Here is a 56854-nt window from a genome sequence, read left to right on the forward strand (position 1 = left end):
GATCATCTTCAGCGACGGTTTCGGCGGGCACACGTAAGTACCGCGGCTCAGATATTCCTTGATCAGGTCGTTCTGAACCGTCCCTTGCAGCTTGGATACATCAGCACCCTGCTCCTCGGCCACGGCGATATACAGCGCCAGCAACCATGGTGCCGTTGCGTTGATGGTCATCGAGGTATTCATCTGCTCCAGGGGAATCTGGTCGAACAGAACCCGCATGTCGCCCAAGTGACTGATAGGAACACCGACTTTCCCAACCTCGCCCCGTGCCAACGTATGGTCGCTGTCATAGCCAGTTTGAGTGGGCAAATCGAAGGCCACTGACAGCCCGGTCTGACCCTTTGCCAGATTGCCGCGATACAATGTGTTCGACGCCTTTGCGGTGGAATGACCGGCGTAGGTTCGGATGAGCCAGGGGCGATCTTTCTGCGTCTGCGTCATAGCGGGCCTCGTGTCCTTGGTGGGCAATAAAATTACTTTGAAGGCTTCTAAAGCGCAATTTTCGGGATATGTCAATTCGCTGCGATGCGGCATATGCAGTTCTTGTGATTGTAGGACGCAACGTTTGCTGTCAGGGTGCGCGCATGACTGAGACCGTGGAGCTTCCGCTTTGGCTGTTTTTGCTGATCCTGGTGTTTGCCGCGGTCACATTTGCTTCGCATTTTCTGTTTCCGTCCGTGCGATGGTTCTTTCGTCGTCGCCTTGAACGTGCGGTGAAGCGCCTGAATACGCGGCTGCAGCGCCCGATTCAGCCTTTCAAGCTGGCCGAGCGGCACGACATGATCCAGCGCCTGATTTACGACCCCCAAGTGGGACAAGCGGTTCAGGATCATGCACATGAAACCGGCGTCCCCGAAGCGGTGGCTTTCGAAACCGCCCGCCGTTACGCGCGTGAGATCGTGCCATCTTTCTCGGCGGTGGCGTATTTCAGTTTTGCAATTCGGGTCGCCCGCATGCTGAGCAATGCGTTCTACGATGTGCGCCTCAGCTATCAGGATGAGGAGGCGATAAAAAACATCGACCACGACGCAACCGTTGTGTTTGTGATGAACCATCGCAGCAACATGGATTACGTTTTGGTCACGTATCTGGCCGCGCAGCACTCGGCATTGTCCTATGCGGTGGGCGAGTGGGCACGTGTCTGGCCGCTCAGCCGCTTGATCCGGGCCATGGGCGCTTACTTTATCCGTCGCAGATCGGGCAGCGAGCTCTACCGACAGGTCCTAGCCTGTTATGTGCGTCACGCGACCGAAGCAGGGGTAACGCAGGCTATGTTCCCTGAAGGGGGATTAAGCCTAAGTGGTGCTCTGGGGCGTCCTAAGCTGGGTCTGTTGAAGTATATTCTGGATGGAACCAAACCGGATGGACGAGATGTGGTCTTTGTGCCTGTCGCGCTGAATTACGACCGGGTTCTTGAAGATACGATCCTGACAAAGGCTGCGCTGGGGAATGAAAGGCGTTTTCGCGCCCGTATTGGGGTGATTACGGGTTGGATTCTCAAGCAGATCGGTCGCCGTCTGATCGGGCGATACACTCGGTTCGGACTAGCGTCGGTGCGGTATGGGAAACCGATCTCTTTGCAGGAGTTTCGTACCGAGCATGAGCGGGACGTCATGACGGATCTGGCGCGTGCCCTGATGGGCCGTATCAAAGATGCTATCCCGCTTGTCCCTCTGCCGGCGATCTGCAAGCTGATCCAGGAACGTGGTGAATTGTTGGAAGATGACGTCCGACGTATTGTTTCGGATTCCATGCGACGCGACGGAACTTCGGCAGATCCAGATGACACTGTGATTACCCAGGCTCTGGACCAACTCGTGCAGAGGCGGATCCTGAAGCAGGTGGATGGAAAATTATCCCAATCTGGTCAACGGGTTGACCTGTTGAACTACTACGCGGCCTCTGCACGAGAAGATATCGAGTTTGGAGATGCTGCGCCAGCAAAAGAAATTTCTGCACCCGCTGGGTCATAAAATTACAAAATAGATGCAAATTCTATTGCAATATTGCTCAGGTCCAAATATCTCATCTGGTAACGCAGGCGATTCTGCATCGCGGCGAAGGGTTAGATAAAAGGAGGCCAACATGGCTCTGGACACCGAAAGCGGTATCGCGTCCTACGACGCGCCGGAAAAAGACCTCTATGAGATGGGCGAAATCCCTCCGATGGGATTTGTGCCTAAGAAAATGTATGCGTGGGCGATCCGTAAGGAACGCCATGGCGAGCCGGACACGGCCATGCAGCTGGAAGTGGTCGATGTGCCCAAGCTGGACAGCCACGAGGTGCTGGTTCTGGTGATGGCGGCTGGTGTGAATTATAACGGCGTTTGGGCGTCGCTGGGCAAACCGATCAGCCCGTTTGACGGTCACGGTCAACCGTTCCATATCGCGGGTTCGGATGCTTCGGGCATCGTCTGGGCCGTGGGCGACAAAGTGCGCCGCTGGAAAGTGGGTGATGAGGTCGTGATCCATTGCAATCAGGATGACGGCGACGACGAAGCCTGCAATGGCGGCGATCCGATGTACTCCGACAGCCAGCGTATCTGGGGCTATGAGACACCGGACGGGTCTTTTGCCCAGTTCACCAATGTCCAAGCGCAGCAGTTGATGCCGCGCCCCAAGCACCTGACCTGGGAAGAAAGCGCCTGCTATACGCTGACACTGGCCACCGCCTACCGGATGCTTTTCGGTCACGAGCCGCATGACCTGAAACCCGGTCAGAACGTTTTGGTTTGGGGCGCTTCGGGTGGTCTGGGGTCTTATGCGATCCAGTTGATCAATACGGCGGGCGCAAATGCGATCGGTGTGATCTCGGATGAAAGCAAGCGTGATTTCGTGATGGGTCTGGGCGCAAAGGGCGTTCTGAACCGCAAAGATTTCAACTGCTGGGGTCAGCTGCCTACCGTAAACACGCCGAAATATGCCGAGTGGTTCAAAGAGGCCCGCAAATTCGGCAAGGCCATCTGGGACATCACCGGCAAGGGTGTGAATGTCGACATGGTGTTCGAACACCCCGGCGAAAGCACCTTCCCTGTCTCGACCTTCGTGGTGAAAAAGGGCGGCATGGTCGTGATCTGTGCTGGCACCACCGGATACAACCTGACCTTCGACGTGCGTTATATGTGGATGCACCAGAAGCGTCTTCAGGGTTCGCACTTTGCGCATCTGAAGCAGGCATCGGCGGCAAACCAGCTGATGGTCGAGCGTCGTCTGGACCCCTGCATGTCTGAAGTCTTTGCGTGGAACGAGCTGCCCGAAGCCCACATGAAAATGATGCGCAACGAGCATAAGCCCGGCAACATGTCGGTTCTGGTTCAGGCACCGCGCACCGGAATGCGCACCCTCGAAGAGGTTCTGGACGCACGCGGGTAACAGGCCTGCTTCTCTAGAAATTGCGCCCGCGAATCGTTAATTCGGTTCGCGGGTGCGTTGCGTTTTGGGCGCGGGTGATCGTTTTCAACGACTTGCAAAACCCGACCCCGCTATTTTTGGGGAGTAGAAACCAGTGAATAGCCGCAAAAACACTGCACATGTTATGGTTGTGTTAACCCTTCGTTAACCGTTTCGGAGCGACTCTAGATGGCGAAAAATGAGTGGATACTGGACGTTTTGTCGGATCTCAACGCATTCGCCGTTGAGAACGGTTTGACCGCGCTTGCCGAGCAGTTGGATGACACCAAGCTGATCGCAGCGGCCGAGATTGCGTCCTTGAAGGATGAGGCTCGGACGCCCGCGAATGGGAACAACACCGGATATGGCTCAGGTCCTGGAGGACTTGGAAAACACCAGCACGCTTGGTGAACTAAGCGATGTTGCCGTCAGGTTGCGCGACCGGCTACAGGTTGAACATCTTATATATCATTGGGTTGACGGGGCAGGTGACCAGTACGGTTATACCACCTATCCCGACGCCTGGGCAGAACGATACCGCGAGCGGAATTACCACCGTATTGATCCGGTAATTCTGGGCTGTTTCCAACGCTTTCACCCGGTGGATTGGAAGTCCTTGGACTGGTCGGGCAAGGTGGCGAAGAGTTTTCTTCAGGATGCGCTCGAACACGGGGTGGGCAATCAGGGCTATTCTATCCCGATTCGAGGTCCTAATGGTCAGTTTGCCTTGTTCACCGTTAACCATTCCTGCGACGATAACAGCTGGAAAAGATTTATTGATGCGCATGGGCGCGAGCTGATTTTGATTGCTCATTATTTCAATCGCAAAGCGCTGGAATTTGAAAGCGCTCGTCAACCGGACGTACCGCGCAGTCTTTCACCTCGCGAGGTGGATGCAATGACCCTGTTGGCGTTGGGCTATAGCCGCGCACAGGTTGCGCACTCGTTGTCGATCTCGGAACACACCTTAAGGGTCTATATCGAAAGTGCCCGAGCCAAACTTGGGGCACAAAACACGACCCATGCGATCGCAACAGCGCTAAGCCGAGGATTAATAGTCGTATAACGGCCGCGCGCACCTCGAACGGTAAATTAACCACGACTTCGTACCCCCTTCGTTCCTGCACAGGACGACAAGGGGAAATGTCATGTTGCGCTATTTGTTTGCCGACGAACTTAACAAGTTTCCGGAGCTCGCCGGCGGAATGTTCCGCGACCGAGCCGATCAGTTCAAAACCCGACTGGGTTGGGACGTATATGTCAATGAAAGGGGGGAAGAGCGGGATCAGTATGATGATCTGAACCCGCTCTATGTTATCTGGGAAGAAGAAGACGGCAGTCATGGCGGCTCGATGCGTGTGTTGCCGACAACCGGGCGCGTTATGGTAAACGAAGTCTTCGGACATTTGACCGGAGGTGAGCCGATCCACAGCCCACTGATCTGGGAGGTAACGCGGTTTTGCCTGTCGCGCACCGCTAGCCCGCATACCGCCGGTGCTATCATGCTGAGCGGGGGCGAAATCATGGAAGGGTTCGGCCTGACCCACATCGCCGGCGTGTTTGATGCACGAATGATCAGGATTTACCGGCTGATCGGGTCGTCTCCGGTGGTGTTGGGGTCGCAAGGAACGGGGCGTGATCAGATTTCGGTAGGGCTGTGGCCTTATTCTTCTGACGATTGCAACCGTGTGGCCGAACGGGCCGGCATCCCGCGTGAACTGTCGCGTCTTTGGTTCAAGACCGCTTTCGGAACCGCGCGGCAGCATCGGTTTGCTCTGTCGGCATAACTTGCGGAAAAGCGGAAACCGCATCTGGTGATAGCTGGCGCGGCCTTGTAGGGTCGCGCCATGTCTACGCCCCTCGTGACCTTCTCGGACGATCAGGCCGCCGCCTATGACAACATCGCAGAGATGTTGAGGTCGGCAGGCGTTGATCTGGATGACGATGCCTTGCTGAAACTGCCGGGCAACGGAAAATCCGGTGTGATGGCGGTGATCGGCAAGGCTGGGTCGGGCAAGACGCTGCTGTTGGCCGAGCTTTATAAGGCGCTGGCTGAAACTGGCGTTCAGATCGTCTCGGGCGATTTTGAAAGCCGCAAGGCGCGGGACAAACGCAGCCTTGCAATTCTGGCCCCCACCAACAAGGCCGCCAGCGTATTGCGGTTGCGCGGGGTTCCTGCGACCACGATCCACCGCATCCTCTATACCCCGGTCTATGACCCAGAATATGAGCGGATTGCCGAGTGGCTGGCCGGAAACGACGAACGCCCCGAGATCGAGGGGCTGACGGACGAGGCACTGGACCGTGCCGCCGCGTTTTATGAAAACAACAAGTCCATTCCGGGTGCATTGGCCGCGGCGGGGCTACGTGGTTCGGATTTCATTACTGGCTGGAAGCGTCGGGAAGAACCCTTGGATATAGGGTTCGTGGACGAAGCTTCGATGTTGGATGACCGGCAGTTCGAGGACCTGCAGGAGATTTTCCCAACGCTGTTGCTGTTTGGCGATCCGGCGCAGCTTGCTCCGGTCAATCAATCGGGTAGCATGGTTTTTGATGGTCTGCCCGAGCCGCGTAAGCAGATCCTGCACCGGGTGCACCGCCAGACTGCAGACAACCCCATTCTGGATTTGGCCCATGCGCTGGCGGACCCTGCCATGGGGTTTGAAGATTTCGAGCGTCTGGTTGAACAAACGGCCCGGCAGGATGACCGCGTCGTGTGGGGGCAGCGGGTCGAGGTTGATCTGATGGCCCGCAGCCCGGTTCTGGTGTGGCGCAATGCGACACGTATCCGTTTGATTCAGGCGTTTCGGCAGGTGCATGGTGCCCCGGACACCGAATTGCTGGAAGGCGAGCCGCTGATCTGTGATGGGATCGAACTGCCCTTGAAGCATCGCAAGAAGCGTCTGGACCTTGAAGCGCGCGGGCTGATCAAAGGGGCGCAGGTTGTTTATCTGGGGCCGGGTCGCAAGCCGGGTTTTTCGCGCCTGCACGTCATGGGGGCCGAGGACCCGCAGGTCAGCGCGGCCTCGATCGTGAAAATCGAAATGCCAGATGAGGAAGAGCCGTTCATCCCCTATGCCGCCCGCATGGGCGCGACCTTTCTGCATGGGGCGGCCGTGACCATCCACAAGGCGCAGGGCTCGCAATGGGACACGGTGCAGGTCTTTGCACCCGATATCTACGCGGCTGCTCGGATGGGCCGAACCGAAGCGGGGCAGCCCCTTTGGAAACGTCTGGCCTATGTGGCCATCACGCGTGCGCAGGAACGGTTGATTTGGGTGGTGCGAAACCGTTTGGCCAAGCCGACTTATCCTCTGCGCGTGGATGATCTGAGGGCGGTTCCGGCGGCCTCGCTGACATTGGAGGCGGAAGAGACATGAAGACGATCGTCGTAACCGGCGCAAGCTCTGGCATAGGGCGCGCCACAGCCGAGCTGTTTCTGAATGAGGGTTGGACCGTAGGTTTGTTGGCCCGCAGTGCCGATAAGCTGGACGAAATTGCGCAACAGCACCCCAAGGCGATAGTTCTGGCTGCCGACGTGACGGATCCGGTTGCGGTATCTCGGGCCTTTCGGACGTTTTCCAATAGGGCGGACAGGCTGGATGTCCTGTTCAACAATGCGGGTATCTTTGCCCCCGGCGGCACCATTGATGAGATCGCGTTGGAAGACTGGTACCAAAGTGTAAACGTCAACTTGAACGGAATGTTCCTATGCGCGCGCGAAGCCTTTCGGATCATGCGACACCAGTCGCCTCAGGGCGGCCGGATCATCAATAACGGATCGATTGCAGCCCACGTGCCGCGACCAAATTCGGTGCATTACTCGGCAACGAAACACGCGATCACTGGGTTGACGCGTAGCCTGTCTTTGGACGGGCGGGCATTTGGCGTTGCCTGCGGTCAGATCGATATCGGCAACGCGCGGACGCAGATGGTGCAGGATTTGGTAGACAATGCCGTCGCAGCGGGGCAGCTGCCGGACCCCACGATGGACGTTGGTGACGCTGCCCGTTCGGTGCTTCACATGGCCAGTTTGCCGCCCGATGCGAATGTTCAGTTCATGACGGTTATGGCGACCACGATGCCTTACATTGGGCGTGGGTAACTCAGGTTTCGCGTAGTAGCCGGAAGGCGGTAGAAGCGCCCCAGCCAGCGGCAATCGCGATGACCAGAGACATCAGCCCATACCAGACGGGTTGTTCGCGGGACATTGTATAAAGGAACCGTTCCAGCCCCACTTTGCGCACGTCGATGATGGTTTCAAACTGCGACACGACTGCGCCGCCACGGGTGAGGAAAATGCGCGCCGCGTACTCACCTTCGGTCAGGTCCGCTGGCATGTCGATTGAGGTCCGAAATAAGGTTTGTTCGTCCACTGCAACCGTGTCCTCGCGGATGGAATACAGCCCTTCGTCTTCGCGGATACGCACGACGGCATCAGCGAAGTCCTGTGCCCCGCGAATGTGCATCGCTGCACCGACAGACCGGATCGCACGTTCAATCGAGACACGATAGCGTAGGTCTTCGGTATCCGATAGAATGTCATCCAGCGGCGCGCTTGTTGCGACGGCGTAGAAACTGGGCGCAAGGTCGACCAGAACGCTGTCGGTATTGACCCAAATGCCAAGCTTGCGTTCTTTTCTGCGAACGGTCACCGGGCTGGATGGCCCCGCAACGGCGACGATGACCTCAAGCGGGGGACCGGACGGAATGGGTGTTTCGCGTTTGACGGCCCCGAAAATCAGAATCTCGGACCCGTCAAACGTGGCTGTGATCGCCACGCGATCCTGGCTAAGGCCAAGAACAACGGATTCTTCTTCGGCCAACGCGGGCGTCACGCACAGGGCAAGCAAAAGGATCAGGCGCTTCAGCATGATCAGTGCCCCCCTTCCACGCCCAGCGAATACAGCTCGGACGGTTCTAAAAGCAAATCAAGCGCCAGCTTTCCGCAAACGACCAAAACCAACGCAGCCAGCAGAACGCGCAGCTGCTCGGCCGGCATACGCGCGCCGATCACCGTGCCGATCTGCGCGCCTATGACGCCTCCGACCAGCAGCAGAACAGCCAGAACGATATCGACCGTATAGTTCGTTGTCGCGTGCAGCATCGTGGTGAACGCTGTTACGAAAATGATCTGAAAAAGCGAGGTGCCGACGACAACTTTGGTGGGCATTCCCAGCAGATAGATCATAGCAGGCACCATGATAAAGCCGCCTCCGACCCCCATGATCGCTGAAAGAACCCCAACGCACAGCCCGACCACAATCGGCGGGATGACCGAGATATAAAGGCCCGAGGTGCGGAAACGCATTTTGAAGGGCATGGCATGCACCCAGCCACGCTGTCGTCGTTTCGCAGGCGCAGCGCCACCTTTTTTGGACTTTCGCAGCGCATTTAGGCTTTCGATGAACATCAGGCTGCCGACCACGCCGAGGAAGACGACATAGCACAGGGTAACCAGCAGATCGACCTGACCAAGACTTTTGAGGTAGTTGAATACCACCACCCCAAGGGCCGCGCCCATTAGACCTCCCGTCAGTAAGACAGTGCCCATCTTGAGGTCGACGGTCTTACGCCTGAAATGGGCCAGAACACCGGAAAACGAAGACGCGACGATTTGGTTCGCCTCGGTTGCCACAGCAACGGCCGGAGGGATGCCGATAAAGAACAGAAGCGGCGTCATCAGGAACCCGCCGCCGACGCCAAACATGCCGGAGAGGATACCGACCATACCGCCCAAACCCAGCAGCAGAAAAGCGTTAACAGAGACTTCGGCGATAGGAAGGTAGATCTGCATGGGGCACTAGGTCTTGTTAACAGGTGTGTTAGGTGATGATATGCGGTCCGTTTCCGGAAAGAGCTTTGAATTCTGCGTGAGGCGTGGCTTTGAACCCATTGGGCAATTTACCCGGGTGGGTATGTGTCCGGAATTGGCTGGCACAGGAAACACTCGCATACCTCTTTAGAGCGTCTGCGGCATGCAAAATCAACTGTGCATGCCGCTCTGCAGCGAACAGGACTGAAATCTGTCCGAAACTGGACTTATCACCGCTCTTTCACATAGGGCTCGCCACCCGCGCGGGGTGGAACAGCTTTGCCAACGAACCCGGCGAGAATCACCACGGTCAGGATATAGGGCAGGGCATCCATGACCTGTACCGGGATGACAACACCGCCCAGATCAATATTCTGGAATCGCAGCGCAACAGCCTGAAGCAAACCGAACAGCAGACACGCACCCATCGCATGCCAAGGCCGCCATTTGGCAAAGATCAGCGCGGCCAGTGCGATGAAACCCCGTCCGGCGGTCATTTCCTTGACGAACCCGGCTTGCAGGGCGGTCGCCAGATAGGCACCCGCGATCCCGCACAGCACGCCGCAAATCGCCACGGCGGCAAAGCGCAGCCCCACGACCGAGACACCTGCGGTATCTACAGCAGCCGGGTTTTCGCCCACTGCCCGCAGGCGCAAGCCAAAGCGGGTGCGGTAAAGAATCCACCACGTCAGCGGTACCATCAGGAAGGCGACATAGACGAGGATGGAATGCCCCGACAGAAGCTCGGAGTAGATCGGTCCAACGATGGGTACGCCGCTTATGGCGTCGGCAAAGGGGAAGTTGATCGGCTCGAACCGGCCGCCGCCGAACAGGGACGGAGTTCGCCCGCCCTGCTGGAACCAGCTTTGTGCGACCAGAACGGTCATCCCCGAGGCCAGGAAGTTGATCGCGACGCCCGAGATCAGCTGATTGCCCCGGAACGTGATCGACGCAACGCCATGAAGGGCCGACAGGATCAGTGAAGCCCCGATTCCTGCCAGAAGGCCCAGCCAGACCGAGCCGGTCACAGCGGCCACGGCGGCCGAGAAGAAGGCGGACATAAGCATCTTGCCCTCAAGCCCGATATCAAAGATACCAGCGCGTTCGGAATAGAGCCCCGCCAGACAGGCCAGCAGCAGTGGTGTTGCAAGTCGGATGGTCGAGTCGAGGACTTGGACGAGGGTTACGAAAGCTTCCATCACTACGCTCCTTTCCGCAGGCTCAGGAACAGCTTTTCAAGCGGCATCCGTACCATGTTGTCCAACGCTCCGGTGAACAGGATCACAAGCGCCTGAATGACCACGATCAGCTCACGCGGGATCGAGGTCCACAGCGCAAGTTCTGCACCGCCCTGATAGAGGAACCCGAACAGGATCGCTGCAAGGAACACCCCGAACGGGTGCGACCGCCCCATCAGCGCCACGGCGATGCCGATAAAGCCCGCGCCCTCGGTCGAGTTCAGGACCAGACGTTCCGCCTCGCCCATGACGTTGTTGATGGCCATCATTCCGGCCAATCCGCCCGAGATCAGCATGGCGATGATGGTAATGCGCACCGGGGAAATCCCGGCATAGACGGCCCCGGTTTCCGAATGGCCATAGGCGCGGATTTCATAACCCAGCCGCGTCCGCCAGATCAGCGCCCAGACCGCGACACAGGCCAGCAAGGCCACGAAGAACGAGATATTCGCGGGCGCGCCCCGGAACAGAGCATTCTCGGCGGTTGAGAACATGGATTGGAAGGTTGGCAAATGCACCGTTTCGGGGAAACGCGCGGTTGCCGGGTCTTGCGAGCCCTGCGGGCGCATCACGTTGACCAGCATATAGTTCAGGAAGGCTGCCGCGATGAAGTTGAACATGATCGTGGTGATTACGATGTGGCTGCCGCGCTTGGCTTGCAGGTAGGCGGGGATTGCCGCCCACATGGCACCGAACAGGGCCGATCCGACACAGGCGGCCAGCAGGGCAATGCTCCAGTGTGGCCAGTCGATATAGAGGCACACCATGGCAACGCCCAGACCGCCCAGCATGGCCTGACCTTCGCCGCCGATGTTAAACAGACGCGCGTGAAATGCCACGGCTACGGCCAGACCTGTGAACATGAAGTTGGTCGCGTAATACAGCGTATAGCCCCAGCCGTAGGTCGACCCCAGCGCGCCGGTGACCATCAGGTTCACGGCCTCGATGGGGTTTTCACCTATGGCGAGGATCACCAGCGCCGAGAGGATTGCGGCCAATACCAGACTGATCAGCGGAATCAGAACGACATCGGCCCATTTGGGCATTTTATCCATGCTTCACGCGGCCTTTCCCGCAACACCGGCCATCAGCAGGCCCAGCTCTTTTTCATCCGTCTCATGGGGCAGGCGTTCGCCCATGATATGTCCGTCAAACATCACCGCAATCCGGTCGGACAGCGAGAAGATCTCTTCCAGCTCGACCGAAACCAGCAAGATCGCCTTGCCCTGATCGCGCAGAGCAACGATCTGTTTGTGAATGAACTCGATCGCACCAATATCCACGCCGCGTGTTGGCTGACCAACCAGCAACAGATCGGGGTTCCGCTCAATCTCGCGCGCGACGACAATTTTTTGTTGGTTTCCGCCCGAGAAGTTCTTGGCCGCCAGCCAGCCATCGGGCGGGCGGACGTCGAACTTTTCCATCTTGGCCTCTGTATCAGCGCGTAGGGCAGCGTTGTCCATGAACAGCCCCCGCTTGTAGGCCGGGTCGCGGTGATAGCCGAAGGCCACGTTCTCCCACGCGTGAAAGTCCATGATCAGACCTTCGCGCTGGCGGTCCTCGGGTACATGCGCAATCCCTTGCGCACGGCGGTTTTGACCATCCGAGCCCGCCCCGCTTAGCACCAAGGGCGCGCCGTTCAGGCGGATCGTGCCTTGACCCGGACGCATCCCGCCCAGAACCTCAAGCAGTTCAGACTGGCCATTACCGGCGACGCCAGCGATGCCCACGATTTCGCCCGCGCGGACGGTCAGGTCGATGCCTTTGACCCGCTCGACACCCGCACCATCGGTGACACTCAGATTTTCAATCTCAAGCACGGGCTGGCCGGGGTTTGCGGGCAGTTTATCCACCTGCAACAGCACTTTGCGCCCAACCATAAGCTCGGCCAGTTCCTGCGGGTTGGTATCGGCGGTTTTGACTGTGGCCGTCATCTCACCACGCCGCATGACCGAGACGGTGTCGGTGTTTTCCATGATCTCACGCAGCTTGTGGGTGATCACGATGATCGTCTTGCCCTCGGACCGCAGCCGGTCGAGGATGCGGAACAGCTGATCGGCCTCGGCCGGGGTCAGAACCCCGGTGGGTTCGTCCAGAATCAGGATCTCGGCCTTGCGATACAGGGCTTTGAGGATTTCGACACGCTGCTGCATGCCCACGCCTATTTCGTCGATACGTTTGTCAGGGTCGACGAACAGCTCGTATTCTTCTTCCAGCGCTTTCAGTTCTTTACGCGCTTTGGACAGCGAGGGGGCAAGCAGCCCTCCGTCCTCGGCACCCAGAACGATGTTTTCCAGAACGGTAAAGTTTTCCACCAGCTTGAAATGCTGGAACACCATCCCAATACCTGCCGCAATCGCAGCCTGACTGTCGGGAATTTCGGTCTTGTCACCGTTGATCCAAATCTCGCCCTTATCGGCCTTGTAAAAGCCGTAGAGGATACTCATCAGCGTGGATTTGCCCGCACCGTTTTCACCGATGATCCCATGGATCGATCCGGGGGCGACGCTGATGGAAATGTCTTTGTTGGCCTGAACCGGCCCAAAGGCTTTGGAAATCCCTTTGAGCTCAATGGCGGGGACGGTCATGTCTTGTCCTCAGATTGCCGAAAGGGCCGCATGGCGCGCGGCAGAGTGGAGGCCGGGCGGAGGCTAAAACCCCCGCCCGCGCGATATCAGAACTGCAGTGCGGGGCAGCTGTCGTTCTCGTAGTAGCTGGTCACCGTGACATTGCCGTCAATGATGTCCTGACGCGCCTTGTCGACCGCGCCTTTCATCTCGTCCGAGACCAGCGACGCGTTGTTGTCGTCCATGGCAACGCCCACGCCTTCTTCGGCCAGACCCATGGCGAAGACGCCGGTTTCAAGGTTCTCACCCGCTTTCATCGCGTCATAAACGGCAACGTCCACGCGTTTCAGCATCGAAGTCAGAACTTTGCCCGGATGCAGGTGGTTCTGGTTGCTGTCTACGCCGATCGACAGGATGCCTTCGTCGGCAGCGGTTTGCAGAACACCCACGCCGGTGCCGCCTGCGGCTGCATAGATCACGTCAGCACCTTGGCTGATCTGCGCTTTGGTCAGCTCGGACCCTTTCACCGGGTCGTTCCATGCAGCCGGAGTGGTGCCGGTCATGTTGGCAACAACTTCGATATCGGGGTTCACAGCTTTTGCGCCCTGGGCATAACCACAGCCAAAGTGACGGATCAGCGGGATGTCCATGCCGCCAATGAAGCCAACGGTGCCAGATTCAGACGCCATTGCCGCCATCATACCAACCAGATACGAACCTTCATGCTCGGCAAAGCCGATCTGACGGATGTTCGGAGCGTCCAGCCAGTTCACGTCAACCGCGACAAATTTGGTGTCGGGGTAGTCGCCCGCAACTGCCGACAGCGGATCGGCCATGGCGAAACCCATGGTGATGATCGGGTTCAGACCAGCCTCGGCAAAGCGACGCAAAGCCTGCTCGCGCTGGGCTTCGGATTGCAGTTCGATTTCGCGATAGCTGCCACCGGTTTCATCGGCCCAACGCTGCGCGCCATTATGGGCGGCCTCGTTGAATGACTTGTCAAACTTACCACCCAGGTCAAAGATCAGGGCCGGTTCAGCCAAGGCCGCACCTGCGGTCAGTGCGACGGCTGCGGCGGCGCCCATCAAGGATTTCATCAGGGTCATTTGTTACTCCCGTTGTTATTGTCGGTCGGAGCCAAGATAGCCCCGTTCACCCACTAAGAGCGAGCATATCTGTTGTGATGGCGGGAATTAAGGCCGTTTGCAACAGCCGGGGTCAACTGATTTTTGACCATTTGGTCGAGAAAAAATTCGACGACTATTCAGGTCAAGTCACATTCCATCACGAGAGCGTCAATTTTCTGATTGTTTTCGCGCACATAGTACGATTTGCGTAATCCACAGGGGCGGTAGCCGCAGCTATGGTACAAGGACAGCGCCGGAAGATTGTCCTGCGCCACATCCAGAAAGGCGCGCGTCGCGCCCAATCTTTGGGCCTTTGCATGCCACTCGGCCATACGGATTCTTGCGAGCCCCTGACGCTGCAGGTCAGGATGCGTCGCTATTGTCAGCAGTTCCGCTTCGTCGGCGATTACCTGAAACAAAGCAAAGGACGTCGCGATTCCGACTACGTGAGTAAAACGATTCTGCAGTAAATCCGCGAATTCTGCCTCGGACCACGGGCGGGATTGTGTAAAAGCCGCAGAATGGGTTTTGGAAAGGGCTTGCGGAGTCATCCGTCCAACAAAACCGGTGGCGAGTCTTTGGACGGGGCCGCATCTGCCGCGCGGATGTAAAGCGGCGCTGGCGCGCTGTTTGTGGTTTGCCACTTCTGAGAAGTCACATTTGCGATCCCGCGAACCTGCACTTCGGGGTCATCGTTGAAAGCCAGTGGACCTAGTGATTCTGCCTGTTCAAGCGGGATCAAGGCCGGGTCTTGACCCTCGGGTGAGATATACACTTGATCCCGTGGTGCGCGAATGGCCGGTAAAGCGCCTTGAGTTTCTTGCGCCAGCGCCTCAAAACCCGAAACGCCGACGGCCGGAACGCCAAGGCCCAACGCCAGCCCACGCGCAGCGGACACCGAAATTCGGATGCCGGTGAAATTGCCCGGCCCGATACCAACGCCGATGGCTGAAAGGTCTTTCCACGTGTATCCGGCCTGGGTCAGCAAATCTTCCAGCATGGGCATCAAGTGTTCTGCCTGACCGCGTGTCATGGCGTCGACTTGAACCGCAATGATCTGATCTCCGCGCAACAAAGCGGCCGCGCAATGCGCGGCCGATGTGTCAAACGCCAGAATCAGCGGGTCAGACGGCAACGGGGCGAACCTCGGTCACTTCAGGGATGTAGTGACGCAGCAGGTTCTCGATCCCCATTTTCAGTGTCAAGGTCGAGGACGGACAGTTCGCGCAAGCCCCTTGCATGTGCAGATACACAACGCCGCGGTCAAAACCATGGAAGGTGATATCGCCACCATCTTGGGCCACAGCAGGCCGCACGCGGCTATCCAGAAGGTCCTTGATCTGATTAACGACTTCCGCGTCTTCGCCGGTGTGTTCGGCATGGCCAGATGCGGTTGTGGCGTCAGCAGCCATGACCGGCTGGCCCGACTGGTAATGCTCCATAACTGCGCCAAGGATCGCGGGCTTGATGTGGTCCCACTGAACATCGTCAGATTTGGTGACAGTCACAAAATCATTGCCAAAAAAGACGCCGGTTACGCCGTTGACGGTGAAAATCCGGTTGGCCAAAGGTGACTTCTCAGCCGCTTCTGCCGATGGAAAATCTGCGGTGCCCGCCTCCAGCACAGTTTGACCGGGCAGGAATTTCAGGGTTGCAGGGTTCGGCGTGGATTCGGTCTGGATGAACATAGCGCGGCTCCGTTTCAGTTGCCTCTGATATGCGGGTCCGCGCGCGGGAAGTCAAGATTTGGAACGATTCTAAATTTCAGCCGCCAGCTTTATCGTCTCATCTAGCCGGTCATCGCCCCAGAACAGTTCATCCCCGACCAGAAAACTGGGGGCACCGAACAGTCCTTTGGCCTGCGCGATCTCGGATTGTTTTTTCAACGCAGCTTTGATCTGAGGGTTTTGCGTCCGGCTCAGCGTCTCTTCGGGCAATCCGGCGGCGGTCAGACAAGTAACCAGAACCGCGTCATCAGCGATGTTCTGGCCATGGGCAAACTCAGCGGAATAGACGGCGCGGACAAAGGCGGCTTTTTGGGCCGGGTCTTCGATGGCCAGCGTCAGGCGGGCCGCCTTCAAGCCGTTTTGCGGAAATGGATCGGGGCGCTGGAACGGCAGGCCGCGGTGGGCGGTCAGACGCTCCATATCGCGCCACATATACTGCCCTTTGGCTGGATAGAGGTTGAAGGGCGAATCCGTCCAGCCCTGTGCAAAAAAGATCGGGCCCAGCAGGAAGGGCTGCCAATCGACACTCACGCCATGCCGGGCGGCGGCCTCTTCGATCCGCATCGCGCTGAGGTAGGAATAGGTCGAGGCGAACTCGAACCAGAACTGAATGCTGCGGGGCATCTAGGTGATTTCTTCCAGTTTTTCCTTGCTCAGATCACCGGGAACGATGGTGATCGGGATCGGTAAACTGCCGGAGTTTTTGGTCAGTTGCGTCACCAGAGGACCGGGGCCCTTCTTTTCGACTCCCGCGCCCAGTACCAGCACGCCGATCTCGGGATCGGATTGCACGTGTTCGATGATTTGCGCCACTGGCTCGCCCTCGCGGATGGCCAGTTCCGGATCAACGCCCTGCTTGTCACGCATCCATTTGGCGAACACTTCGTAATGGGCGTGGATGCGTTCACGCGATTCCTCGCGCATCACCTCGGCCACTCCGATCCAGTGGTTGAACTCATCGGGGGGAATGACCGACAGGATCGTCACGCCGCCGCCCGTATGGGCCGCGCGCATGGCTGCAAAACGCATTGCGTTCAGGCATTCGCGGCTGTCATCCAATACCACCAGGAACTTACGCATGGGTGTCCTCATTCATTTCGGGCGATCATGCCCGACCAAATGCGCGCTGGCAACCGAAGCCTATCGCGTGCTGGCAGCCCAGTCCCAATACAACTCGCGCGCGCGCCGGGCGACGGGGCCTACCTGATATTGCGTGTCCTGCAACGCCGTGACCGGAGTGATCTTGCTCATGTTGCCGGTCATGAAGACCTCATCAGCTTTGTGGAAATCCTCGAAACTCAGGATCGCTTCGTGCACGGTCACACCGTCTGCACGCAGGTTTTCGATGTGGCGTGCGCGGGTGATTCCGGCCAGAAACGTACCATTGGGGGTGGGGGTGAACACCTCGCCATCCCTGACCATAAAAATGTTCGCAGTCGCGGTTTCGGCCACATGTCCCAGCGCATCCGCGACCAGGGCGTTTGAGAAGCCGTTGGACCGAACTTCTTGCAACATCCGCGCATTGTTGGGGTAAAGACAGCCCGCCTTGGCGTTCACAACCGCCGATTCCAGAACCGGGCGACGGAAGCGCGTGTAGCCCAGTGTCACCGACGCAGATTCGGGCGCCATTGGAATCTCTTCCAGGCAAATCGCGAAGCCCGTACTGTTCTCCAGCGGTACGATTGCCGTTCGGTCGCCGTCGATGCCCCAATACATCGGGCGGATATACACCGCCGCGTCCGGCGCATAACTTTCCAGCCCTTCGCGGATGATCTCGACCATCTGCTCGGTGGTCACAAACGGCGTCAGCATCAAAGCCTCGGCCGAGCGGTTCACGCGGGCGCAGTGCGCCTCAAGATCGGGGACCAGACCGTCGAAATAGCGGGCTCCATCGAAGACGGACGACCCCAGCCAAGCGCCGTGATCGGCTGCCCGCATGATGGGCGCATCCCCGTCATGCCACTGACCTTCGAAATAGGTGCGAATATTCTTGCCGACTGCCATCACGCCCTCCCAAGCTTTGCGGCAAACCTAGGAAGACGCCGCGGTAACGTCCAGAGCAATCAGCCCTGTTTTGCGCCAACCATGCCCACGATTTCGTAAGTTTGTTGCAGGATCGGGGCGGCAACAGCGCGCGCCTTTTCTGCCCCATTGGCCAGAATCCGGTCGATTTCGTCCTCTTCGCCCATCAGGCGGGCCATCTCGCCCGATATCGGGGCCAGTTTCGACACGGCCAGCTCGGCCAGCATCGGTTTGAACTCGCCAAACTGCTTGCCGCCAACCTCGGTCAGAACCTGCTCGGCGGTCTGATCGCTGAGCGCCGCGTAGATATTGACCAGATTGCGCGCCTCGGGGCGTTCGGACAGGCCATCCACATCCGAAGGCAGAGCATCGGGGTCGGTCTTGGCCTTGCGGATTTTCTTGGCAATCGTGTCGGCGTCATCGGTCATGTTGATCCGCGTCATATCCGACGGGTCCGAGGACGACATCTTGCGCGACCCGTCCCGCAGGTTCATCACGCGCGGCGCGGGGCCGCCGATGACGGGTTCGGTCACCGGGAAGAACTCGACGCCATAGTCATGGTTGAACTTGATGGCGATGTCGCGGGTCAGTTCCAGATGCTGTTTCTGATCCTCACCCACCGGCACATGCGTCGCGTGGTAGGTCAGGATGTCCGCCGCCATCAGCGCCGGATAGGCAAACAGACCCAGTGAGGCATTCTGAGCATTCTTGCCGGCCTTATCCTTGAACTGCGTCATCCGCTGCATCCAGCCCATCCGGGCGATACAATTGAAAATCCAGGCCAGTTGCGTGTGCTCGGGCACTTGGCTTTGATTGAACAGGATGGATTTTTCCGGGTCCAGACCAGCGGCGATGAAACCGGCGCAGACCTCGCGGGTCTTTTCGCGCAGGCGGGCGGGGTCCTGCCAGACGGTGATCGCGTGCAGATCGACCATGCAATAGATGGTCTCAAAATCGTCGCCCTGCATATCCACGAACCGCTTGAGCGCACCCAGGTAGTTGCCAAGGTGCAGGTTCCCCGACGGCTGGATGCCGGAAAACACACGCGGTGTGAACTGGGTCTCGGTCATCGAAGGGAACTCCCGTCTGGAAAAATTAGCCCCCGTCGCTTACCCATGAGGCAAAGGGACGTCAACAGCCGCGAAAGGCCAGCCCAATGAGCAGTGAGCATTATACACCCGCCGTGAACCCTTTGCCGCCCGTGGTGGTGGCGCTGGTCTTGTTCATTTTCGGGATCGAACTGGCCCTGACGCTGGGCTCGCGCGGGTTGGTCGGCGGGCCATCGGCCGTGGGCTGGCGGCTGGATGCGTTGCAGCACTATTCCTTTTCGCCGGACATTTTCGACTGGATGATGGAAAACGGGCGCTGGCCGTTTGAACATCTGATCCGCTTAGTGACATATCCGTTCGTGTCGGCCAATTTCACTCAGGCCATCTTTGTCTGCGTCTTTGTTCTGGCCATGGGCAAAATGGTGGCCGAGGTTTTTGGCAGCGTGCAGATGCTGGTGATCTTTATGCTGTCGGGCATCGGCGGGGCGCTGGCCTATGCGCTGCTGCTGGACCCGCAATATCCGCTGGTCGGAGGGTTCCCACCCGTCTACGGCCTGATCGGAGCGTTCACGTGGATTTTGTGGCGTAGGTTATCTTTGGTGGGCGAAAACCAGTCACGGGCCTTCAGCCTGATCGCTGTTTTGATGGGGATCCAGTTGTTGTTCGGTCTGATCTTCGGCGGCACGCTGGACTGGGTGGCCGATCTGGGCGGGTTCGCCACGGGCTTTGTTCTGTCATTTGTGGTTGGTCCCGGCGGGTGGGCCCGGATCATTGGTGGTATCCGCCGCGACTGATCAAGACCGCCGCAGGGCCTTTTTGAACTCGTTGATCTGGAAGGCGCGCAGCAGGTGGCCCAGCACAAAATACAGCACTGCCGCACCGATGATGAGGGCCAACAGTGCTACATAGCGCCAGCCTGGCAGGTGAAATGCCCACCCGAACAGGGAAAGCGCGGCAAATAGGCCAACGCCCATCCCAAGCGATGCGGCCACGATCCGCCATGCCCGGTGTTTGAACCGCTTATCAAAGCGCGCCTCCTCGCCCATGCGTCGCGCTCCTAGCGCGAGCAGTCCGACCATGGCCCACCCGGCGACCGAGGCCGCAATCGCAGGCGCAATCCAGCCCAGCAGTGGATAAAGCCCAAAGGCCAGCCCCGCATTCACCACCATCGCCACCACCGCATAGCGGAACGGAGATTTTGTGTCCTCGCGCGCGAAGAACAGCGGTTGCAGCAGCTTTTGCAGCATGAAAGCCGGCAGGCCGATGCCATAGATCGCCACGGCCAGCGCGGTGGCGGCGGTATCCTCGGCGGTGAACTGTCCACGTTCGAACAGGACCGAGACCAGAGGGATCGGCATGATCACAAAAGCCACGGTTGACGGAAGGGTCAGCAGCAGCGTGAACTCTCCGGCGCGGGAAAAGGCGTTGCGGGCGCCGTCTTTGTCACCCGCACGCAGGCGGCGAGACAGGTCAGGCAGCAACACGATTCCAACGGCGATGCCCACCACACCCAAAGGCAGTTGATACAGCCGGTCCGCGGCAAACAACCAACTGACCGCGTTTTCGGTTTTTGAGGCCACAAGCTGCCCCACGACCAGATTGACCTGTGTGACCCCCATCGCCAGTGCCGCGGGCACGGCGATACGGACCATACGGCGCATTTCCGGGCTGAGTTTCGGCCGACCGGGACGGATGCGGATGCCCGCGCGTTCTGTCGCGACCCAGACCAGTGCAAGCTGCGCAACTCCGGCCACGGGGATGACGGCGATCAGCCAGCGTATGACCTCGCCGCCCGACAGGGCTCCGACGATCATGGCGGTGCAGGCGAAAATGTTCAGCAAAACGGGCGCCGCGGCAGCGGCCGCAAAGCGGCCCGTGGCGTTCAGAACGCCCGAAAACAGTGCTGCCAGTGACATGAACAGGATGTAGGGGAACACCACATAGCCGTAATCCACGGCCAAATCGAAACGTGCGTCGCCATAGAACCCTTCGGCTGTTATCCAGACCAATGCGGGCATGAACACCATCGCCAGCCCAACCAGCGCCAGAACCGCCACGGCCAGCAGGTTGAAGGCATCCTGTGCGAATCCTTCGGCGTTCTCGTCCCCTTCCAGCCGTTTGGAAAACATCGGCACGAAGGCCGCGTTGAACGCACCTTCGGCAAAGAAGCGGCGGAACATGTTGGGCAGGCGGAAGGCGGCCACAAAGGCGTCCATCACCGGGCCCGGCCCGATAAAGGCCGTCAGAAGAATTTCCCGAAGAAACCCCAATATCCGGCTGGCCAGGGTCCAGAACCCAACCGTGAACAGGCCCGAGAACAGCCGGATCTGCTTCATGATTCCGCGCGCTCAGCGCCCTCGGTGATGGCTTTGCGCAGCTTGGCTTCAAGCCCGCGCTGCTTGCTGTCCGAGTGGTATTTCAGCCCGAACATGTCTTTGACATAGAACGTGTCCACCACCTGTTCGCCATAGGTCGCGATCACCGCGTTGGCGACATAGACATTGGCTGCGGCCAGCGTGCGCGCCAGATCATAGAGCAAACCGGGACGGTCACGGGTATCGACCTCGATTATCGTGTAGATCTCGGACCCGTCATTGTCGAAGATGATATGCGTCGGCACGTTGAAGGCGCGTTCGCGTTTCTTGATCTTGTCGCGCGATTTCAGCGCGTCACGCGCCACAACTTCGCCCTTTAACGTTTTGTGTATCATCTGCGTCAGGCGTGGCAGGCGGCTGGCTTCGAATGGGCGGCCATCTGCGTCCTGTATCCAGAATGCATCCGTGACATAACCATCTTTGGTCGTATAGCTGCGCGCATCGACCACGTTCGCCCCAACCAGCGCCAGCGCGCCAGCGATCCGCGCGAAAATACCCGGATGATCGCCCATGGCGAAACAGGCGCGAGTGGCGTCGCGATCCTCGTCCGGTTGCAGGCGAATTTCCATCGCGCCCGCGTCGCCACTGTGATCAAGCGCTTGCAACATCTCGGCAAACTCAACATGCGTCGACAGGTTAAGGCCCTGCCAATAGGGGTCGTAATGCCGACCGGTCTCGGTTTTCAGGTCAGCCTTGGACCAATCGGCCAATTCGGCGCGCAGGGTCTTTTTGGCCTCGGCTCCGCGATTGGCACGGTTGAGGTCTTCCATCCCGGTTTCAAGGGCACGTTTGGTTTCCGCGTGCAGCGCCCGCAGCAGAGTGGCCTTCCAGTTGTTCCACGTATCCGGCCCTACGCCGCGAATGTCACAGACCGTTAGAACTGTCAGCAGGTCCAACCGTTTGACTGTTTTCACGGCCTTCGCGAAATCACGTACCGTGCGCGGATCGGAAATATCGCGCTTCTGCGCCATGTCAGACATCAGCAGGTGATATCGCACCAGCCATTCGACCGTTTCGCAATCGGCCTTGTTCAACCCAAGCCTCGGCGCGATTTTGCGTGCCATCTGCGCGCCGAGGATCGAGTGATCTTCGGGCCGCCCCTTGGCAATATCATGGATCAGCAGGGCGACATACAAAACCTTGCGGTTCACGCCCTCTTTCAGGATCGACGAAGCCAACGGGAGGGATTCCACCAGTTTTCCGCGTTCGATCTGGTTGAGGTTGACAATGCACTGGATGGTGTGTTCGTCCACCGTATAGCTGTGATACATGTTGAACTGCATCATCGCGACGATGTGCTCAAATTCGGGGATAAAGGCTGACAGGACCCCCAGCTCGTTCATCCGGCGCAGGGCGCGTTCGGGGTTGCCATGTTTCAGCATAAGATCAAGGAAGATACGTTGTGCTTCCTTGTCTTCGCGCATGTCCTCATCGATCAGGTTCAAATTCGCTGTCACAAGACGCATCGCATCCGGATGGATCAGCATGCCCGTGCGCAACCCTTCCTCGAACAGACGCAGCAGGTTCAGCTTGTCTGACAGGAACTGGTCCGGGTCAGCGACGTCCAAACGACCATGAACGACTTGATACCCTGCCTTGACCCGTGGGCGACGGCGGAAAATCCGTTCCAGCAGCGGTGCGCCCTTCATGTGCGCGGCTTCCAGCTTGGTCAAGAAGATGCGGGTCAATTCGCCCACCATCGTCGCCTCGCGGAAATACCGCTGCATGAAAACCTCGACGGCACGGCGACCGGCGCGATCCTCATAGCCCATGCGATCGGCCACCTCGACCTGCATATCGAAGGTCAGGTGCTCAGTGGCGCGGCCAGTTACCAGATGCAGATGCGAGCGTACGGCCCACAGGAACTCCTCGGCCTCGTCGAAGGCTTTGTACTCGTCTTCTGTTATCAGCCCCAGCGGTACAAATTCAGACACGTCCTGAACGTCGTAGATGTATTTCGCGATCCAATACAGCGACTGCAGGTCGCGCAGCCCGCCTTTGCCTTCTTTGACATTAGGCTCGACCATATAACGCTGGCCCTGCTTTTTGTGACGCTCGTCACGCTCTTGCAGTTTGGCTTCGATAAATTGACGTTCGGTGCCTTTGAACAACTCGTCCCGCAGGCGGGTTTTGAGTTCATCGCCCAAGGCCGTGTCGCCCGCCAGATAACGCTGCTCCAGCATAGCGGTGCGGATGGTGAAATCCTCGCCCCCAAGCCGCAGACAATCCTTGATGGTGCGCGAAGAATGCCCGACCTTCAGACGCAAATCCCACAGGATATACAGCATGGACTCGATCACGCTTTCGGCCCAGGCAGTGATTTTGTAGGGCGTCAAAAACAGCAGATCGACATCTGACGCGGGGGCCATCTCGCCCCGCCCGTAGCCGCCCACAGCCAGAACCGCGATCTTTTCGCCCTGCGTCGGCGTGGCCAGAGGGTGAAGATCGTGGCTTGCGACCTGCATGGCGGTGCAGACCAGTCCATCGGTCAGATAGGTGTAAGAATGGGTCAGCGGCCGGGCGTCGAACGGGCGTTGGGAAAACGCATCAGCGATGGCTTGCCGCCCTGCCTTTTGGGCATCCCGCAGAATGCGCACGCATTCGGCCCGGCGCGCGGTGTTGTTTGATACGTTTTCAAAGGCTTCCGACAGTTGCGCCAGAACGGTGGTGCTGTCGAATATGTCTTGGGCCGGGCAGATCAGCTCACCTTTTGGGGTGAGCGTCAGTGCCGGTCGATCAGAAACCGGCGCCTGAGAAGCTTTGTGGGGCAGGGTCAATCACTACTACCTGTTTGTTCTGGATCGTGGCAACTGCCAGACCGCGTTCGTTGGTACCGTTCGAGCGCAAGCGAAAGATGCCGCCCACGCCCTGGAAACCGGCATTTTGTGTCAGGGCCGAAGCCGTAAGCGCATCCGATTTACCCTGGCTGACCAAGGCTCCGATTGCTGCGATGCCGTCGTATGCCAGCCCGCTGATAGGGTGCGGTGCCTCACCATAGGTATTGTTGTACCGCTGACGATAGGACTGTGCCTTGGCCGGGTCGGGTAGCGCGAACCATCCCCCCTGCACGCCCGGCAATTCAAGCGTCTGAGCCGGAATATCCCAGCGTGTCAGACCGATATATTGCGTCGTTGCTGGCGAGACACCCGCCTCTGGCAGCAACTGCGAATAGAGTGGCAACGCACCAGCCGTGGTTGCCGTAAGGAACACCGAGTCAGCCGCAGATGCATCCACCGTGGCCTTGATTGTCGGAACCGAGTTGATCACGCCCTGCTGGGACCGGTCATAGCCGACTGTTCCAGCGTTGTTGACGCGACTGTTACTTAGCGCGTTGGCGATGGCAGATTGTCCCAACTGGCCTGCCGCATCGTTGCTGTGCACGATGACCATGTTGTTTTTGCCCCGCGAACCGGCAAAATTAACGAGTCGGTTAGCCGTGTTGTCGAAGGTGGGGCCCAGGACAAAGACGTTCCCGCCCGCGATGCTGGTGTTGTTCGAGAACGACAGGACATTCACGTTGTTGTTTAAAACGGCTAACCCTGCCGAGTTTGCTGCCTGCGCGTAAACCGGACCCAGGATAACCTTTGCACCATCCGCCACGGCCCGTTGGGCCACCTCCGCCGCTGTGTTCGAGCTGCCGCGCGTGTCATAAACCCGAAGGTCGATCTGCACATTTTGCAAATCTGCCATGGCCATACGTGCTGCATTCTCAAGGCTTCGGGCCAAGGCCGCATCGCCCGAATTGGCCGATCCCGCCGGAACCAGCAGCGCCACAGGCACCGGCTTAGAGGTGTTAATCGATGGCCCTCCGCCCAGTCCTGTTGTCTCACAGGCGGTCAGAAAAGCGGCGGTGGCCAAAACGGCGGCGGTTTTTGCCAGTTTGCGAACGGGCTTGCAAACGGTAAACATCTGAATGAAAACTCCCTGTCCCGGCGACTTGAAAGACGCCATTTTATTAGGTCGCGATAATAAACGTCACGCTGCGAGGGTCCAGCTTTGAATCACCAAAAAGTCAGATTGGGCGCGGGCCTGTATTTTGTCGCCACTCCGATCGGAACGGCGCGCGATATCACGCTCAGGGCGCTGGATGTGCTGGCCTCGGCTGATGTGGTCGCTGCCGAGGATACCCGCAGCCTTCGGCGCCTGATGGAGATTCACGGTGTGCCGTTGGAGGGACGGCGCATTCTGGCCTATCACGATCACAGCGGTGCAGGCGCGCGGGGCAAGATCCTGGACGCGTTGGCCGAAGGGAAATCGGTTGCCTATGCCTCTGAGGCTGGGATGCCACTGATTGCTGATCCGGGTTATGATCTGGGGCGTCAGGCGGCTGAGGCCGGTCACATGGTGACCTGTGCGCCCGGGCCATCGGCGGCTTTAATGGCCCTGACACTGGCCGGATTGCCAACGGATGCGTTCTTTTTTGCCGGATTCTTGCCCAATGCATCGGGCGCGCGCCGGGCACGGATCGAGGCGTTGCGCGACATACCCGGCACGCTTGTTTTCTACGAATCGCCAAAGCGTGTCGCGGCCTGCCTGTCCGATCTGGCAGATGTATTGGGAGAGTCGCGTCATGCCGCCCTGTGCCGCGAATTAACCAAGAAATTCGAAGAGGTTCGCCGCGGCACCCTGAAAGACCTTGCCCAAGGGCTGCAGGATCAGACCATCAAAGGCGAAATTGTTCTTCTGGTGGATCGCAGCCATTCGGAGATTGTTAACGAATCTGACGTAGAAGAAGCTCTGAAAAGGGCCTTGGAAACCCATTCGGTTCGGGATGCGGCGGATCTGGTTTCGGAAATGTACAAACTTCCGCGCCGTCCGATTTATCAAAAGGCGCTGAAACTGGGAAAGGGATGACATGTCTGCGCGATCCGTTCGAAGCTCTATGTCTTACCAGGCTGGTCAATCCGCCGAGATGCGGGTTGCAACTGATTATGAACGTCGTGGCTTTTCCATCGACCACCGCCGTTGGCGCGGGGCCGGTGGGGAAATCGACCTGATCGCGCGTGACGCTGACGGTTTAGTGTTCATCGAGGTTAAGAAAAGCAGCAGTTTTGATCAGGCGGCGTCGCGGATCAACCGGCGGCAGATGAACCGGATTTGTGCCTCGGCGGCGCAGTTTCTAGAACATGAACCGGATGGGCAGCTGACAAATGTGCGCTTTGACGCCGCGCTTGTGGACGCCTCGGGCGCTGTTCAAATCATCGAAAACGCCTTTGGCGAGGCCTGACCCCCATTGATCCCGTGGCCCTGCTGGGCCATGTATCTGGCGTGAAACTGAGGGACACGCCATGAAAATCGCCTTTCAGATGGACCCGATCGGGGCCGTGGATATTAATGCAGACAGCTCATTCCGACTGGCCGAAGAGGCGCAGGCGCGTGGGCACTCACTGTTTTTCTACGGGCCGGATCAGTTGGCGTATCAGGAAGGGCGGGTAACGGCGCGCGGCCACGACATGACCGTTCAGCGCGTGGCGGGCAATCCGGCAGAGCTGGGCCCCGAGCGTGAGGTTGATCTGGCTGATTTCGATGTGATCTGGCTGCGTCAGGATCCTCCGTTCGATATGCACTATATCACCTCGACGCATTTGCTGGATCGCCTGAAGGGCAAGGCGCTGGTCGTGAACGATCCGTTCTGGGTGCGCAATTACCCCGAAAAGCTGCTAGTGCTGGATTTCCCCGATCTAACGCCGCCGACGACCATCGCGCGTGATTTACAGACGATCAAAGCGTTCAAGGAAAAGCATGGCGATATCATTCTCAAGCCGCTTTATGGCAACGGCGGTGCGGGCGTGTTCCGGCTGGATGCCAATGACCGAAATCTGACCTCATTGCATGAACTGTTCACCGGGTTCTCGCGTGAGCCGCTGATCGTGCAGAAGTTCCTGCCCGACGTCAGCAATGGCGACAAACGGGTGATTCTGGTTGATGGTGAGGCAGTCGGCGCAATCAACCGTGTGCCGGCCAAGGGCGAGACGCGGTCGAACATGCATGTGGGTGGCCGCCCGGAAAAGATCGGCCTGTCCGACCGGGATTTGGAGATTTGCGCCGCCATCGGTCCGTTGCTGAAGGAAAAAGGCCAGATCTTCGTCGGTATCGACGTGATCGGAGATTATCTGACTGAGATCAACGTGACCTCGCCCACCGGTATTCAGGAGTTGGAGCGGTTCGACGGTGTGAACATCGCCGAAAAAATCTGGCAGGCGATTGAGGCCAAGGTTTAAGACGCCGCCCGGGCGCTGATGCGAAAGCTCAGCGCCTCGGCCACGTGGGGTCGGCGGATATCTGGCGCGCCTTCAAGATCAGCAATGGTGCGCGCGACCCGCAGGATGCGGTGATAGGCGCGCGCCGACAGGCCGAACCGTTCGGCGGCTTTCAGCAACAGCTCTTTGCCTTCGGCGTCGGGGGTGGCGATTTCCTCCAACAACTTACCCTCCATATCCGCGTTCTGGCGGGGCTCCATGCCCTCAAACCGCTCCGCCTGCACAGTACGGGTGGCTTCGACCCTTGCGGCAACGGTGGCAGAGCTGTCTCCGGAAGGCGGCAGGTCCAAATCGGTGAACCCGACCGGAGGCACCTCAATCCGCAAGTCGAACCGATCCAAAAGCGGGCCAGAGATACGGCCCAGATAATCCTCACCACAGACTGGCGCGCGGGAACAGGCGCGGGCGGGGTCCGTTAGATATCCGCATTTGCAGGGGTTGGCGGCGGCCACCAGCATGAAGCGACAAGGGTATTTCACATGGGCATTGGCGCGGGCGACCATGACCTCGCCCGTTTTAATCGGTTGGCGCAGGGTTTCCAGAACGGTGCGCGGAAATTCGGGGAATTCGTCCATGAACAGAACTCCGTTATGAGCCAAGGAAATCTCACCGGGTTTGGCACCCCGGCCGCCTCCGACAATTGCAGCCATTGAGGCGGTATGGTGCGGCTCGCGAAACGGACGGGTGCGGCTGATCCCGCCTTCGTCCAGCAACCCGCAGAGTGATTGGATCATAGAGGTTTCCAGCGCCTCTGATGGGGTCAGAGGCGGCAGGATGCCCGGCAGGCGCGCGGCCAGCATGGATTTGCCCGACCCCGGAGTGCCGATCATGATCAAGTGGTGCCGCCCGGCGGCGGCAATTTCCAACGCGCGTTTGGCCCGCTCTTGCCCTTTCACATCGCGCAGGTCGCGGACGCTGGGCGCAAGGCTGACCTCGCCGGGTTGGGCGGCGGATAAAGGGGCTTGGCCCGAGAAGTGCCGCACAACATCGCCCAATGACGTGGCCCCGATAACCTGCGTGGCATCGACCCAAGCCGCCTCGGCGCTGGAGGCTTTGGGGCACAGCAGCGCGCGATCTTCGGCGGCGGCGGTCATGGCAGCGGGCAGAGCGCCGACCACGGGTACAAGCGATCCGTCCAGTGACAGCTCACCCAAGGACACCGCACCTTCGGCGGCGTCGGAGGGAATGATCTCCAGCGCGGACAGCAGCGCGACGGCGATGGGCAGGTCGAAATGGCTGCCTTCTTTTGGCAGATCGGCGGGCGAAAGGTTGATGGTGATGCGTTTCGACGGCAGCGCGATGGCCATGGAACTGAGCGCGCTGCGCACGCGGTCGCGGGCCTCGGACACGGCCTTGTCGGGCAGGCCGACGATGGAAAAAGCGGGCAGGCCCGGCGAGACGGCGCATTGCACCTCGACCGGGCGGGCCTCGACTCCTTGGAAAGCGACGGTGTGAGAGCGGGCGACCATGAACGACCTTTTTGGTTAACAGGTCGTTGCTGGCACGCAGGCGGTTTAGGAATCGTTAACGCCTGCGACCATGGCAGAGAATTTCGGCCACGCGCCCGGATCTGCGGCGGTTTTGTCACGGCAGAACGGGTTGCAGAAGCCCCAAATGCGGCCATCCAATTCAAGGAAATCCGTCACAGTGTCGCCGGAATAGGGGCAGATGGCGTTGACCGAGGGGCCTGCGTCCACAACGCGGGCTACGGGCGAGCCGACTGGCCAGGGTTGTGTTGCCAATCCCAGTGCGTAGGGGAAGGGGTCATAGGACACAGTCAATCCCATCGCGCGCCATTGGCGGACGGACAGGTCTGACAGCAGGTCAAGGCAATAGACCCGGTTTGCGTCCGAGACTGGCAGACCATAGCCGATAATCCGCGCGGCCACCGGCGTATAGAAGACATCCGCCAGGGAATAGTCGCCAAACAGCGGACCGGAGGTGGCCCCGGACACGCTGCGAGCATGGGCCCAAAGGGTCTCGATCCGGTCAAGGTCGCGCAAGGTATCTGCTGAGGGTTCAAACCCAGTCCAGCAATGGTGCAACTGCATCGGGCATTCGCCGCGCAAGGCGGTGAACCCGGCCACCATCTCGGCGCATAACCAGCGCGCGGTGGCGCGGGCGGCTGGATCTGCAGGCCACAGCCCGGCGTCGGGATGTCGTTCGGCCAGAGTTTCGGCCATGGCGAGGCTTTCGCCTACCACCGTCCCGTCGGGCATGCGCAAGGCGGGCACCAGACGGGCGGGGGCGAGTGGCTTCATATCCTCAGTCATGGTGCCGGAATAGAGGCCGATCATTTGGGTTTTGTAAGGCAGGCTGAACTTTTCCAGCATCAGCCAGCCGCGCATGGACCAGCTGGAAAACAGTCGGTCCCCGATAAACAGATCATAGGTCATAGGTGCAGGATGGCGCGGACAATCGCGTCGGTAAATCAGTGATTTGTGCGCAGGTGCATCACGCGAGGTGATTGATCCGACCGACCGACCAGCGATCCCCGTGATGGGTCAGTTCCGTGACCGAGAGGTTGTCGATCTTGTGGCTGAACGCCTCTTGTGCGGTCACGTCCAGCGCGCGCTGTACCTGCGTCAGGATCACGCCGAAATGCACCACGACGACCAGATCGCGCCCGCTATGATCGGCAATCAGCCGGTCGATGACGGGATCTACCCGCGCGCGCACCTCGTTCCAGCTTTCGCCATTTGGGGGGCGCACGTCACCGGGATTGTCCCAATAGGCAAAGGCGAGGTCGGGGTCTTCGGCCTCGATATCTTTGAAGCCGCGCAGCTCCCACGTGCCGAAATTGATCTCGCGCAGGTCGGGGTGATGGGGCAGGCGGGTGCGTGTTCCCTGAATGGCCGAGGCCGTATCCGCGGCGCGGGACAGGTCGGATGAGATAACAACCGCATCAGACGGCAGATGGTCATGCAAGCGCTGGATCGCCACTGTGTCGCTGAGATCAGCGGGCAGGTCGGACCAGCCGACCATGGTTTTGGCATGGGTCGGGCCGTGGCGGACAAGATGCAGGCGAGTCACGGCAGCTGTCCTTTCAGTACCAGAGGCAGCCCGGCTGTGACTTGCACCGCCAGATCGGCCTGCGCGGCCAATGCGATATTCAGACGTCCCTGTGCCTCTCGAAAGCGGCGGGACAGGGCGTTGTCGGGGACAATGCCGTGGCCGACTTCGTTCGATACGATTACAATCTGGGCTTTGCAGGTATTCAGCGCATCCAAAAGCAGGGCTTGTTCTTGTTCCAGATCGTTTTCCGCCAACATATGATTGGTCAGCCACATCGTCGCACAGTCAATCAGACAGACCTGATCCTGCGTCAGAGCGGCCAGAGCAGGGCGCAGGTCGAACGGAGCCTCGATCGTCGTCCAACCCTCCCCTCGTTGCTTCACGTGCGACTTCACCTTTTTGTGCATTTCATCATCAAACACTTGTGAAGTCGCGAGGTAGACGCGGTTTTTCCCTGTTGAAACAGTGAGTTGTTCGGCAAATGCTGACTTTCCCGAGGCTGCTCCGCCCATAACAAAGGTCAAATCCGAACCCACTGGTGTTACCTTCCATGTGATCCACCCGGTTTTGTCCTGCGTATCGACCATAAGTCGACAAGGCAAGGCTGGCTAGGCCTGCGAAAATGGGAGGCTTCCATGGCTCTGGATAATACAAACGATTTTTCGATGTCGCGACAGGCGATGAAAGCGGAACTGCTGGATGCAGAAACCGAGCTTAAACTGGCGTATGCGTGGCGAGATCATCGCGACGAGCAAGCCTTGCATCGCTTGATTACCGCCTACATGCGGCTGGCGATTTCCATGGCGGCCAAATTCAAACGGTACGGCGCGCCGATGAATGACCTGATTCAAGAGGCCGGTTTGGGCCTGATGAAAGCCGCCGACAAGTTCGACCCGGACCGGGGCGTGCGGTTCTCGACCTATGCAGTCTGGTGGATCAAGGCCAGCATTCAGGATTACGTGATGCGCAACTGGTCGATGGTGCGCACCGGCTCGACCTCATCCCAGAAATCACTGTTTTTCAATATGCGTCGTGTGCAGGCCCGGCTGGAGCGTGAGGCCGCGACGGATGGAATGGATTTGGACCGCCATCAGTTGCATCAAATGATTGCCGCAGAAATTGGTGTGCCTCTGCGCGATGTCGAGATGATGGAGGGCCGCCTTTCGGGATCCGATTTCTCGCTGAATGCGGTGCAATCTGCGGATGAGGATGGTCGAGAGTGGATTGACGCGCTGGAAGATGAGCGCGAACAGGCTGCCGAAATGGTCGAAAACAGCCATGATATGGAACAGCTGCGCCATTGGCTGGTCGCCGCGATGCAATCGCTCAACGAGCGCGAGCGGTTTATCGTCCGCGAACGGAAACTACGTGAGCCTTCGCGTACCTTGGAAAGCCTGGGGCAGGAATTGGGTCTTTCAAAAGAACGGGTGCGTCAGCTTGAAGCGGCGGCATTCGTAAAAATGCGCAAGAACCTTGAAGCGCAATCGCGCGAGGTGCAACACTTCATCGCATGAGACAGTTTGCGATTCTGCTGTGCGCGTTTGTGGTTACAGCCGGTATAGGCCGGGCTGACGGTTTGATTCCGGATGACGTCGCCGATGAGATGCGTGCGGCTGACGTGGTGATCCTGGGTGAAATCCACGACAACCCGCAGCATCACATCGTACAAAAAGAAGCATTAGAGATCGTCAACCCCTCGGCCGTGGTCTGGGAAATGGTCACCGAAGAGGGCGCGCAACGGCTGGCTCAGAAAGCTGCGACAAATCCCGAGGAATTGGACCGTATTCTGAAATGGGCCGAGATGGGATGGCCGTCCCTCAGCATGTATTACCCGGTCTTTCAGGCTACCGATGCGCCGGTCTATGGGGCGATGGTTCCCCGTGCGGCGGCGCGCGCTGCAATGGAACGGGGTGCTGCCACGGCGCTGGGCGCGGATGCGGCGCGCTATGGGCTGACCGTGCCTCTTTCGGCTGCGGATCAGGCTGAACGCGAGGCAGATCAACTGACGGCGCATTGCGATGCGCTCCCGCAAGAGGCGCTGCCTCAGATGGTGGCCATCCAACGTTTGCGCGACGCGGTTCTGACGCGTTCGATCTTGCGTGCCGATGACGAAACAGGCGGGCCGATTGCTGTGATCACCGGCAATGGGCATGCCCGCAAGGATCGCGGGATTCCGACATTCACGTCCCGGCTGCGCCCTGGTTTGAAAGTCTTTGTGTTGGGGCAGTCCGAGGATGGCGCGATCTCAGGCGAGTTTGACGCGGTGATCGACAGCCCTTCGGTCGAACGCGAAGACCCCTGTCTGGCATTCCAGACGCAGAATTAACCGCTGGAACTGTCTGGCCTGCTTGCCTAATGTCAGGGCCGACCGGGACGGGAAGGGCTGAACATGCTGGCATCGAAACGAATTCTGCTGATCATCGGCGGAGGCATCGCAGCCTATAAATCGCTGGATCTCATCCGCCGCCTGCGCGAACGCGGCGCGGCCGTGACCCCGGTTCTGACCCGCGCAGCTGAAGAATTCGTGACGCCTTTGTCCGTGTCTGCCTTGGCCGGAGAGAAGGTCTATCGCGATCTCTTCGATCTGACCGATGAGGCCGAGATGGGCCATATCCAACTGTCCCGCTCTGCCGATCTTGTAGTGGTTGCCCCGGCCACTGCCGATCTGATGGGAAAGATGTCCAGCGGGCTGGCCAACGACATGGCCTCGACCCTGCTGATGGCGACCGACACGCCGGTTCTGTGTGCGCCTGCGATGAATGTACGGATGTGGGATCACCCGGCGACACAGCGCAATCTGGCGCAGCTGCAGGCCGATGGCATCCGCTTTGTCGGCCCGAACGAGGGCGATATGGCCTGCGGCGAATACGGCCCCGGCCGCATGTCCGAACCGCTTGAGATCGTCGCAGCGGTTGAGGGCCAGTTGGGCGGCGGCCCGTTGCAGGGCAAGCGTATTCTGGTCACGTCGGGCCCTACCCATGAACCCATCGACCCGGTGCGCTATATCGCCAACCGGTCCTCGGGCGCGCAAGGAACGGCGGTGGCGCGGGCGCTGGCCGCGCTGGGGGCCGAGGTGGTGTTTGTCACCGGCCCGGCGGATGTGGCTCCGCCCCAAGGCGTACAGGTGGTTGCGGTCGAGACCGCGCAACAGATGTCGGATGCGGTGGACGCCGCCTTGCCCGTGGATGCGGGCGTGTTTGCGGCGGCTGTGGCGGATTGGCGGGTGGCCAGCGCCTCGGACCGGAAGCTGAAGAAAACCCGCGACGGCCTGCCCGCGCTGGAATTTGCGGAAAACCCCGACATTCTGAAACGCGTCTCGCATCTGGAAACGGGTCGCCCCGCGCTGGTCGTGGGCTTCGCCGCCGAGACCGATAGTGTGATCGAACACGCCACCGCGAAGCGCGCGCGTAAGGGGTGCGACTGGATTGTGGCCAATGATGTCAGTCCCGCCACCGGCATCATGGGCGGGTCCGAGAATGCGGTCACGCTGATTTCGGACGCAGGGGCCGAAGAATGGCCACGTATGAGCAAGGACGCTGTGGCCGAGCGGTTTGCGCGCAAGATCGCCGACGCGCTGACCGCGTGAGGGAAAGGAAACAAGATGGTTGCAATTCGCGTGATCCGCGAGGACGGCTCTGACCCCTCAGTACCGTTGCCGTCCTACGAAACCACCGGCGCGGCGGGGGCGGATGTGCGGGCCAACCTGCCGGGTGGCGCGTCGATGACGTTGGAGCCTGGCCAGCGCGCCTTGGTTCCCACCGGTCTGCGGATCGAAGTCCCGAATGGCTATGAGGTGCAGGTGCGCCCAAGGTCCGGGCTGGCGTTGAAACATGGGATCACGTTGCCTAACGCCCCGGGTACAATCGACAGCGACTATCGCGGACCGCTTGGCGTGATCGTACTGAATGCCGGGCAGGAGGTGTTCGAGATCACCCACGGCGAACGCATTGCGCAGCTTGTCGTGGCTCCGGTCGTTCAGGCCACGTTCGATACCGCCGATACGCTCAGCGACACCGAACGCGGCGCGGGTGGGTTCGGCTCGACCGGGCGCGGCTGATGCTGCTGGTTTTCATTCTGGCTGCCGGGCTGTGGGGCGTGGGCTATCTGGCGGGCGTGTCGCGCACCGCACGCATGACATCCGTCGGGGTGCTGCTGTTGGGCGTGATCACGGCGCAACTGGTTCTGCCGGATGGCCACCCCTTGCGTCAGGCGACTGGCGGCTCTGCAGCGATGTGGCTGATCTTGGGTGGTTTCGCGGTTCTGGTTCTGGTTTATGGAAGGGTGCTGAAAGCGTTGCGAAACCGTGCAACGCCCGCCACGAAGGAGCCCGCCATGCCATCCGACCATTTCTCTGAGACCGAACTGGAACGTTATGCTCGCCATATCGTATTGCGGGAATTGGGCGGACCGGGTCAGAAAAAGATGAAACAGGCCCGTGTGCTGGTCATTGGCGCTGGTGGTCTGGGCGCGCCCGCCCTGCAATATCTGGCCGCAGCCGGGGTTGGAACCGTCGGTGTGATCGACGATGACGAGGTCGAGAACGCGAACCTGCAACGTCAGGTGATCCACCGCGACGCGGATATCGGGATGCCCAAGGTGTTCTCGGCGCAGCAGGCCATGCAGGCGCAAAATCCTAATGTGATCGTTCTGCCCTATCACCGTCGTTTGACCGAAGAGATCGCGCAGGATTTGTTTGCCGATTTCGATCTGATCCTCGATGGGACTGACAATTTCGACACTCGCTATCTGGCCAACCGCACGGCGGTTGCGCTGGGCAAGCCGCTGATCTCGGGTGCGCTGTCGCAATGGGAAGGGCAACTGAGCGTCTTTGACCCCGCTCATAACGCCCCCTGCTATCAGTGCATCTTCCCCGAGGCCCCGGCCCCCGGATTGGCCCCGTCGTGTTCCGAGGCGGGGGTGATCGGCCCTCTGCCCGGCGTTGTGGGCTCGATGATGGCGGTTGAGGCGATCAAGGTGATCACCGGGGCGGGGCAGGCCCTGCGCGGTGAAATGCTGATCTATGACGCGCTTTATGGTGAAAGCCGCAAGATCACACTGTCACGCCGCGCCGATTGCCCGATTTGTGGTAAGTGACCGCGCGCACTGGATCATCCCGCCCCGCGCTCCTAGGTTGTGCTCAAAGGAGAGTTTCATGACCAACCCGATCCTGTCCGACTGGACCACACCGTTTGAAATCGCGCCCTTCAACACGATTGCCGATACCGATTTTGCCCCTGCGCTGGAGGCGGCCCTAGAGGCGCACAACGCGCAGATCGATGCCATCGCGGACACTCCCGACGCGCCCAGCTTTGCCAATACGGTCGAGGCGCTTGAGGCTGCGGGTGAGCAATTGGACAAGGTTCTGTCCGTCTTCTTCACCGTGGCCGGGGCTGACAGCAACCCGGCACGTGAAGAACTGCAGCGTGACTTCTCGCCCAAGCTGGCGGCGCATTTCTCGGGGATTTCGTCGAACAAGGCACTGTTTCGGCGGGTGGCCGACCTGTGGGACCGAAAGGATGATCTGAACCTGACCGACGAACAGGCGCGGGTTCTGATGCTGACCCATCGGGGCTTCGTGCGCGCGGGCGCGGCCCTGACCGGGGATGCGGATGCGCGGATGCAGGCGATCAAGGCGCGACTGGCCTCGCTGGGTACATCGTTTACCCAGAACCTGCTGGCGGATGAGCGTGAGTGGTTCATGCCCCTGTCCGAGGATGATCTGGACGGTCTGCCCGATTTCGTAGTCGATGCGGCCCGCGCTGCCGGGCAGGAAAAGGGTGCGGACGGCCCGGTTGTGACCTTGTCGCGGTCGATCATCGTGCCGTTCTTGCAATTCTCGCCCCGTCGCGATCTGCGCGAGGTGGCGTATAAGGCCTGGACCGCGCGTGGCGCCAACGGTGGCGAGACAGACAACCGCGAGATCGCCGCCGAAATCCTCGCCCTGCGAGAAGAACGGGCCAAGCTGCTAGGCTATGACAATTTCGCCACCTACAAGCTGGAAACCGAGATGGCCCGCACGCCGGACAAGGTGCGCGACTTGCTGATGCAAGTGTGGGAGCCCGCCAAGGCCCGCGCGGATGCGGATGCCGAGACCCTGACGCAGATGATGCAGGCGGATGGGGTCAATGGCCCACTGGCCGCGTGGGACTGGCGCTATTATGCCGAGAAACGCCGCAAGGCCGAGCATGATCTGGATGAGGCCGCGCTGAAACCCTACTTGCAACTGGACCGGATGATCGAGGCCGCCTTTGCCTGCGCCAACCGCCTGTTCGGGTTGGAGTTCGCGCCGCTGGACGTACCGCTCTACCACCCCGATTGCCGCGCGTGGGAGGTCACGCGCAACGGTCAGCATATCGCGGTGTTCATCGGGGATTACTTCGCGCGGGGTTCCAAGCGATCCGGCGCGTGGTGCAGCGCGATGCGGTCGCAGGCCAAGTTTCCTACGGTGCAAGCTCCGGTCGTGATCAATGTCTGCAACTTCGCCAAGGGCGATCCGGCACTGCTGTCTTATGATGATGCGCGGACACTGTTTCATGAATTCGGCCATGCGCTGCATCAGATGCTGTCAGATGTGACTTATGAAAGCATCTCGGGCACATCAGTGGCGCGCGATTTCGTGGAACTGCCCAGCCAGCTTTACGAACACTGGTTGGAGGTGCCCGAAGTTCTGGCCGAGTTCGCCACCCATGCCGATACTGGCGCGCCGATGCCGCAAGACATGCTGGACAAGGTGCTGAAGGCCGCCAATTTCGATCAGGGGTTTCAGACGGTCGAATATGTCGCCTCGGCGCTGGTTGATCTGGAATTCCACGACGGTGCGGCCCCCGCCGATCCTATGGCGAAACAGGCAAAGGTGCTGGAGGGTCTGGGAATGCCCCCGGCCATCGGAATGCGCCACGCCACCCCGCATTTCGCCCATGTGTTTGCGGGCGACGGCTATAGCTCGGGCTATTACAGCTATATGTGGTCCGAGGTCATGGATGCCGACGCCTTCGCGGCCTTTGAAGAGGCCGGGGGTGCCTTCGACCCCGCCCGCGCCAAGGCGCTGGAGGAGAATATCCTGTCCACCGGTGGCTCGCGTGAGGCCGAAGAGTTGTATCTGGCCTTCCGGGGCCGCTTGCCGGGGGTCGAGGCGTTGCTGAAAGGGCGCGGGCTAGTAGCCTAAAGCGCGGTCGACGAGGTGCAGGTAGGGTTCGCCCGCCTCGCCACGTCGAATGTTCTCAACGATCACCTGCGCGGCTGTCACTGGCCGCGTTTCCGAGGCGATATGCGGCGTGACCGTCACGTTCGGATGCGCCCAATAGTGGTGGTCGATTGGCAAGGGTTCAACCCGGAACACGTCCAGCGTGGCGTGGCCGATGTGTCCGGCGCTCAGCGCATCCATCAGGGCGTCGTCGTCGATCAGAGGGCCTCGGCCCGGATTGATCAGACATGCGCCCTTGGGCAGTAGGGCGAGGGTTTCCGCGTTCAGCAGGTTCTCGGTCGCCGGTGTGTCGGGCAGAAGTAGAACGGCGATTTCGGCGCTGGCCAGCGCGTTGCGCAGCCCTTCATCGCCGTGCAGGCAGGTGACGCCGGGGATGTCCTTGGGCGAGCGGCTCCAGCCCGTGACGTTGAAACCCAACGCCGCCAGTGCCCGCGCGGATGCCTCGCCCAACATGCCAAGGCCCAGAATGCAAACGGTGCGTTCAGGGGCCAGCGGTGGGGCCTCGGGTGTCCATGTGCCGTCTTGCAGGGTGATATGGCGGTCCATCCCCAGATGATAACGCAGCACATGGCCGACCACCCATTCGGTCATGCCTTGCGTCAGCCCGTGATCGACCATCCGCGCCAGCGGGACGGTCAGAGAGTAGTTGCCCGCGATCTTTTCGACCCCGGCCCAGAGGCTAAGCACGGCCTTGAGGTGCGTATAGGGGGTGAAATCCAGCAGCCCTCCATTCGGGGCATAGACCACATAGTCGACCTGATCGGCCGGCAAGTCGGTGGCAAGATGGGCATCCACGCCTGCTTGTTCCAACCCTTTGGTCAGCAGTGGTTCATACACGGGCCACAATTCAGGGCGCGCGGAAAACAGAACGTTTACGGGCATCGGGGGCCTTTCAAATCAGCGGGGACGGTGGATATGGGCGCTTTGCACAATGCCGAAGGCCGCCATCAGAACAAGCATCGCCGAGCCACCGTAGCTGACCATCGGCAGGGGTACACCCACCACCGGGGCCAGCCCCATCACCATCGACATGTTGACCGCGAAGAACAGGAAGAAGTTCAACGCGATGCCCAGCGTCACCAGCGACGAGAACCTGTCCTTGGTCGACAGTGCCGTGACTAGGCAGAACACAAGGATCAGCCCGTATAGCGTCAGCAGGGTGATGCCGCCGACAAAGCCGAACTCTTCGGCCAAGGTGGTAAAGATGAAATCGGTGTGTTTTTCCGGCAGGAAGTTCAGGCGCGATTGAGTGCCTTGCATGAAGCCGCGCCCATTCCACCCTCCTGATCCCAGCGCGATCTTGGACTGTGTGATGTGATACCCTGCGCCCAGGGGATCGGTCGATGGGTCCAGAAACGTATCAATGCGACGGAACTGGTAGTCTTTGAGCAATTGCCACTCGGTCCCGCGGCTGTTGAACACAGTGGCGATCAGGCCGACCACCGCCGCGATGACGGCGGCAAAGTAGGCCCAGTGGACACCGGCCAGGAACATCAGACCTCCGCCCGCCGCAAGCAGCAGGATCGACGTGCCTAGGTCAGGCTGTTTCAGGACCAGCGCCGTCGGGATCAGGATCAGCGCAACCGGGATCAGAACCCATATCGGGCGTGAGGTTTTATGCGAAGGGAGCCAGTCGTAGTAAGCGGCCAATACCATCACCAACGCCACTTTCATCACCTCGGAGGGTTGCAGCCGCATGAAGCCCAGATCAATCCAGCGCTGCGCGCCCATACCGATTGTTCCGAAAAGCTCAACCATGATCAGCAGCCCGATCGAGCCCAGATAGGCCAATACAGACATGTTTCGCCAGAACCAAATCGGAACCAGCGCGATGATGAACATCACTGTGAGGCCCAGACCAAAACGTTCCATCTGTGGCTCGGCCCACGGGGTCCAGGACCCTCCGGCCACGGAAAACAGCATCAGGAACCCGGCGCTGGCTGTGCTGATCAGCAAAAGCGTCAGGGGCCAGTTCATGTACAGGAACTTGCGGAACCCCGATGGCGTGGATTTGACGGCGTATTCAAGATAGCTCATGCGCGGTCCTTTGTGGTTGGACGCGCTTTGGGGCGGCGGTCGCCTTCAAGCTGTTTCTGTTGTTCCTTTATGCGTTCCCGGTCTGCGACAGGATAGGCTTCGAGTGGGGGCGTGCCGTTGTAAAGCGCCTGTAGCATAATGTCCCGCGCAACAGGTGCGGCGGCCTTAGAGCCGCCTCCGCCGTGTTCCACAACAACAGCGATTGCGTATTTCGGTTTGTCATAGGGGGCAAAGCTGACGAACAGCGCGTGGTCGCGGCGTTCCCATGGCAGGTCTTCATTTCGGATCACGCCTGCGGCACGTTCGGCCTTGGTGATGTTGCGCACCTGACTGGTGCCGGTCTTGCCAGCCATGCGCAGATCGTCAGCAATGATGCGGCTGCGATAGGCGGTACCACCCCGGTCATTCGAGACCGAGAACATGGCCTTGCGCACCTGTTCAAGATTGTTCGGGTTCACCGCCAAAGGTTCACCCAGGCCCGAGGGTTCTTCGACCCCATTGATCGAACGAACAAGTCTTGGCTTCACTTCACGTCCGGTGGCGATCCGTGCAGTCATGACCGCAAGCTGCAGAGGTGAGGCCAGCATGAAACCCTGACCAATCGACGCATTTGCTGTGTCGCCCACAAGCCAGCTTTCACCGTGTACCCGCTCTTTCCATGCCTGGTTCGGGGCCAGCCCGGCCGCAACTGCCGACATCGGAATGTCATGTTTGACGCCCAGCCCGAAAACACGCGCCATGTCGGAAATCTTGTCGATACCGGTCCGCAGCGCCACATCGTAATAATAGACATCACAGCTGCGCTTGAGCGAAAGGTTCAGATCGACAGTCCCATGCCCGCCGCGCTTCCAGCAGTGGAAACGGCGGCTGCCCACCTTTAGATGGCCGGGGCAATAAACGGTATTGCCGGGGCCGATCACTCCGGCCTCAAGCGCGGCCATGGCGGTGATCATCTTGAAGGTTGATCCCGGAGGGTAAGTGCCTTGGACTGTCTTATTCGCAAGCGGGCGGTAATTGTCTTGTGTGAGGGTTCGGTAATCCCCAACCGAGATACCGCGCACAAACAGGTTCGGGTCGAAACTGGGTGCTGAACTGATCGCGCGGATATCGCCGGTCTCACAGTCGATTACCACCGCCGCGGCGCTTTCACCCGCCAAACGGGCTTGCGCGTATTGCTGCAGATCGGCATCGACGGAAAGTTGCAGATCGGCGCCGGCCTCGCCTTCTTGCCGGTCCAATTCGCGCATGACGCGACCGGTGGCGTTGACTTCGACCCGCTTGGCCCCGGCCTTGCCACGCAGGGTGCTTTCCTGCTTGGCCTCAAGTCCAACCTTGCCGATTTGAAAGCGGGGGATGCGCAAAACCGGCTCGGGGTCGTCGATCTGGCTTAGGTCATAATCACTGACTGGGCCGACATATCCGACCACATGGGCAAAGTCCTCGTAGCGCGGATATTGCCGCGTCATGCCGACTTCGGGTGTCACCCCCGGCAGGGCAGGCGCATTGACGGCGACTTTCGAGATATCCTCCCACGTGACCTGATCAGCCAACGTGACCGGAAGAAACGGGGCCGAACGGCGCATCTCGGTCTTGGCGCGTTCCATTTCGTCTTCGGTCAGCGGAATCAGGGACGACAGCCGCGTCAGCACTTCGTCCACATCGCCTGCGTCCTCGCGGACCATCACGATACGGTAGGAAGGAGAGTTTTGCCCGATGATCTGACCGTTTCGGTCATATATACGTCCGCGCGTCGGAGGGATCAGGCGAATGTTGATGCGGTTTTCTTCGGCCAGCAGGCGGTATTCATCGGCCTGATCGACCTGCATATAACGCATGCGGGCGGCCAAACCCCCGATAAAGGCAGCTTGCAACCCGCCAAGAATCAAGGCCCGACGGGGTAAGCGTTTATAGGCCAATCCTTGCGACTTGGGCTTCTGTTGCTTCATCAGCGTGCCCCCATCGTGCCGGTTTCGGCGGCGGATATGCGTTGAACGCCGAATGCGCTCTGTGTCAGCAGAACGATCAAGGGGTAAATAGCTATTGTCAGAACCACTTGAATCACGACTGGCCCCAATGCCGCCTGTTGCACGGACACAATAGCAAGAATAACGCGGTTGAGCACAAAAACTGCCGTGATCACCACCGCTGATGTCATCCACTCACTTGGAAAACCGGCATCCCTCATGCCCAGCGATGCTGTTCGCAGATAGGCCGCGCCCATTACCACCAATGCCGCCATCAGGCCCGGCGGACGCTGAAGCAACAGGTCGGCAGTCAGCATCACAACCGCTATCAGCGGAATCGGCACAAATTCGGGCCGCCGCATGACCCACGCGAACGTCAACGCGATCAACAGATCGGGAAAGGGCCAGCGGTCCGGTTTTGTATCCAGCGGAAGAAGGTGCATGAACAAGATCAGCATTGCCAGAAACAGATACAATGCACGCTTGGTCCAAAGCTGAGACGCATTCCTATCCATCTCCGACCTCTGCTGGTGTCAGGGCGGCTTCGGGACGTCGTGGTCCGACGATATCCCCCGAGTCTTCGATGGCAGGAGCCGAGTGGAACCTAAGAACACGCAAGAATTCCAGCCGTTCGAAATCCGCAGACAAGCGTACGCGCAGACGCCCGCCCGGATCGGCCGTGATCTGGCCGATCAGCAGGCCGCCGGGAAACACTCCGCCATCACCTGACGTGACAACACGGTCGCCCGGTCGTACAAGTTCGCGATTTTCCAGAAACTCGACGGCGGGTGCGGATGTGTTATCGCCTGCAATTAGTGCAGTCTGGCCCGAAGGCTGAATCGTCGCGGGAATAGCGCTTGAGGCATCGGTCAATAGGATGACCCGGGCCGTGTCGGGGCCAACGCCCGAGATGCGACCTACCACGCCAATACCGTCCATCGTTGCCCAGCCATCCATTATGCCGTCGCGTTCACCAACATTCAGCAAAACCGATTGCCGAAAGGGTGAGCCGCTGTCGGCCATAACGACACCAGTGATATAGGTCAGGCGCGGGTCAAGCCGTACGTTGTTGAGGTCCAGAAGGCGCGCGTTTTCCTGTTCCAACTGCAGGGCGGCCTCTTTCCAGGCGCGCATCAGGCGCAACTCGCTGCGCAGTTCCTGGTTCTGTTCGCTCAGCCGCTGATAGCTTTGGAAGTCACGGGCCAGATTGACGATTCCTGTGACTGGCACCATCGCCCATTCCATCGAGGGCACAACCTTGTCGACCACTTGCGCGCGAAACCGTTCAACCCGAGGGCTGTCGATGCGCCAGACGAGAAAGATGCCCAACAGGCAAAGCACAACAATCCCCAGCAACAAGCGGCGCAGAGGTGCCGTGTATTCATCGCGCTGTGATCGGTCGTTTGCCACAGGTTACCTTCCCGTGCTGCTCTTGCCCGAGTTCTTACCCCGAAAGGGTGCGCGCCTTAGCTTTCGTAGTCAATCGCGTGGCGCAGTTGTTTTTCGTATTCCAGCGCTTTGCCGGTGCCCAAAGCCACACAATTCAGGCTTTCATCGGCAATCGACACAGCCAGACCGGTCTGTTCGCGCAGGGCAAGGTCCAGATCGCCCAGCAGCGCGCCGCCGCCGGTCAGCATCACGCCCCGGTCCACGATGTCGGCGGCCAGATCGGGCGGTGTGGTTTCCAATGCAGTCATCACCGCTTCGCAAATCTGCTGGACAGGTTCTGAAAGGGCCTCGGCCACTTGGGCTTGGCTGATCTCGATTTCTTTGGGCACGCCGTTCAGCAGGTCGCGGCCCCGGATATGCATTGACTGGCCCCGACCATCGTCTGGCATCCGGGCGGTGCCGATGGTGGTTTTGATACGTTCTGCAGTAGATTCGCCCACCAGCAGGTTTTGCTGACGCCGCAGGTAAGAGATGATCGCCTCGTCCATACGGTCTCCGCCGACGCGGACCGAGCGCGCATAGACGATGTCGCCCAGCGACAGAACGGCCACTTCGGTGGTGCCGCCGCCGATATCGACAACCATGTTGCCAGTCGGATCAGTGATCGGCATGCCAGCACCAATGGCGGCTGCAATCGGTTCGGCAATCAGGCCCGCGCGGCGCGCACCTGCCGACAGAACCGACTGACGGATCGCGCGCTTTTCAACTGGCGTCGCGCCATGGGGTACGCAGACGATGATCTTGGGCTTCGAGAAGGTCGACCGTTTATGCACCTTGCGGATAAAGTGCTTGATCATTTCTTCGGCAGTGTCGAAATCGGCAATCACGCCTTCGCGCATCGGACGGATCGCCTCGATCGAGCCGGGCGTCCGGCCCAGCATCAGCTTGGCGTCCTCGCCGACGGCCAGAACCTTTTTGACGCCGTCCTTGACGTGATAGGCCACCACTGAGGGTTCTGACAGGATAACACCGCGTCCTTTGACATAAACCAGCGTGTTCGCCGTCCCAAGGTCAATCGCCATGTCCGCTGTGAACAGGCCGCCCAGATTGCCAAAGATTCCCATGTTTTCAATGATCCCGTTCGTCAAAATTTCCACTGCCCGCGACTCGACGGTTCCGGGACGGATGTCTTATAGGGTGCCATCTCGCCCGGTAAAAGGGCTGATTCCGCGTCAATCAGCACCTTTCCGCCTTAATGATAGGGACTTTAGAAGGCAACATGCTCTCATATCAACATATTTACCATGCTGGAAATCTGGCTGATGTGCAAAAGCACGCTTTGTTGGCATGGGTGCTGGAATATTTGACCCAAAAAGACAAACCATTGACCTATCTCGAAACACATTCAGGTCGTGGTTTGTATCACTTGGACGCGGATGAAGCAGTACGAACAGGCGAGGCTTTGGCCGGGATAAAGCGGGTGCAGCGCGAAGGTTGGTTCAAAGCGGATCATCCGCTGTCACGTGCACTGACGCAGGTTCAGGCGACACACGGACGGCACGCCTATGCGGGTTCACCCCTGATTGCGGGTAATTTGCTTCGCGATCAGGACAGCATGCATTTGGCCGAACTGCATCCACAAGAATTCGGCGCCTTGTCGCTGGCCGTGTCGCGGTTCGGAGCAAAAACCTACAAGCAGGACGGATATGAGTTGGCGCATTCGCTGCTGCCGCCAACGCCGCGGCGAGGGGTTCTGTTGATTGATCCGAGCTACGAGGTGAAGTCAGAGTATGACCGGCTGCCGGGTTTTATCTCTAAAGTGCATCGGAAATGGAACGTAGGCGTTTTTGCCTTGTGGTATCCAATCCTTGCGGATGGGCGGCACAAGTCGATGGTCGCGGCGCTGCAAGGGCAAGACTTACCAAAGGTCGAGTGTCACGAAGTCCGCTTTCCCGCCGCGCGCGAAGGGCATCGCATGATCGGATCAGGGATGTTCGTTGTAAATGCGCCATTCGGAATTGCGGATGAGATGCGCCGTTTGGATGCGTTGTTTGCCAAGCTCTGAAGATGCCTGAATACACTTGATCAGGGCATTCGCGTCTTCGTGATACACGCCTTGGGTGTTTTTACAAAATCTGTTTTGGAAATGGGGTGTTCGGTCCTAGACTTTGGTCAGGGAGGTGCGCGATGGATCGCCGACTAGCTACGGTTCTGGCCGCTGACATGGTGGGCTATAGTCGGCTGATGGAAGCGGATGAACAAGGCACGCTTGCCCGTCTGCGTACGCACCGTATCGAGCTGATCGACCCGGCAATCGACAAGAACCGCGGAAAAATCATCAAAACAACGGGCGACGGGATGCTGGTTGAATTCCCCAGCGCCAGCGAAGCAGTGACCTGCGCGGTCGCGGTGCAGAACCGGATGTTGCGTCGCAATGCAGATGTTCCGAAGGACCAGCGCATTCATTTCCGCATCGGGATAAATCTGGATGAGATCATTTTTGAGGATGGCGATATCTTCGGCAGCGGTGTCAATATCGCCGCGCGGCTTGAGCAATCTGCAAATGCTGGTGAGGTTCTGATCTCGGGCGCGGTGCATGAACAAGTCTCGGACCGATTGGAGTTGCAATATGATGATCTAGGCGATCTGACACTTAAGAACCTGTCTCAACCTGTTCATGCCTATCGGGTCGCTTTGGATGGCACGGTTGCAGACGATGCGCCAGCAGGTGATGGCGATACCAAAGTGGTCAAACCCTCTATCGCGGTTTTGCCCTTCGCAAACATGAGTGGAGATACCGAACAGGAGTTTTTTGCCGACGGTCTTACCGAAGATTTGCTGACCGAGTTGAGCCGCCGGCATGAGCTGTTCGTGATCTCGCGCAATTCCAGTTTTGTCTACAAGGGACAGGCTGTGAATGTACGCGAAGTGGGTGCTAAGCTGGGTGCGCAATACATCGTCGAAGGTAGTGTCCGAAAGGCTGGCAACAGGGTACGTGTCACCGTTCAGCTGATTGATAGTTACAGTGATGGCCATGTCTGGGCTGAGAAGTATGATCGTGACCTGGATGACATTTTCACAATACAGGACGAGGTTATCTCGGCCGTGGTTGCCACACTTCCCGGTCGTATCGAAGCCTCGCAGCAAGAGGGGCTGACGCGCAAGAAACCTTCCAGTTTTGCAGCCTATGAATGCGTTTTGGCCGCGAAAGTCCTGCATCACCGCAGCACGCGCGAGGATAATGCCGAGGCGACAAAGTTGATCGATCGCGCTATCGAACTGGATCCGGATTACGCGCACGCCCATGCCTGGAGCGGTTGTATCCGCGGTCAAGCTTGGGGATATGGTTGGTGCGATGATCGTGAAGCCATGCTGGGTGAGTGTGAAAAGGCGATCCTCAAGGCCGCTTCTCTGGATGACAACGACGCAGATGTTCATCGTTTGATGGCTGCGGTAGAGATTTTGCGAAACAACCTTGGCCGGGCGCGGTATCATCAGGAACGCGCGCTGTCGCTGAACCCGAATTACGATCTGGTTGTGGTTCAGATGGGCGAATTGCTGACATGGTCGGGTCGTGCCGATGAAGGTGCCGAGTGGATACAAAGGGCGATGCGTCTGAACCCTCACCACCCTGCACGGTTCTGGAGCCATCTTGGAAAGGCGCGCTTCGGTGCTAAGAAGTATGATCAGGCATTAGAGGATTTCGCCCGGTTGCCTGCCCTCGACTCGCTTCAGAACGCATATGTCGCTGCCTGCCATGCGTGGCTGGGAAACCAGGACGAAGCGCGAGCGTACGTTGACGCAATTTACGAGGCCCAGCCAAAGTTCAAGATCGCTGATATTGAAGGCATGCTGCACTACGCCAGCGATGAAGATTTTCGGCATTTTGTGGATGGGATGCAAAAGGCCGGGTTGTCCTGACCTTTGCGACGAAAAAGCGGCCCGCAAAGACGGGCCGCCGTTCGGTCAGGTCAAATCTTTGTAGCTGATCTCGCGCGCATCAGCGCCCGGACCCGCTTTTTCACGTCTTACAATCAGGCGGTTCAGCGCGTGGATGTAAGCTTTGGCCGAGGCGACGACGGTATCGGTGTTCGCCGACTGACCGGTAGCGATCATGCCGTCCTCTTCCAACCGAACAGACACCGTGGCTTGGGCATCGGTTCCTTCGGTCACTGCGTGGACCTGATAGAGTTGCAGATGCGCTTTGTTGGGATAGATCGCACGGATTGCCTTGAAAGTCGCGTCCACTGGACCGTCGCCATGTTCGGTGGCGATGATATCCTTGCCATCCATCTCAAGTTCGACCGTAGACTCGGCTTGGCCGCCTGTGCCGCAGGTCACCTTCATCGACACGAGCTGCAAATAGTCGTCGTGCTGATCCATGGTCATCAAGGCAATGAGGTCGTCGTCAAAGACCTCTTTCTTGCGGTCGGCCAGATCCTTGAACCGTACAAAGGTGTCCTTGAGCTGATTGTCGCCCAAATCAAAGCCCAAGGTCTCGAGCTTGTCGCGCAGGGCCGCGCGGCCCGAGTGTTTGCCCAACGGCAAAGACGTGCCGGACAAGCCGATATCCTCGGGGCGCATGATCTCAAAGTTTTCGCGGTTCTTCAGCATCCCGTCCTGGTGGATGCCGCTTTCATGCGCAAAGGCGTTCTTGCCGACGATAGCTTTGTTGAATTGCACATTGAACCCGGACACCGTCGCCACACGACGCGAGATATGCATGATCTTGGTGGTGTCGATACCTGTGTGCCACGGCATGATGTCATTGCGCGTGCGCAGTGCCATCACGACCTCTTCTAACGCGGTGTTGCCGGCGCGTTCGCCAAGACCATTGATGGTACACTCGATCTGTCGCGCTCCGCCCGCCACAGCGGCCAGAGAGTTCGCCGTCGCCATGCCGAGATCGTTGTGACAGTGGGTGGCGAAAACCACCTCATCTGCACCCGTTACGGTCTCGATCAGGCGTTTGATCAGGTCGGCGCTTTCGACCGGAGCGGTATAACCCACCGTGTCGGGGATGTTGATCGTCGTCGCACCCGCCTTGATCGCGATCTCGATCACGCGGCACAGGTAATCCCACTCGGTCCGGGTGGCATCCATCGGCGACCACTGCACGTTGTCGCACAGATTGCGTGCATGGCTGACCGTTTCGTGGATCTTCTCGGCCATCTCGTCCTGGGTCAGGTTCGGAATGGCGCGATGCAGCGGAGAGGTGCCGATGAAGGTATGAATGCGGTTCAGGCGTGCGTGTTTCACCGCCTCCCAGCAGCGATCAATGTCTGCGAAATTGGCGCGGGCCAGACCGCAGATGCGGCTGTTTTTCGAGCGCTCGGCAATCTCGCTGACAGCTTTGAAATCACCCTCGGAGGCGATTGGGAAACCGGCCTCGATGATGTCGACGCCCATTTCGTCCAGCAGCTCGGCAATTTCGAGCTTTTCGTTATGGGTCATGGTTGCGCCGGGGCTTTGTTCGCCGTCGCGCAAGGTGGTGTCAAAGATCAAGACGCGGTCTTGGTCGGTCACGTTGGTCATGGGAATCTCTTTCTTCTTCTGTCCTAAAGCCTATGGCGCGCGGGCGTCCTCCTCTGAGCGGGCGCGCCGGATGGCACGCTCAGAGGCGGATTAGGATCAGTAGGCCACGCAGCGACGCACCGCCAAGGGCGGTGTCGGCAACAAGGATGTCTGCGCGGTTGATCATGGGGTTGAGGTTATACAGACAGCGCCGCGAATGAAAAGACGGAATTTGCAGCTTGTTACCGGTCGTGTTTGTTTTTCGGGAAATATTGATTGGTGAGGGCAGGCTGCTAGGTGAAGAAGCATGCAAACGGCACTTATCATCGGCGCGTCCGGGGGGATCGGTTCAGCCCTTCACGCGCGGCTACTTGGGCACTCTGTTTCAGTCACGACCCTGTCGCGGTCTATGGACGGGTTCGATTTGATGGATCCGGACAAATCCAACGCGATTCTCGGTACGCTAACTGGCCCTTATGACATGATCTTCGTCGCGTCCGGCGCGCTTGAGATCGACGGGGCCACGCCGGAAAAGTCGATAAAGGTAGTGTCTGCGCAAGCCATGATGGATCAGTTTGCGTTGAACGCGGTAGGCCCCGCTTTGGTGCTGGGGCACGCAGCCAGACTGATGCCCCGTGACAGGCGCTGCTTGATTGCCGTGCTTTCGGCCCGCGTAGGGTCCATCGGCGACAACCGGTTGGGTGGATGGGTCAGTTACCGCGCGGCCAAGGCCGCCGTGAACCAGATTGTGCATACAACCGCGATCGAGTTGGCGCGGACGCATAAACAAAGTGTGTGCGTAGCCTTGCATCCTGGCACGGTTCAAACCGCGTTCACCGAGAAATACGTAGGTCGTCATCCGGCAGTTAAACCGGACAAGGCGGCTCAGAACCTGCTGGCTGTGGCTCAATCACTGACCCATGCTGATACCGGCGGCTTCTTCGATTGGGCGGGTCAGACCGTTCCGTGGTAGCCTGAGCTACCCGTCCGAGGGCGTCTCGGTCGGTTGGGCCGCGGGCGGGGTTTCCTCTGGCGCTGTCGTCTCAGCCTCGCCGCTGCTGGGCAAGACGTCGTTTTCCCAGGTGCCAGTCTCGACCTCTCCATTGGCATAACGCATGGTGCCGTCACCGTGGCGTTTATTGTCGCGGAAATTGCCCTCGTAGACGTCGCCTGTGGCATAGGTCGCGATCCCGCTACCGCTGATTTTTCCGTCAACCCACCCACCGGTATATGTGAAATTGCGTGCCGTGGTGACGGTACCTTGGCCGTGCCGCTTGCCGTTCAGGAATTCGCCTTCATAGACTGTGCCATCCGGAAAGCTGGCTTTGCCAGTGCCTTGGCGGTTTCCGTCAACCCATTCGCCCTCGTATACATAACCATTGGCCAATTTCAGAACACCTGAGCCATGGCTCAGGCCGTTCCTGAACTGGCCCGAATAGACCACGTCGTTGGGATAGGTGACGGTTCCGCGGCCTTCGTAAATGCCAGCGATCCAGTCACCGTCGTATACAGTGCCATCCGGGTAAGTGTGTACGCCTTTGCCGTGGGGCAGGTCGACGCTGAAATCCCCCACATAGACCGAGCCGTCAGGATAGGTCATCTCGCCGAACCCGTCGATCTGGCCTCCGGACCATTCGCCGTTATATTCAAACCCGTCTGCGCCAACAAAGCGGCCCTTGCCTTCTCGACGGTCATCGACATACGCGCCTTCGTATGTCGTGCCGTTCACATAGGTCGCCTTGCCGATGCCCTGACGGCGCCCGTCCAGCATGTCGCCTTCGTAGACGTCTCCGTTCGCCAGAACCTGCCGGCCCTTTCCGGTCATCCGACCTTCAAGCCACGCACCGCTATAGGTCATGCCGTCGGGAACGGTCAGAGTGCCTTCACCATGGCGCTGCCCATTTAGGACGTCGCCTTCATAAACGTTACCGTTTGCCCAGGTGATTTTGGCCTTGCCCTGCTTGACGCCCTCGACCCAATCACCGTCATAGGTGTAGCCGTTCGGATTGGTCAGAATGCCTTTGCCGTGACGCTTGGCATCTTTGAACCCACCTTCGTACCGTTGGCCGTTCGCATATGTCGCAATGCCGGTGCCGTTGATCGTGCCGTTAGCCCAGTCGCCCTCATAGCTGCCACCGTCAGTATAGATGATCTTGCCACGCCCCTCGGGCTGACCCTTTGCAAACATACCTTGGTAGATCGACCCATTCGCGTATCGGGCAATGCCGCTACCTTGAATTTCGCCTTCGGACCACTGGCCAGTGTATTCGAACCCGTCCGGTAGGCGATACGTGCCGGTTCCGTGGCGCAGGCCGTTCAGAAACGTACCTTCGTAGACGCCGCCGACCTCATCATCGGCCGTGATCACTTGTCCTTCCTGCGCGCTAACGGTTCCGGCCATCAAGGCCAGGGCCGTTACAGCAATTGAGGTGCGGAATGCATTCATGATCGTTCCAACCTGCCCGGTTATCATCCTTTTGCGCAAAACTAAGATACCGCAGGGGGCAGGGCAACGGCTTTTGCCGCATTTGCCTTTCACTCGCGCCGCGATCTGCTAAATGGCATAAGACTGACGAGGGCAAGAGGGCAGCATGGCCGACCGTTTCCGCATCACTCTGGCGCAACTCAACCCGACTGTGGGGGATATCGAAGGCAATGCGGCGCAGGCGCTTGACGCATGGGAACAAGCGCGCACCGCTGGGGCCGACATGGTGGCTTTGCCGGAAATGTTCATAACCGGGTACAATACGCAGGACCTGGTCATGAAGCCTGCTTTCCATCGCACGGCCATGGCCGCTGTCGAGGCTTTGGCCGCGAAATGTGCAGATGGGCCTGCTCTGGCGATCGGCGGGCCTTGGGTGGAAGACGGCCACCTATACAACGCTTACCTGATTCTGAAGGGCGGCAAGGTCAGTAGCAAGGTGTTGAAACATCATCTTCCCAATGAAACCGTTTTCGACGAAGTGCGCCTTTATGATTCAGGCCCTTTGGGGGGGCCTTACTCAGTTGGCAATACGCGCATCGGCAGCCCGATCTGTGAGGACAGTTGGCATCCGGATGTGGCCGAGACGCTGGAAGAGACCGGGGCCGAGTTCCTGCTGATCCCGAATGGTTCGCCCTATTTTCGCGACAAATACGACATCCGCCTGAATCATATGGTTGCACGTGTGATCGAGACAGGGTTGCCCCTGATCTATCTGAATATGGTCGGTGGACAGGACGACCAGGTATTTGATGGCGCGACTTTTGGCCTGAACCCGGGCGGAGAACTTGCTTTCCGAATGCCCGTTTTTGACGCGGCCCTGGCTCATGTTGATCTGGAGCGTGGGGACGACGGGTGGCGTATCGTTCCGGCAGATATCGTGCCGCAGCCCGATGCATGGGAGCAGGACTACCGCGCCATGGTCCAGTCTCTGCGTGATTACATGGGTAAAACGGGGTTCAAAAAGTGCGTGCTTGGACTGTCCGGGGGGGTGGATTCAGCGCTCGTTGCCGCGATTGCCGTGGATGCGCTTGGGGCCGAGAACGTGCGCTGTGTCATGCTGCCGTCGGAATATACCAGCCAGGCTTCGCTGGACGACGCCGAGGCCGTCGCCAAGGCGCTGGGCGTGCATTACGACTATGTTCCGATTTCGGATAGCCGGGCGGCCGTTACTGGGACTCTGTCCCAGCTCTTTGCCGGGCGGGACGAGGATCTGACCGAGGAAAACATTCAATCCCGTCTGCGCGGGCTGCTGCTGATGGCGATATCAAACAAGTTCGGCGAGATGTTGCTGACCACCGGTAATAAATCCGAGGTCGCCGTGGGCTACGCCACGATCTACGGCGATATGAATGGCGGCTATAACCCGATCAAAGATCTGTACAAGACACGGGTTTTCGAAACATGCCGTTGGCGGAATGCCAATCATCGCGACTGGATGAAGGGCCCCAATGGCGAAGTTATTCGGCCGTCGGTTATCGACAAACCCCCCAGCGCCGAGCTGCGCGCGGATCAGAAAGACAGTGACAGCTTGCCGGATTATCCGGTGTTGGACGCGCTTTTGGATATTCTAGTCGATCAGGACGGCTCGATCGCTGATTGCGTTGCTGCTGGTTTTGACGAAGCGGATGCCCGCAGGGTCGAGCATCTAATCTATATCTCAGAGTACAAGCGGTTTCAGTCTGCGCCCGGAACACGTCTGACAAGTCGTGCCTTCTGGCTGGATCGCCGCTATCCGATAGCGAACCGGTGGCGCGACCGCTCCTGAGATAGATTGTCGGTAATCCCGATCCAATTTCCCTAACTGTGATAAAGTGTTTCCACTCAATCCCCTTTGAGTGGGGTGGTAGCCCTTGTTTGGCAGTTTTCCTTGTCGACAGGCCGCTTTTTCGCCACATTTTAGCTGTATTATCGCCCAATGTCGGGCGGGTGTGACGCAATTGGGTTGGACAAACCGGACGGTTGACTCGACCAGGTAAGTTTGCGCGTCGCCTCAGATGTCTGTGTTAACGATTTGGTATCGCCATGCGTGAGGAATACGATAAACCACTGCATTCTCCGTTACCGTGGAAGTCCATGGAATCGGAAGGTCAGGTCCTGGATGAAACCAAGCTGGACCTGGCGATTGCCGACCTGATGAACCAAGAGCATTCGGTCAAGTCGGAACCAGAGCCAACACCGCCAACGATTCCGGCATCCGAGGACAAGCCGCAAGAAGCTGCGCCTTACACTGTCATCGGGTTTTCTGCCTCTCTACGGCAAAAATGGGCTGAACTGGTCGGGGCAGCCTGAGCTTTTACGTTTTTTGGAAACTGTGCGCGATAGCCACAGATCACGAAAATAGTAACAACCACGACTTCGGTCGTATTGCCACTGGTTGTGCGACGGGCATTCATTGCGGTCCGAGCAATGATAAAAGAGCGGTAGATGCCCGGCCCGAAACCCACCCACGTGGAACCAGATTTGAACCTTCCGAAATCCGTGGATGTCGTGGTGATCGGAGGAGGAATTATTGGTGCCGTAACCGCTTTGGAGCTGTCCGAGCGGGGCGCACGGGTTCTACTTTGCGAAAAAGGCCACATAGCTGGTGAGCAGAGCTCGCGCAATTGGGGTTGGGTGCGATTGGGTTTGCGGGATCCTCGCGAAATTCCTTTGATGCTGGAGGCCCAGAAACTCTGGGATGGGCTTGATGACCGTGTCGGGCGCAAAACCGGATTTACCCGGTCAGGAATTCTGTTTGGTGCTTCGGGTCGCCGCGGGGCCCAAAACCTCGAACGGTGGGCGCAGCATGTTGAGGGATTGCAGACAGGCGCAGAATTGCTGTCTGGCACTGAACTGGACGCTGTGTTGCCGGACCACAAAACTGGATTGAACTACGCGCTTTACATGCCTCGCGATGGGCGGGCCGAGCCGCAGTGGGCAGCCCCTGCGATCGCCGAGGCAGCCCGCGACAGGGGTGCGGTGCTCATGACCAACTGTGCAGTGCGCAGCGTGGATGTGCAGGATGGGCGCATTGCCGGGGTTTTCACTGAACGCGGCCGTGTCGCCTGTGATTCCGCGGTATTGGCAGGAGGTGCCTGGTCCCGCCTTTTCGCAGGCAACGCGGGTATAGATTTGCCACAGCTCAAAGTGCTGAACACGGTGTTACGGGCTTCTCCGGTTGCAGGTCCCGAGACAGCTTTATGGTCGGACGACTTCGCAATTCGTAAACGTGCGGACGGAGGGTACACAATAGCATCTGGCCATGAGAATACGGTGGATATCGTCCCTGACAGCTTTCGATTGGCCCGGCGTTTTCTGCCCGCATTTCGGCAGGAATGGCGATCACTCCGGTTCCGATGGTCCAAACGTTGGGCGGTCGAAGCACAAGAGGACAGATCGTGGCTGCCTACCGATGTCACGCCGTTCGAGCATACCCGCGTTCTGGACCCCGATCCTTCGGGCAAGGTTCTTCGCCGCGCTTGGGCGAGTGCGCAGAAAGCAATTCCGGCCTTACAGGCAAGTGAACTGGTTCAGAGTTGGGCGGGGATGATCGACGTTACACCCGATGCCATACCTGTCATTTCGGGTGTGGATACGATGCCGGGTATGTTCATCGCCACGGGCTTCTCCGGCCACGGCTTTGGCATAGCGCCCGGCGCGGGCCGCCTTATGGCGGATCTGGTCGCGGACACAACACCATGTGTTGATCCGGCCGCGTTTCGTCTGTCACGTTTTACCGATGGCTCACGCGTGCGGCCGGACCCAGGGTATTAAGGGTTAGCCCATCATCTGATAGCTGACGGGGACAAAGCGGAAACCATCCCCGCGTGTTTCAACAAAACCTGCTGCAGGGAACGGCATATGGAATCCGATCATCGGGACTTTATCTGCGGCCAGCATACCCAAAACCTTACGGCGTGATGCTGTGGCTGCAGCTTTGTCCATGTCAAAGCGAACCTCCCATTCGGGATGCGCGAAAGACCAGACATAGTGGTTTGCGAGGTCAGCAGTCAGCACCAGACGCTGCCCGTTGCTTTCAAGGTGATAGACAGTGTGGCCCGGTGTATGGCCATACGCCGCGACGGCTGTGATGCCTGATGCGACTTCTCCGCCATCGCCAAGGAATGTCATCTTTTCAGCTTGCGGAGTGACCTTGGCGGCAACGAGATCGCCGACGCGGTTCCCTGCATCCTGAGCTGCCCAGAAATCATATTCGGGCGAAGCGGTCACAAAACGCGCGTTGGTAAAGGTGGGGGCATCATTGGTTGTCATGCCGCCGATGTGGTCGGGATGCATATGGGTAAGTACGACGACGTCGATCTGATCAGCGGTAACCCCCGCATCTGCAAGAGCGGCCTGAATACCCCCCTGACCCAGGCCGGTGTCGAACAGAACCAGCTCGGATCCGGTGTTGACCAGCGTCGGGGTAAAGAAGAATTGTGCTTGGTCGGCAGGGATGAAGTTGTCGGCCGAGACCTTGGCAAATTCCTCGTCCGAGGCACCGCCGCCAAAAATCTCTTTGGCGCCGTCACGCGGCAAACTGCCATCCAAAAGCGAGGTGACAGTGAAATCGCCCAGTTGAAACGATTTGGCGATTGTCGAGTTCGCTTTGGTTTCGTTCGTTGCTGCCAGCACTGGGGTTGCAGCGGCGGCAAAAGGCAATGCTGCGGCTGATCCGAGCGCTGCGCGGCGTGTCAGTTTGATGGTCATGTCTCATTCTCCCTGTCAGATCACCAGTTCTAATCCTAGATCGGTGAAGGCCACTTGCCAGTTCACACATCAGTGAAATGGGCTGCGTGAGCGAACATAGCATGTTAATTTTTGCTCATGTTGCGATCCGCGCCGGATCTGAAGACAGATTTGTTTCCTGCCGCCCCGTTTTCCTGCATGTGCTGGACAAAATGCCCATCCTGTGACAAGAGCCGCGCCAACAGGAGACACCTATGACAACCACCCGTTTCGCCCCGTCGCCCACCGGTTACATCCATGTGGGCAACCTGCGCACCGCGCTGATGAACTATTTGATCGCTCGCAAGGCAGGCGGCACGTTCATCCTGCGCATCGACGACACCGATCCCGAGCGGTCGAAGGAAGAATATGTCGACGCGATCAAGCAGGATCTGGAGTGGCTGGGTTTGCATTGGGACCGGGTCGAGCGTCAGTCCGACCGTCTGGATCGCTACGCCGAAGCAGCCGACAAGCTGCGCGAGATGGGTCGTTTCTATGAGGCGTTCGAGACACCGACCGAGCTGGACCTGAAACGCAAGAAGCAGCTGAACATGGGCAAGCCGCCGGTCTACGACCGCGCCGCGCTGAACCTGTCGGCGGCCGAGAAAGAGGCCCTGCGCGCGGAACGCGGCAATGGTGTGTGGCGTTTCAAGCTGGATCATGTGCGGATCGAGTGGACTGATGGTATTCTCGGCGACATCTCGATTGATGCGGCGTCAGTGTCTGATCCGGTGCTGATCCGAGGGGATGGTCAGGTTCTGTATACCATCGCGTCTGTGGTCGACGATACCGAGATGGGCGTGACCGATGTGGTGCGCGGTTCGGACCATGTGACCAATACCGCGACGCAGATTCAGATCATTCAGGCGCTGGGCGGAGACTGCCCGCGCTTTGCGCACCACTCGCTGCTGACTGGCCCGCAGGGTGAGGCGCTGTCGAAACGTCTGGGTACGCTGGCCTTGCGCGATC

General features: G+C 59.1%; 54 protein-coding genes (2 of these 54 cut by a window edge). 24 read left to right on the plus strand and 30 right to left on the minus strand.

What is annotated here, in order from left to right; translation table 11 throughout:
* Positions 1–441, minus strand: the start of a protein-coding gene (locus AC2FF7_RS01445; RefSeq protein WP_170751775.1) for a protein meaA. Its footprint begins 1524 nt before the window's first position; only the first 441 of its 1965 coding nucleotides appear in the window; the start codon lies at positions 439–441; the stop codon falls past the left edge of the window.
* 143 nt (positions 442–584) lie between these two features.
* Between AC2FF7_RS01445 and AC2FF7_RS01450 the strand changes: the two genes are divergently transcribed.
* From AC2FF7_RS01450 to AC2FF7_RS01480, 7 genes are all read left to right on the plus strand, one after another.
* A complete protein-coding gene (locus AC2FF7_RS01450; protein WP_496905086.1) occupies positions 585–1973 on the plus strand; it encodes a 1-acyl-sn-glycerol-3-phosphate acyltransferase in 1389 nt (462 codons plus the stop codon).
* 112 nt (positions 1974–2085) lie between these two features.
* On the plus strand, positions 2086–3372 hold the full coding sequence (gene ccrA / locus AC2FF7_RS01455) for a crotonyl-CoA carboxylase/reductase (protein ID WP_496905087.1): 1287 nt from the start codon (positions 2086–2088) through the stop codon (positions 3370–3372).
* Between the two features lie 207 nt (positions 3373–3579).
* Positions 3580–3801, plus strand: a complete 222-nt coding sequence (locus AC2FF7_RS01460) for a hypothetical protein (RefSeq protein WP_480866875.1) — start codon at positions 3580–3582, stop codon at positions 3799–3801.
* Positions 3737–4456 (plus strand): helix-turn-helix transcriptional regulator, encoded by a 720-nt coding sequence (locus AC2FF7_RS01465; protein WP_496905088.1) that lies wholly within the window; start codon positions 3737–3739, stop codon positions 4454–4456. The genes AC2FF7_RS01460 and AC2FF7_RS01465 overlap by 65 nt, the downstream gene beginning before the upstream one ends.
* Positions 4457–4538: 82 nt before the next feature.
* Positions 4539–5177 carry an acyl-homoserine-lactone synthase gene (locus AC2FF7_RS01470; RefSeq protein WP_496905089.1) on the plus strand — a complete coding sequence of 213 codons (639 nt, stop codon included), beginning with the start codon at positions 4539–4541 and terminating at the stop codon, positions 5175–5177.
* A 60-nt stretch (positions 5178–5237) separates the two neighbouring features.
* Complete coding sequence (locus tag AC2FF7_RS01475; RefSeq protein WP_170353500.1) at positions 5238–6770, plus strand: ATP-dependent DNA helicase; 1533 nt, start codon at positions 5238–5240, stop codon at positions 6768–6770.
* Complete coding sequence (locus AC2FF7_RS01480) at positions 6767–7495, plus strand: SDR family oxidoreductase (protein WP_480866877.1); 729 nt, start codon at positions 6767–6769, stop codon at positions 7493–7495. The genes AC2FF7_RS01475 and AC2FF7_RS01480 overlap by 4 nt, the downstream gene beginning before the upstream one ends.
* A 1-nt stretch (position 7496) precedes the next feature.
* Here AC2FF7_RS01480 and AC2FF7_RS01485 read toward each other — a convergent pair whose 3' ends face one another.
* The 13 genes from AC2FF7_RS01485 to trpS all read right to left on the minus strand — a co-directional run bounded on the left by AC2FF7_RS01485 (position 7497) and on the right by trpS (position 18956).
* Complete coding sequence (locus tag AC2FF7_RS01485) at positions 7497–8264, minus strand: TIGR02186 family protein (protein WP_170353498.1); 768 nt, start codon at positions 8262–8264, stop codon at positions 7497–7499.
* Positions 8265–8266: 2 nt separating this feature from the next.
* Entirely contained in the window at positions 8267–9187 is a 921-nt protein-coding gene (locus tag AC2FF7_RS01490) for a sulfite exporter TauE/SafE family protein (protein ID WP_170353497.1), read from the minus strand.
* 248 nt (positions 9188–9435) lie between these two features.
* Positions 9436–10404: an ABC transporter permease gene (locus tag AC2FF7_RS01495; protein ID WP_170353496.1), complete on the minus strand. Its 969-nt coding sequence runs from the start codon at positions 10402–10404 to the stop codon at positions 9436–9438.
* Between the two features lie 2 nt (positions 10405–10406).
* Positions 10407–11498, minus strand: coding sequence for an ABC transporter permease (locus AC2FF7_RS01500; protein WP_496905090.1), 1092 nt, complete (start codon positions 11496–11498; stop codon positions 10407–10409).
* A gap of 3 nt (positions 11499–11501) precedes the next feature.
* On the minus strand, positions 11502–13031 hold the full coding sequence (locus tag AC2FF7_RS01505) for an ABC transporter ATP-binding protein (protein ID WP_496905091.1): 1530 nt from the start codon (positions 13029–13031) through the stop codon (positions 11502–11504).
* An 86-nt stretch (positions 13032–13117) separates the two neighbouring features.
* Positions 13118–14116 (minus strand): BMP family lipoprotein, encoded by a 999-nt coding sequence (locus AC2FF7_RS01510; protein WP_170353493.1) that lies wholly within the window; start codon positions 14114–14116, stop codon positions 13118–13120.
* Between the two features lie 158 nt (positions 14117–14274).
* Positions 14275–14688, minus strand: coding sequence for a GNAT family N-acetyltransferase (locus AC2FF7_RS01515; RefSeq protein WP_480866883.1), 414 nt, complete (start codon positions 14686–14688; stop codon positions 14275–14277).
* Positions 14685–15272 (minus strand): tRNA (adenosine(37)-N6)-threonylcarbamoyltransferase complex dimerization subunit type 1 TsaB, encoded by a 588-nt coding sequence (gene tsaB, locus AC2FF7_RS01520; RefSeq protein WP_496905092.1) that lies wholly within the window; start codon positions 15270–15272, stop codon positions 14685–14687. The genes AC2FF7_RS01515 and tsaB overlap by 4 nt, the downstream gene beginning before the upstream one ends.
* Entirely contained in the window at positions 15262–15825 is a 564-nt protein-coding gene (locus AC2FF7_RS01525; protein WP_170751753.1) for a NifU family protein, read from the minus strand. The genes tsaB and AC2FF7_RS01525 overlap by 11 nt, the downstream gene beginning before the upstream one ends.
* A 69-nt stretch (positions 15826–15894) precedes the next feature.
* Positions 15895–16488: a 2-hydroxychromene-2-carboxylate isomerase gene (locus AC2FF7_RS01530; RefSeq protein ID WP_480866885.1), complete on the minus strand. Its 594-nt coding sequence runs from the start codon at positions 16486–16488 to the stop codon at positions 15895–15897.
* Positions 16489–16944 (minus strand): universal stress protein, encoded by a 456-nt coding sequence (locus tag AC2FF7_RS01535; protein ID WP_170353488.1) that lies wholly within the window; start codon positions 16942–16944, stop codon positions 16489–16491.
* Between the two features lie 60 nt (positions 16945–17004).
* Positions 17005–17868, minus strand: coding sequence for a branched-chain amino acid aminotransferase (locus AC2FF7_RS01540; protein ID WP_496850057.1), 864 nt, complete (start codon positions 17866–17868; stop codon positions 17005–17007).
* A gap of 59 nt (positions 17869–17927) precedes the next feature.
* Entirely contained in the window at positions 17928–18956 is a 1029-nt protein-coding gene (trpS, locus tag AC2FF7_RS01545) for a tryptophan--tRNA ligase (protein ID WP_480866887.1), read from the minus strand.
* 86 nt (positions 18957–19042) lie between these two features.
* Between trpS and AC2FF7_RS01550 the strand changes: the two genes are divergently transcribed.
* Entirely contained in the window at positions 19043–19729 is a 687-nt protein-coding gene (locus AC2FF7_RS01550) for a rhomboid family intramembrane serine protease (RefSeq protein WP_480866888.1), read from the plus strand.
* Here the strand turns inward: AC2FF7_RS01550 and murJ are convergent, their stop codons facing one another.
* Genes murJ through AC2FF7_RS01565 form a run of 3 tightly spaced genes read right to left on the minus strand, consistent with a single transcriptional unit; the run spans position 19730 to position 25219 of the window.
* Positions 19730–21271 (minus strand): murein biosynthesis integral membrane protein MurJ, encoded by a 1542-nt coding sequence (gene murJ, locus AC2FF7_RS01555; RefSeq protein ID WP_480866889.1) that lies wholly within the window; start codon positions 21269–21271, stop codon positions 19730–19732.
* Positions 21268–24087 carry a [protein-PII] uridylyltransferase gene (locus tag AC2FF7_RS01560; RefSeq protein ID WP_496905093.1) on the minus strand — a complete coding sequence of 940 codons (2820 nt, stop codon included), beginning with the start codon at positions 24085–24087 and terminating at the stop codon, positions 21268–21270. The genes murJ and AC2FF7_RS01560 overlap by 4 nt, the downstream gene beginning before the upstream one ends.
* A complete protein-coding gene (locus tag AC2FF7_RS01565) occupies positions 24047–25219 on the minus strand; it encodes a penicillin-binding protein activator (RefSeq protein WP_170724091.1) in 1173 nt (390 codons plus the stop codon). Before AC2FF7_RS01565 ends, AC2FF7_RS01560 begins: the two co-directional genes overlap by 41 nt.
* A gap of 87 nt (positions 25220–25306) precedes the next feature.
* Here AC2FF7_RS01565 and rsmI point away from each other — a divergent pair, with 87 nt between their 5' ends.
* From rsmI to gshB, 3 genes are all read left to right on the plus strand, one after another.
* On the plus strand, positions 25307–26164 hold the full coding sequence (gene rsmI, locus AC2FF7_RS01570; RefSeq protein WP_496905094.1) for a 16S rRNA (cytidine(1402)-2'-O)-methyltransferase: 858 nt from the start codon (positions 25307–25309) through the stop codon (positions 26162–26164).
* 1 nt (position 26165) lies between these two features.
* A complete protein-coding gene (locus AC2FF7_RS01575) occupies positions 26166–26537 on the plus strand; it encodes a YraN family protein (RefSeq protein WP_480866892.1) in 372 nt (123 codons plus the stop codon).
* 61 nt (positions 26538–26598) lie between these two features.
* Positions 26599–27531, plus strand: a complete 933-nt coding sequence (gshB, locus tag AC2FF7_RS01580; protein ID WP_480866893.1) for a glutathione synthase — start codon at positions 26599–26601, stop codon at positions 27529–27531.
* On the opposite strand, the gene AC2FF7_RS01585 is transcribed toward gshB, so the two are convergent.
* Genes AC2FF7_RS01585 through cobU form a run of 4 tightly spaced genes read right to left on the minus strand, consistent with a single transcriptional unit; the run spans position 27528 to position 31121 of the window.
* Positions 27528–29039: a YifB family Mg chelatase-like AAA ATPase gene (locus AC2FF7_RS01585; protein WP_496905095.1), complete on the minus strand. Its 1512-nt coding sequence runs from the start codon at positions 29037–29039 to the stop codon at positions 27528–27530. The two genes, gshB and AC2FF7_RS01585, sit on opposite strands and share 4 nt — an antisense overlap.
* A gap of 45 nt (positions 29040–29084) precedes the next feature.
* Positions 29085–29966 carry a glutathione S-transferase N-terminal domain-containing protein gene (locus AC2FF7_RS01590; RefSeq protein WP_496850044.1) on the minus strand — a complete coding sequence of 294 codons (882 nt, stop codon included), beginning with the start codon at positions 29964–29966 and terminating at the stop codon, positions 29085–29087.
* Positions 29967–30024: 58 nt separating this feature from the next.
* Positions 30025–30603, minus strand: coding sequence for a histidine phosphatase family protein (locus AC2FF7_RS01595; RefSeq protein WP_496905096.1), 579 nt, complete (start codon positions 30601–30603; stop codon positions 30025–30027).
* Positions 30600–31121 carry a bifunctional adenosylcobinamide kinase/adenosylcobinamide-phosphate guanylyltransferase gene (gene cobU / locus AC2FF7_RS01600; RefSeq protein ID WP_480866900.1) on the minus strand — a complete coding sequence of 174 codons (522 nt, stop codon included), beginning with the start codon at positions 31119–31121 and terminating at the stop codon, positions 30600–30602. The genes AC2FF7_RS01595 and cobU overlap by 4 nt, the downstream gene beginning before the upstream one ends.
* Positions 31122–31220: 99 nt before the next feature.
* Between cobU and AC2FF7_RS01605 the strand changes: the two genes are divergently transcribed.
* From AC2FF7_RS01605 to AC2FF7_RS01630, 6 genes are all read left to right on the plus strand, one after another.
* Positions 31221–32099 carry an RNA polymerase factor sigma-32 gene (locus AC2FF7_RS01605; protein ID WP_170353475.1) on the plus strand — a complete coding sequence of 293 codons (879 nt, stop codon included), beginning with the start codon at positions 31221–31223 and terminating at the stop codon, positions 32097–32099.
* Positions 32096–32911 (plus strand): ChaN family lipoprotein, encoded by an 816-nt coding sequence (locus AC2FF7_RS01610; protein ID WP_496905097.1) that lies wholly within the window; start codon positions 32096–32098, stop codon positions 32909–32911. Before AC2FF7_RS01605 ends, AC2FF7_RS01610 begins: the two co-directional genes overlap by 4 nt.
* Before the next feature lie 63 nt (positions 32912–32974).
* Positions 32975–34171, plus strand: coding sequence for a bifunctional phosphopantothenoylcysteine decarboxylase/phosphopantothenate--cysteine ligase CoaBC (coaBC, locus tag AC2FF7_RS01615; protein ID WP_480866903.1), 1197 nt, complete (start codon positions 32975–32977; stop codon positions 34169–34171).
* Positions 34172–34186: 15 nt separating this feature from the next.
* Positions 34187–34642: a dUTP diphosphatase gene (gene dut / locus AC2FF7_RS01620; protein ID WP_496905098.1), complete on the plus strand. Its 456-nt coding sequence runs from the start codon at positions 34187–34189 to the stop codon at positions 34640–34642.
* On the plus strand, positions 34642–35679 hold the full coding sequence (locus AC2FF7_RS01625) for a HesA/MoeB/ThiF family protein (RefSeq protein ID WP_480866908.1): 1038 nt from the start codon (positions 34642–34644) through the stop codon (positions 35677–35679). Before dut ends, AC2FF7_RS01625 begins: the two co-directional genes overlap by 1 nt.
* 58 nt (positions 35680–35737) lie before the next feature.
* A complete protein-coding gene (locus AC2FF7_RS01630) occupies positions 35738–37750 on the plus strand; it encodes a M3 family metallopeptidase (RefSeq protein ID WP_496905099.1) in 2013 nt (670 codons plus the stop codon).
* Here AC2FF7_RS01630 and AC2FF7_RS01635 read toward each other — a convergent pair.
* The 6 genes from AC2FF7_RS01635 to AC2FF7_RS01660 are packed head-to-tail and all read right to left on the minus strand — an operon-like array spanning position 37739 to position 44303.
* A complete protein-coding gene (locus AC2FF7_RS01635) occupies positions 37739–38671 on the minus strand; it encodes a 2-hydroxyacid dehydrogenase (protein WP_496905100.1) in 933 nt (310 codons plus the stop codon). The two genes, AC2FF7_RS01630 and AC2FF7_RS01635, sit on opposite strands and share 12 nt — an antisense overlap.
* Before the next feature lie 15 nt (positions 38672–38686).
* Positions 38687–39826, minus strand: coding sequence for a rod shape-determining protein RodA (gene rodA, locus AC2FF7_RS01640; protein ID WP_170353468.1), 1140 nt, complete (start codon positions 39824–39826; stop codon positions 38687–38689).
* Entirely contained in the window at positions 39823–41772 is a 1950-nt protein-coding gene (mrdA, locus tag AC2FF7_RS01645) for a penicillin-binding protein 2 (protein WP_480483209.1), read from the minus strand. Before mrdA ends, rodA begins: the two co-directional genes overlap by 4 nt.
* Positions 41772–42305, minus strand: coding sequence for a rod shape-determining protein MreD (locus tag AC2FF7_RS01650; protein ID WP_170751714.1), 534 nt, complete (start codon positions 42303–42305; stop codon positions 41772–41774). The genes mrdA and AC2FF7_RS01650 overlap by 1 nt, the downstream gene beginning before the upstream one ends.
* Positions 42298–43200: a rod shape-determining protein MreC gene (gene mreC, locus AC2FF7_RS01655; RefSeq protein ID WP_170353465.1), complete on the minus strand. Its 903-nt coding sequence runs from the start codon at positions 43198–43200 to the stop codon at positions 42298–42300. Before mreC ends, AC2FF7_RS01650 begins: the two co-directional genes overlap by 8 nt.
* Positions 43201–43256: 56 nt before the next feature.
* On the minus strand, positions 43257–44303 hold the full coding sequence (locus AC2FF7_RS01660; protein ID WP_039523195.1) for a rod shape-determining protein: 1047 nt from the start codon (positions 44301–44303) through the stop codon (positions 43257–43259).
* Between the two features lie 155 nt (positions 44304–44458).
* Between AC2FF7_RS01660 and AC2FF7_RS01665 the strand changes: the two genes are divergently transcribed.
* Positions 44459–45244 (plus strand): 23S rRNA (adenine(2030)-N(6))-methyltransferase RlmJ, encoded by a 786-nt coding sequence (locus tag AC2FF7_RS01665; protein ID WP_496905101.1) that lies wholly within the window; start codon positions 44459–44461, stop codon positions 45242–45244.
* 122 nt (positions 45245–45366) lie between these two features.
* Positions 45367–47100 carry an adenylate/guanylate cyclase domain-containing protein gene (locus AC2FF7_RS01670; RefSeq protein WP_480866917.1) on the plus strand — a complete coding sequence of 578 codons (1734 nt, stop codon included), beginning with the start codon at positions 45367–45369 and terminating at the stop codon, positions 47098–47100.
* A 45-nt stretch (positions 47101–47145) separates the two neighbouring features.
* Here AC2FF7_RS01670 and AC2FF7_RS01675 read toward each other — a convergent pair whose 3' ends face one another.
* Positions 47146–48714: a 2-isopropylmalate synthase gene (locus tag AC2FF7_RS01675; RefSeq protein WP_480866919.1), complete on the minus strand. Its 1569-nt coding sequence runs from the start codon at positions 48712–48714 to the stop codon at positions 47146–47148.
* A gap of 286 nt (positions 48715–49000) precedes the next feature.
* Here AC2FF7_RS01675 and AC2FF7_RS01680 point away from each other — a divergent pair, with 286 nt between their 5' ends.
* Complete coding sequence (locus AC2FF7_RS01680; protein WP_480866921.1) at positions 49001–49666, plus strand: SDR family NAD(P)-dependent oxidoreductase; 666 nt, start codon at positions 49001–49003, stop codon at positions 49664–49666.
* Positions 49667–49672: 6 nt separating this feature from the next.
* Here the strand turns inward: AC2FF7_RS01680 and AC2FF7_RS01685 are convergent, their stop codons facing one another.
* The gene (locus AC2FF7_RS01685) at positions 49673–51139 is read right to left on the minus strand and encodes an MORN repeat-containing protein (RefSeq protein ID WP_496905102.1); all 1467 of its coding nucleotides are present in this window, start codon (positions 51137–51139) and stop codon (positions 49673–49675) included.
* Between the two features lie 145 nt (positions 51140–51284).
* On the opposite strand from AC2FF7_RS01685, the gene AC2FF7_RS01690 reads away from it, so the two are divergent.
* The 3 genes from AC2FF7_RS01690 (at position 51285) to AC2FF7_RS01700 (ending at position 54931) form a co-directional block, all read left to right on the plus strand.
* Positions 51285–52943: an NAD+ synthase gene (locus AC2FF7_RS01690; RefSeq protein ID WP_170751705.1), complete on the plus strand. Its 1659-nt coding sequence runs from the start codon at positions 51285–51287 to the stop codon at positions 52941–52943.
* Positions 52944–53200: 257 nt separating this feature from the next.
* Positions 53201–53467, plus strand: a complete 267-nt coding sequence (locus tag AC2FF7_RS01695) for a hypothetical protein (RefSeq protein ID WP_496905103.1) — start codon at positions 53201–53203, stop codon at positions 53465–53467.
* 135 nt (positions 53468–53602) lie between these two features.
* Entirely contained in the window at positions 53603–54931 is a 1329-nt protein-coding gene (locus AC2FF7_RS01700) for an NAD(P)/FAD-dependent oxidoreductase (protein WP_480866925.1), read from the plus strand.
* A gap of 3 nt (positions 54932–54934) precedes the next feature.
* Here the strand turns inward: AC2FF7_RS01700 and AC2FF7_RS01705 are convergent, their stop codons facing one another.
* A complete protein-coding gene (locus tag AC2FF7_RS01705) occupies positions 54935–55867 on the minus strand; it encodes an MBL fold metallo-hydrolase (protein ID WP_170751699.1) in 933 nt (310 codons plus the stop codon).
* 233 nt (positions 55868–56100) lie between these two features.
* Between AC2FF7_RS01705 and gltX the strand changes: the two genes are divergently transcribed.
* On the plus strand, positions 56101–56854 hold the 5' portion of the coding sequence (gltX, locus tag AC2FF7_RS01710; protein WP_496905104.1) for a glutamate--tRNA ligase. 572 nt of this gene lie beyond the right edge of the window; the window shows 754 of its 1326 coding nt (coding positions 1–754); the start codon lies at positions 56101–56103; its stop codon lies beyond the right edge, outside the window.

The sequence above is a fragment of the Ruegeria sp. YTSC325 genome (assembly GCF_059609525.1).

Excerpts from the sequence above, each read along its gene's own strand:
- AC2FF7_RS01450 (WP_496905086.1), top strand. The coding sequence starts at position 585 with ATGACTGAGACCGTGGAGCTTCCGCTTTGGCTGTTTTTGCTGATCCTG.
- ccrA (WP_496905087.1), top strand. The coding sequence starts at position 2,086 with ATGGCTCTGGACACCGAAAGCGGTATCGCGTCCTACGACGCGCCGGAA.
- AC2FF7_RS01460 (WP_480866875.1), top strand. The coding sequence starts at position 3,580 with ATGGCGAAAAATGAGTGGATACTGGACGTTTTGTCGGATCTCAACGCA.
- AC2FF7_RS01465 (WP_496905088.1), top strand. The coding sequence starts at position 3,737 with ATGGGAACAACACCGGATATGGCTCAGGTCCTGGAGGACTTGGAAAAC.
- AC2FF7_RS01470 (WP_496905089.1), top strand. The coding sequence starts at position 4,539 with ATGTTGCGCTATTTGTTTGCCGACGAACTTAACAAGTTTCCGGAGCTC.
- AC2FF7_RS01475 (WP_170353500.1), top strand. The coding sequence starts at position 5,238 with ATGTCTACGCCCCTCGTGACCTTCTCGGACGATCAGGCCGCCGCCTAT.
- AC2FF7_RS01480 (WP_480866877.1), top strand. The coding sequence starts at position 6,767 with ATGAAGACGATCGTCGTAACCGGCGCAAGCTCTGGCATAGGGCGCGCC.
- AC2FF7_RS01485 (WP_170353498.1), bottom strand. The coding sequence starts at position 8,264 with ATGCTGAAGCGCCTGATCCTTTTGCTTGCCCTGTGCGTGACGCCCGCG.
- AC2FF7_RS01490 (WP_170353497.1), bottom strand. The coding sequence starts at position 9,187 with ATGCAGATCTACCTTCCTATCGCCGAAGTCTCTGTTAACGCTTTTCTG.
- AC2FF7_RS01495 (WP_170353496.1), bottom strand. The coding sequence starts at position 10,404 with ATGGAAGCTTTCGTAACCCTCGTCCAAGTCCTCGACTCGACCATCCGA.
- AC2FF7_RS01500 (WP_496905090.1), bottom strand. The coding sequence starts at position 11,498 with ATGGATAAAATGCCCAAATGGGCCGATGTCGTTCTGATTCCGCTGATC.
- AC2FF7_RS01505 (WP_496905091.1), bottom strand. The coding sequence starts at position 13,031 with ATGACCGTCCCCGCCATTGAGCTCAAAGGGATTTCCAAAGCCTTTGGG.
- AC2FF7_RS01510 (WP_170353493.1), bottom strand. The coding sequence starts at position 14,116 with ATGACCCTGATGAAATCCTTGATGGGCGCCGCCGCAGCCGTCGCACTG.
- AC2FF7_RS01515 (WP_480866883.1), bottom strand. The coding sequence starts at position 14,688 with ATGACTCCGCAAGCCCTTTCCAAAACCCATTCTGCGGCTTTTACACAA.
- AC2FF7_RS01525 (WP_170751753.1), bottom strand. The coding sequence starts at position 15,825 with ATGTTCATCCAGACCGAATCCACGCCGAACCCTGCAACCCTGAAATTC.
- AC2FF7_RS01530 (WP_480866885.1), bottom strand. The coding sequence starts at position 16,488 with ATGCCCCGCAGCATTCAGTTCTGGTTCGAGTTCGCCTCGACCTATTCC.
- AC2FF7_RS01535 (WP_170353488.1), bottom strand. The coding sequence starts at position 16,944 with ATGCGTAAGTTCCTGGTGGTATTGGATGACAGCCGCGAATGCCTGAAC.
- AC2FF7_RS01540 (WP_496850057.1), bottom strand. The coding sequence starts at position 17,868 with ATGGCAGTCGGCAAGAATATTCGCACCTATTTCGAAGGTCAGTGGCAT.
- trpS (WP_480866887.1), bottom strand. The coding sequence starts at position 18,956 with ATGACCGAGACCCAGTTCACACCGCGTGTGTTTTCCGGCATCCAGCCG.
- AC2FF7_RS01550 (WP_480866888.1), top strand. The coding sequence starts at position 19,043 with ATGAGCAGTGAGCATTATACACCCGCCGTGAACCCTTTGCCGCCCGTG.
- murJ (WP_480866889.1), bottom strand. The coding sequence starts at position 21,271 with ATGAAGCAGATCCGGCTGTTCTCGGGCCTGTTCACGGTTGGGTTCTGG.
- AC2FF7_RS01565 (WP_170724091.1), bottom strand. The coding sequence starts at position 25,219 with ATGTTTACCGTTTGCAAGCCCGTTCGCAAACTGGCAAAAACCGCCGCC.
- AC2FF7_RS01575 (WP_480866892.1), top strand. The coding sequence starts at position 26,166 with ATGTCTGCGCGATCCGTTCGAAGCTCTATGTCTTACCAGGCTGGTCAA.
- gshB (WP_480866893.1), top strand. The coding sequence starts at position 26,599 with ATGAAAATCGCCTTTCAGATGGACCCGATCGGGGCCGTGGATATTAAT.
- AC2FF7_RS01585 (WP_496905095.1), bottom strand. The coding sequence starts at position 29,039 with ATGGTCGCCCGCTCTCACACCGTCGCTTTCCAAGGAGTCGAGGCCCGC.
- AC2FF7_RS01590 (WP_496850044.1), bottom strand. The coding sequence starts at position 29,966 with ATGACCTATGATCTGTTTATCGGGGACCGACTGTTTTCCAGCTGGTCC.
- AC2FF7_RS01605 (WP_170353475.1), top strand. The coding sequence starts at position 31,221 with ATGGCTCTGGATAATACAAACGATTTTTCGATGTCGCGACAGGCGATG.
- AC2FF7_RS01610 (WP_496905097.1), top strand. The coding sequence starts at position 32,096 with ATGAGACAGTTTGCGATTCTGCTGTGCGCGTTTGTGGTTACAGCCGGT.
- coaBC (WP_480866903.1), top strand. The coding sequence starts at position 32,975 with ATGCTGGCATCGAAACGAATTCTGCTGATCATCGGCGGAGGCATCGCA.
- dut (WP_496905098.1), top strand. The coding sequence starts at position 34,187 with ATGGTTGCAATTCGCGTGATCCGCGAGGACGGCTCTGACCCCTCAGTA.
- AC2FF7_RS01625 (WP_480866908.1), top strand. The coding sequence starts at position 34,642 with ATGCTGCTGGTTTTCATTCTGGCTGCCGGGCTGTGGGGCGTGGGCTAT.
- AC2FF7_RS01630 (WP_496905099.1), top strand. The coding sequence starts at position 35,738 with ATGACCAACCCGATCCTGTCCGACTGGACCACACCGTTTGAAATCGCG.
- AC2FF7_RS01635 (WP_496905100.1), bottom strand. The coding sequence starts at position 38,671 with ATGCCCGTAAACGTTCTGTTTTCCGCGCGCCCTGAATTGTGGCCCGTG.
- rodA (WP_170353468.1), bottom strand. The coding sequence starts at position 39,826 with ATGAGCTATCTTGAATACGCCGTCAAATCCACGCCATCGGGGTTCCGC.
- mrdA (WP_480483209.1), bottom strand. The coding sequence starts at position 41,772 with ATGAAGCAACAGAAGCCCAAGTCGCAAGGATTGGCCTATAAACGCTTA.
- AC2FF7_RS01650 (WP_170751714.1), bottom strand. The coding sequence starts at position 42,305 with ATGGATAGGAATGCGTCTCAGCTTTGGACCAAGCGTGCATTGTATCTG.
- AC2FF7_RS01660 (WP_039523195.1), bottom strand. The coding sequence starts at position 44,303 with ATGGGAATCTTTGGCAATCTGGGCGGCCTGTTCACAGCGGACATGGCG.
- AC2FF7_RS01665 (WP_496905101.1), top strand. The coding sequence starts at position 44,459 with ATGCTCTCATATCAACATATTTACCATGCTGGAAATCTGGCTGATGTG.
- AC2FF7_RS01670 (WP_480866917.1), top strand. The coding sequence starts at position 45,367 with ATGGATCGCCGACTAGCTACGGTTCTGGCCGCTGACATGGTGGGCTAT.
- AC2FF7_RS01675 (WP_480866919.1), bottom strand. The coding sequence starts at position 48,714 with ATGACCAACGTGACCGACCAAGACCGCGTCTTGATCTTTGACACCACC.
- AC2FF7_RS01680 (WP_480866921.1), top strand. The coding sequence starts at position 49,001 with ATGCAAACGGCACTTATCATCGGCGCGTCCGGGGGGATCGGTTCAGCC.
- AC2FF7_RS01685 (WP_496905102.1), bottom strand. The coding sequence starts at position 51,139 with ATGAATGCATTCCGCACCTCAATTGCTGTAACGGCCCTGGCCTTGATG.
- AC2FF7_RS01690 (WP_170751705.1), top strand. The coding sequence starts at position 51,285 with ATGGCCGACCGTTTCCGCATCACTCTGGCGCAACTCAACCCGACTGTG.
- AC2FF7_RS01695 (WP_496905103.1), top strand. The coding sequence starts at position 53,201 with ATGCGTGAGGAATACGATAAACCACTGCATTCTCCGTTACCGTGGAAG.
- AC2FF7_RS01700 (WP_480866925.1), top strand. The coding sequence starts at position 53,603 with ATGCCCGGCCCGAAACCCACCCACGTGGAACCAGATTTGAACCTTCCG.
- AC2FF7_RS01705 (WP_170751699.1), bottom strand. The coding sequence starts at position 55,867 with ATGACCATCAAACTGACACGCCGCGCAGCGCTCGGATCAGCCGCAGCA.